The organism is Lentzea alba, from assembly GCF_047445655.1.
GTDB lineage: Bacteria > Actinomycetota > Actinomycetes > Mycobacteriales > Pseudonocardiaceae > Lentzea > Lentzea alba_A.
Genome location: NZ_JAJAEG010000015.1, coordinates 1 through 55,929 on the forward strand (window position 1 = coordinate 1; position 55,929 = coordinate 55,929).

The window sequence follows — 55,929 nt, forward strand, 5'->3', positions numbered from 1 at the left end:
CGTCGGTCACCGGCGGCTTGCCCTCACCGTCGTAGCGGACCCAGGTCCCCTCCTGGGCGAGTGCCTGGCCGTCGACGAACTCACCGGTCGCGGTGAGCTTGTCCGCGAAGTCGCTCATGAACTGGATGTGCGCGGAGATCTCCTCCTGCGACCACTGGTCCATCGGCACGTTGTTCACCGGAGCAGGGGCGCCGCGGTAGTGCTTGAGCAGCAGGTACTTGGCCATCTCGGGTGTCTCCCTCGGTGCGCTTGCGGCCCGTCTCGACCGCCTTCACCACGGGGACGGAGCCGCTGACGGGTTCTCGACACGACCGCCCGAGATTTTTCAGAACACGGCCGCCATGCACTGCAACCGGCGCTTGAACAGCTTGATCTTGGCGATCTTGTCCCCGTCCTTGCGCGGGACGAGGGTGTCGCTGGTCTCGAAGAGAAGCCGCGCGTCGCCGGGGATGTCGACGGCGTAGCCGAGCGCTTCCTCCTTCACGCTCGGGTAGAGCCGCTTGAGCTCGGTCAGCGTCATGCCCACTGCGGCACCCGCCGACGTCTTGGCGTCCGGCGGCAGCGTGATCCGCTCCACGCCGCCTTCGTCCGTGATCGTCGCGTGGTCGTTGTACCTGCAGTTGCGGTAGACGTGGAAGTCCGTGCCCACCAGTCCGGTGGCCTGTGCCTCCGCCAGCGTCATGCCGAGCTTGAGCGCGCCATAGCCGGGACGGCTGTCGTTCGGCGGCTTCGGCGGGTTCGTCACGGTCTGCGTCACGACCTCGGTGACCACATGGGCCGGCTGCGTGCTGGTGGTCGAGGAAGGCGTGGAGTCGGCCTGCGGCGTCGTGGTGCAGGCTGCGAGACCCAGCGTGGCGGTCAGCGCGACGATGATGAGCGAGCGGTTCATTGCTTGTTCCCCCACGTGAGTTCCACTTCTACAAAGGCACGCGGAAAGCCGCGTGCCGGTTGCCTCGCCTCTTAGAGCAGGAACATCGCGCAGTCGACGACGGACGCCCCGATCGTGATCGCCTCGACCTTGCTCGCGTCGGTGCCGCCGTAGCCGGGTTCGTCGCCCTTGAACGAGTAGTGGCTCGCGTTGTCGATCTTCGCGCTGTAACCACCCCGGTATGACGTTGCGTCCGCGTAGGCCTTCTTCACCTCGGCGTAGGTGGAGCCGATGCCGATGCCCTTGCTCGTCTTGGCGTCCGCGGGCAGCGCGATCATGACGACGCCGTACTTCTTCGAGAACGTGACCTTGCCGTCGGACACGCAGGTGCTGTCGCCGTTCTCGTGTTCCCAGGTCAGCTTGGTCAGACCGGCGGCGCGGGCCTCGTCGAGCGTCATGCCCAGTTTGAGGGCGCCGTAGCCGACGCGGTTGTCGGTCTTGGCGGTCACGGCCTGCGGCGCCGGCGGGTTCGTCACGGTCGAGGTCACGACCTCGGTGACCACGGGAGGCGCCGGCGTGGACGTACCGGGCGTCGACGACTGCGTCTGCGGCGCGGGCGCGGCGTTCTGCTCCGACGCGGGAGCGTTCGTGCACGCGGCCAGGCCGAGAGCGGCGGCAATGGTGACGAGGACGAGCGAGCGGTTCATTCTGGTTCCCCCAAGGACTTGGTGTGTTGTCGATGAATCTGGCCGGTCGGTCTCCAAACGACCTGCAAGTCGTCTGCAGGCCGTCTGAACAGCGGTTTCGTACCCGCCCCACCCCCCAGCGGGGCGGGTACGAGACGGATCACATGTAGGCGAGCGGGCAGCTGCCGAGGCGTGAGGTGAGCTTGATCTGCTCGACCTTGTCGGTGTCGCTGCTGCTGTAGGCGGAGAACGAGTACGAGGCGATGCTGCTGATGACGGCGAACCAACCGGCGCGGTACTCGGTGGCGTTCGGGTAGGCGCGCTTCACCTCGGCGAAGGTCGAACCGACGCCGATGCCCTTGGACGTCTTGGCGTCGGCGGGCAGCGTGATGCGTTCGATGCCGTGGCTCTTCGAGACCGCGATCTTGTCATCGGCCACGCAGAGGTTGTCGCCCTCGCCATCCCAGCTCAGGTTGGTCAGACCGGCCGCACGGGCCTCTTCGAGCGTCATGCCCAGCTTGAAGGCGCCGTAGCCGAGCCGGTCGTCGGTCTTGTCGATCTTGCCGGTCACCGCCTGCGGCTTCGGCGGGTTCGTGACCGTGGAGGTCACGACCTCGGTGACCACGGAAGGTGGCGGTGCGGACGTACCGGGCGTCGACGTCTGCGTCTGCGGCAGGCGCGCGGCGCTCTGCTCCGACTCGGGAGCACTCGTGCACGCGGCCAGGCCGACGGCGGCAATGGCGGCGACAATTGCGATCTTGATCGTGTTCTTCATTTCGGAATCCCCCCAGGATTCGTTCTTTGTTTCTAGACACCCGATAAGACGTCGACAACGGAAGTGGGTTGCAGGGTTCTTCGTAACAGGAAAGTCACGACGAAATGACGTTGTTTCAGGCCCCGTCGCAATCAATCTGAGGCGGGGTCCGAATGGCTGAATCAATTCACTCCGCGCAGTTCTGCCCGTTCAGCACGAGGGCCGCGTAGGCGACCTTGCCGTCACGGAGCTGGTACTTGAAATGCGCGTTCGGGTTGTTGCTCGCCTCGGCGCGGTGCTGGTCGGGCAGACCGGCGCCCTTCAGGTTCGGGTGGGCGCCCTGGACGTCCTTCAGGGTCGCGCCGATCCCCGCACCGGTCGACGACATGGCCGTGGTGAACGGAATGGCGGCCACACCGGCCGTCGTGGAGACGATGACCTTGAGATCGGTGCCGGCAAGGTTGTGCACAGAGCACTGCGGCAGGTTCTCGGCGTACGGCTGACCTGCGTCGATGAGCTTGGCGTCGACCGCGTCCTGCTTCGACATGCCGAGCTTGAGAGCGCCGTAGCCGAACGAGTCGATCTGCCGAGGTGCGGCGGGTTTCGTCACGGTGTGGGTGACGACCTCGGTGACGACGGACGGCGGCGACGATCCCGGCTCCTGGGACGCGGAGGTCGGCGCGGCGTTCTCCTGCGCGGGCGTGCTCGTGCACGCGGCAATTGCGGCGACGGAGAAAGCGGCGACAAATGCGAGCTTGATCGAGTTCTTCATTTCAACCCCCAGGTGGTTCTTCGGACAACCCTAAGACGCCGACACCGCAATGCGGTTGCGAATCTCGTTGTCACGAAAAAGTCACACTGAATGGCCTGATTTCAGACACGACGAAGCCCCGCCACACCCCCAGGAGCGGCGGGGCTTGCGTCAGCTCAGTGGCTCAGAGGCACTGATCGTCAGCGGCCACGCGCATGTACACGGCAGTCACATTCGTGCCGTTGGTCTCGAAGACGTATTTCCACTGCGGCGTCCCGATCACCGGCACGACGAGCTGCGAACCGTTCTGGGTCGCGGTCGGATAGGCAGCCTTGGCGTCGGCCACCGTCGAGCCGGCTCCGATGCCCTTCGACGTCTTGCCGGAGTCCGGCAGGTTGATCCGGACGATGCCCGTGATCAGGGAGATGTACACGTCGACGTAGCCGTTCCCCGGCTTCAGGCCGTGGTACCGGCAGTTCTCGTTGGTGCCCGCACCGGCGTTGCCCAGTTCACCGGTCGCCATCGCGTCGTCGTAGGACATCCCGAGCGAGAGCTTGCTCCACACGGGAGGCGCGGCTTCCGGGGTCGGCGGTGGTGGCTTGGCCGTCGACGATTTGCTCGAGCTCTTCGGGGTGGTGTTGCCGCCGGGTGGATTGGGCGTGCCGGTCCCCGCCGTCGGCGGGTCGACGGTCACCGTCACCGTCGAGGTGTACGTGCTGGCCGACGGCGGCGGAGTCGCCGAAGCGGTGGAGGAAGAGGTCGGCAGCAACGGCCCGGCGGTGTCGTCGGACGGTGGCCGGAGCTGGCTCAGCCCGACCCCGGCGCCGACCAGTGCCACCAGGGCGAAGGTCGCCGTCACCGCGTTACGCCGGCGTCGTCGGCGATCCGCGCCGCGCACCACAGCGTCGGTCGCGTCCGACGTCACCTGGACGTCGAGGCGGTCGTCGCTGAAGAGCCTGCGCAGCTCATCGTCGAAGTCGTCGTTCACTGCTCAGTCCCTTCCCAGGCGTGTTCGGAGACTCGCCATCGCCTTGCTGCTCTGGCTCTTCACGGTGCCGCACGAGATCCCGAGCGCGTTCGCGATCTCGGCCTCGGAGAGGTTCTCGTAGTAACGCAGCACGATGACCGCGCGCTGCCGTGGCGGTAGGTCGCGCAGTGCTTGCCAGAGCGGTTCGTTTTCGAGCCTCGTCAGCTCGGGAGCATCCGCGCCGGAGTCGGGGAAGTCCGCCACGAGGTTCTCGCGGCGACGCCGGCGCCAGATGCTGATGTGCGTGTTCGCCATCGCCCTGCGGACGTAGGCGAGCGGGTCGTCACCCTTGCGCTGCACGGCCACCCAACGGGAGCCGACCTTCTCCAGGACCGACTGCACCAGGTCGGCCGCGTCGTGCGGGTTGCCGGTCAGGGCATGGCCGTACCGCAGAAGTCCCGGCATCGACATGCGCACGAACTCAGCGAAGTCCCCCACGGCTTCCGCTCTTCCCCCGCCGCGCTGGGCGGCCACATCCAGTTGCAGCACCGCCGTCACGGCACGCCCCCTCCCCGAAGCAGCAACCTGGCTTCGGGGAGTTCACGCCTGAGTGCGCGTAACGGTTGCCAGCACTAAATCACAGAACGGCAACGGCTTCCGGCAGAACGAACGAACCGTCCGGAAGACCGGGAAAGTCGTGGACCTCGACGACGGCCTCGACCGGGATCGGGCCGTAGACGTGCGGAAACCACAGCGGCGAGTCCGGCACGGCCTCCCAGCGCACTGGCACGTCGAGCAGCTTCGGGTCGATGACGACCAGCAGCAGCCCGCTCTGCCCGTGGAAGAACTTGCCGGCCGTCACGTGCACGACGCCGCGGTCCGAACAGTGCACGAACTCCTCGCCGACGGGCGAGATGGCACCGACCGACTGGGCAGCGGCCCAGTCGGCCTTCGAGATGATGTGCAGCAGCACTTATCCACAGCTCCTTGTGGACAACCCTGTGGACAGGTTGTGGATCAGCGGAGGGTGATCTGCCGGCCACGCAGGCCGTCGCGGGCCCGGCGTTCGGCGTCGGTCAGCGGCTCGTCCGAGGCCAGCGCCTCCAGCAAACGCTTGCCCAGCGCCTCGGCCGGCTCGGCCCACTCGCGGGCGTGCATCTCGCGGTCGAGGTCCCAGACCGGCACCAGCAGGCCGTGCGCGCGGAACGAACCGGCGTACCGGGAGCCCTCGCCCAGGTCCAGCTCACCGCGGGCGGCCAGCCGCGCCATCGCGGGCAACAACTTCTCCTCGGGCTCCGGACGGACCCAGCGCAGGTGCGCCTTGTCGCCGGCGTCCACCCAGTACGCGGCCTTCACGCCAGGGGCGTCGACACGAGCGGTCGGCAGGATGGCGGCGTTCGCCCGTTCCAACGACAGCGCCACGTCACCGGCGGGCTCGGTGCCCTCCGGCATCCACCACACGAAGTCGGCGTGCAGCTCCGGGACGATCTCGGCCTCGGGGTCCAGCAGGTCCTGCAGACGGCCGGGGTTCTCACCGTTGTCCGGACCGACGACCGGCAGGACGTCACCGGCCTTCGCCTGCTGCGCCCACTGCAGCGCCCGCGCCAGGTCGCGGCTCAGGTCGCCGGACCGCGTCTGGACCTGCAGACCGACGAACGGCACGTCGTCCCCGCGGATCAGCCCGGCGGCGGCCATCGGCAGCACCGTCGCGAGCGTGACCTCGCGCCCGTCCTTGACCGGCAGCTTCGCGACCGCCGACGGCACGAACTCGCGCAGCGCGATCAGCTCGCACTCGGCGGCGAGGCCCTCGAACGGCCGGGACACGATCACGTCCGTGGCACCGCCGGGCGCGCCGTGGCAGGCCTTGTAGCGCTTGCCGGACCCGCACGGGCAGGGCTGCTTGGGGTTGATCCCGTCCTTCGGTGCGTCCTTGACCGCGGTCCGCTTGGCCACCTTGGCCCTCCTCGTGCTCAGGCTTGTCTAGGTCGCCAAGTTAGCCGTCAGCAGGCGACGCGTGTTCGCCGGGGCGTTCGTCGCGAGGTAGCGGACCCCCAGGTCACGGCACAGCGCGACGTCCTCGGCGCTGTCCACCGTCCACACGTACGTCTCGTGGCCAGCTCGCCTCGCCCGATCGACGTAGTCGGGGTCGCTGCGCAGCACGTGCACGCCCGGCCCGGTGTAGTCGGCGAACGACGGCAGCGCGCCGCTGCGGTACCGGCCGAGGCGGTCGAGCAGCAGCACCGTGCGGATGTCCGGCGCCATCTCCCGGAACACCTTCACGGCCGTCGGCGAGAAGGACATCATGACGATCTGTTCTTCGAGCTTGTGCTTCTTGAGCGCCTCGGCGAGCTTGCGTTCGACCTCGTTGCGGTACCGGACCGGGTGCTTGGTCTCGACGAAGAGCTGCACGTTCGTGCCTTTGACCAGGTCCAGCAGCTCGTCGAGCACGAGCAGTCCGGCCGGCTGACCGTGGCGGTGCCAGCTGCCGTAGTCGTACGTCTTCAGCTCGCTGAGGGTCATCGCGCTGACCGTGCCACGGCCGTTCGACGTCCGGGCGAGCGTGCGGTCGTGCACACACACGACCTCGCCGTCGCGCGAAAGGCGGATGTCGCACTCAAGCCCGTCAGCACCCTCTTTGAGCGCGAGCTCGTAGGCGCCGATGGTGTGCTCGGGACGATCGGTGGACGCGCCACGATGCGCGACGACGGAAGGTAGCTGCACAAGTACGAACGATAGTTCCCGCGCAACAATTTGAGTCATCAATCAAATGGACGTGGACGAAACGCTCATCGCGACTTACCGTCCCGCCTTGTGACGTTCGACCAGCGTGATCCCGCGTTCATCGCCGACCCGTACCCGGCCTTCGCAGCCCTGCGCGAGGCCGGTGAGGTGCACCACCACGAACAGATGGGTGTCGCTGTCGCCGTGTCGCACGCCGCCTGCTCGGCGGTCCTGCGGCACCGCTCGCTCGGCCGGATCTGGTCGGACGTGAAGCCGGTGGAGCAGTTCATGTCCTTCAACCTGCTGCACCGAAACTCGCTGCTGGAGAACGAGCCGCCCACGCACACCCGGCTGCGCCGCCTGGTCGCCGCCGCGTTCGGCCGCGGCCACGTCGAACGCCTCCGCCCGTGGGTCGCCGATCTCGCCGACCGGCTGGTCGACGAACTGGTCGCCAAGATCCACGACCAGGGCCAGGCCGACCTGCTCGCCCACGTCGCCGCGCCGCTGCCGGTCGAGGTGATCGCCGAACTCCTCGGCGTCCCCGGCCAGGACCGCTACCTGCTGCAGCCGTGGTCCAACGCCATCGTGAAGATGTACGAGTACGGCCTGCCTGCCGACCAGCAGGCCTTGGCTGAACGCGCCGCGACCGAGTTCGTCGCCTACCTGCGCGAGCTGGTCGCGTTGCGGCGCAAGTCCCCCGGCAACGACCTGGTGTCGGACCTGGTCGCCGTCACCGACACCGACGGCGCCCGGCTCACCGAGGACGAACTGGTCGCCACCGCAGTGCTGCTGCTGATGGCCGGCCACGAGGCCACCGTCAACGTCATCGGCAACGGCGTCTTCGCCCTGATGCGCCACCGCTCGCAGTGGGAGCGCCTCTCGCCGGAGCTGATGCCCACGGCCGTCGAGGAGCTCATCCGGTACGACTCGCCGTTGCAGCTCTTCGAACGCACGGCGACCGAACGCGTGGAGATCGCCGGCCACGTCGTCGAGCCCGGCGAGAAGATCGCCGCGCTGCTCGGTGCGGCCGCCCGCGACCCGTTGGTCTTCGAGAACCCGGACGAGCTGAACATCGGCCGCGAGAAGAACCAGCACCTCGGGTTCGGCATGGGCATCCACTACTGCCTGGGTGCGCCGCTGGCCCGCATCGAGGTGGAGGCGGCGCTGTCGTCGCTGCACCGCAAGCTCCCCGGCGCCGTGCTGGCCGCGGAGCCCAACCGGCGCGCGGAGTTCGTGATCCGCGGGCTGCACTCGCTGCAGCTCAGCGGAGAGTGACCGGCCGACCCAGGCACTTCGGCCAGTACATCGGCCTTGAATGAGTCAGCACACGGGCGGTTCGCCGACCCGCGTGCCTACCCTGATGGTTCGGCCCCGCTCGACCGTTGATCCTGCACCAACCCTCCCGCCCGGCCGGTCCACCCGTCCACTGGACGTCGGCGCGGTGCGGGGACCGAACCGGACGTCCCGGCGCATTGGAGAACACCATGCGCAGACGTTTGATGATCGCGGGCGCCGCGGTGTCCGCCTTCGTGCTCGGCCTGCTCGGTCCCGCAGGCATCGCCGTAGCCGGCCCCGTCGGCACCGCCGCCGGGTTCGAGGACGACGACGCGAACCTCGCCCCGCAGGCACCGATCAACTTCGACTGGAACAGCTTCTCGCCCGCCACCTGGACGGGCACCGCACCGCTGAGAACCGCGAGCAAGGTCGTCTCCGGCTGGGCCTTCACCGGTCTGGAGGACCGGCAGGCGAGCACGTCGGACTCGGGCTTCGCCGGTGGCACCAAGCAGGACGCCGTCTGTCCGACCGTCGGCACGCAGAAAGCGTCCAACAAGGACGATCTCAAGCGCGTCTACGTGGCGAGCAAGACCGTTGGCACTGATGTGTTCCTGACGTTGGCGTGGGTCCGCATCCCGCAGAACACCACCTCGCCGAGCGCGCACGTGGCCTTCGAGTTCAACAAGGGCACGACCTCCTGTGGCCCGTCCGGGCTCGTGCAACGGACCGTCGGCGACATGCTGATCGTCTACGACTTCGAGGGCGGCGGCACCCCGGTGCTGAAGCTGTCCCGCTGGATCACCGCCGGCGCGTGCGAGGTCGGCAGCAACTCCCCGCCGTGCTGGAGCGTCGCGACCACGTTGTCGGCCGGCGTCGCCGAGGCAGCCGTCAACACCGGCAACACCCCGCTCGACACCGTCGCGCCGTCGAACGAGACGCTCGGCCTGCACGAGTTCGGTGAGGCCGGCATCAACCTGACCGCAGCCGGCGTCTTCGCGCCCGGCGTGTGCGAGGGCTTCGGCAAGGCCTACGCGGTCAGCCGCAGCTCCGGCCAGTCGTCGACCGCCCAGATGAAGGATCTGGTCGGGCCCGGCAACGTCAACATCCGCAACTGCGGCTCCGTCGCCGTGACGAAGCTCGGCAGTGACGGCGGCAGCCAGGCCGGCGCCGTCTTCACGCTGTACAACGGCACCGGCACGGGCGGCACGGTCGTGGGCACCTGCACCGTCAACGCGAGCGGCGCGTGCCTCCCGCAGTTCACCGATCTCCCCGTCGGCACCTACACGTTGGACGAGACAACTGTCCCGGCCGGCTACGACAAGGATCCGACGCTGCCGTTCACGTTCAGCGTCGCCGCCGGTGAGAACAAGGCGCTGACGTTCACCGACCCGGCCCGTCCGGCGACCGTGAACGTGCTGAAGAAGGACGACACCGGAGCAGCCGTGCCGGGCGCGGTCTTCACGCTGTACTCGGGCGCCAACACCAGCGGCACCGTGGTCGCCACCTGCACCACCGATGCCACCGGTGTCTGCCAGCCGCCGTTCGCGAACCTGCCCCCTGGCACGTACACGATCGACGAGACGACGACACCCACCGGCTACGCGAAGGACGCCGACCTGCCGGAGACCTTCACCGTCGCTCGCGGCGAGACGAAGAACCTCGAGTACACGAACCCGAGGACCTTCAAGGTGATCGTGCTGGTCTGCCGTGAGGCCGACAACACGCTGTACCCGAGCCCGGTCACCATCGACGGTCAGGCAGCGGGCAACACGCTGTCGTCCGCTCAGGCGACGGGCATGGGGCTGACCGACGCTCAGCTGTGCGGCATCGCGACCGGACAACGCGGCGGTCTGCAGACCGGGAACCACTCCGCCGACCCCATCGGCATCAGTTAGCGATACCGCTTGGGCAGCTTGAAACCCCGCTCCTTCATCACGGTGCGCAGGCGGTCCGGGTAGTCGGTGATGATGCCGTCCACCCCGTCGTCGATCAGCTTGTGCATGGTGGCCGGATCGTTCACCGTCCACGGGATCACCTTCAGCCCGTGGCGGTGAGCGTCCGCCACGAGTTCCTTGGTGGTGAAGGGAACGTAGTTCGGGTCGCCGATCTTGCCGTTCTGCGGGTTGCCGTGCACGGGCGACAAAGCCCTGGCACCGAAGGACTTCACCGCTTTCGCCACACTGCCGCCGAAGTCGTCGAGGTTCAGGCCGCCGGTCCACGGCGAGCCGGGCCGCAGGAACTCCGGCTGCGTCAACGCGACCAGCGGGATGCGCGGCTCGACCTCGCGCAGGCGCATCAACGTGCCCCAGTCGAACGACTGAATGGTCACGTTGGCCAGGAAGCCGGAGCGCCGGATCTCGCGGACCGCGCGCTGCACGAACTGCTCGCGCGGCGCGGTCTCGTGCGGGGCGGCGGCCTCGACCTTGGTCTCGATGTTGAAGCGGATGCCCCACGCGCGGTGCTTGCGCGCGAGGTCGAACAGCTCGGCCAGCGTCGGCATGCGGGCGCCCGGCGAGAGTTCCTGGTCCGGGTACTGCGACCACCTGGTGCTGCCGCAGTCCAACGTCCGCACCTGGGCGAACGTCAGGTCCTTCACGTACTTGCCGGCGTAGGGGAACTCCGGGTCACCGGGGAACGCCGGCTTCGTGTCGAGGCACTTCGCCGGGTTCGTCTTGCGGTCGTGGGTGATGACCTCGCGGCCGTCCCGAGTGATCTGGATGTCGAGCTCCAGCGTCGTCACGCCGAGTTCGAGCGCCTTGGCGAACGCCTTGAGCGTGCTCTCCACCGTGAGGCCGATGCCGCCGCGGTGGGCCTGCAGGTCGAATTCCCGGTGGTGCGCCTGGGCGACCCCTGGTGTGGCCATTGCGATCACCAGAGCCCCGATGAGTGTCCGCATCCACCCAACCTGGCACTCCCGCCCAACGCCGGGAAGAGCCTGCGGTTCAAATCAGGATGAACAGATCAGCGCGGTGAGCCGGACGCGCGGAACGACCGCAGCGGCGGTTCGGGAGCGTCCTTGACTTCGAGCACGCGCATCAGCCGCACGGACGCGGCGTCGACCGGCAGCAGCAGCGTGGTGATCCGCCGGACGAGCAACGCCGACGTGACCGCGACACCGACCAGGACCAGGTCACCGAACGCGTGCAGCAGGACCCCGTCCGCCAGCGCCTGGGTGCTGTCCCGGAACGACCACAGGATCTGGATCACGAACATCAGCCCGCAGCCGACCCAGAAGCCCCACCACCAGCGCAGCAGCTTCGACGGCGTCGGACGGACCTCAGCGGGCCGGCGGGCCACCGCGTGTTCGAGCTCGGCCAGCACCGAGCCGGGCACGACGAGGTTCATGCCGGGCACGATCAGCCCGACAGCGGCGGCACGATCCGAGCGGGACGGGCCGTAGCCCACGAGCGTCGAGGCCACGTTCCGCGTGCGCCGCACCCACAGCAGCGTGAGCACCAACGCCAGCAGGCAGCCGGTGATCGTGATCGCCGAAGAGGAGACCACCATCGCGTCCGACGCGCTGACGACGTTCGCGGACAGAGCGCCGTAACGGCTCATCGCGACCAGGACATAACGCCAGATCTCGGAGAACGCCGCCCATAACGCGACACCGCCGAGCAGCCACAGCGCGTTCTGCGCGGTCTTGCCCAGCCGCCGCACGCCGTCGACCGAGTCGGCCTGCTCGACGGTGCCGGGCACGGCCGTCGGCCACCGCCACGCGAGCAGCGGGAAGCCCCAGCGCGGCGGGACCGGGTAGTTCGGCGGACCGCCGTAGGACAACCGTTGCGACCGGCGCTGGACCTGCGGGTACGCACCGGGTGGCGGAGTCGCCACCCAGTCCACGCGCATCGGCTGCAACGGCTGCACGGTCAGATGACCTCGGGATCCATGCCGTCGACGCCGCCCTCGAGCGGACGGCCGTGGGCGTCCCAGTGCTGCATGCCGCCCTCGACGTTCACGGCCTCCCAGCCGTTCTCGTTGAGGTACTGGGTCACGCGGGCGGAACGGCCACCGGCGCGGCACACGACGTAGAGCTGCACGTCGTTCGGCACCTCGTCGAGCCGGGCACCGATCTCGCTCATGGGGATGTGCAGCGCGCCGGGCGCATGGCCGGCCTCCCACTCGTCCTGCTCGCGCACGTCCAGCAGGACGGCGCCTTCCGGCAGCACGGCGGGGACGTCGGCGATCTCCACGCTTGGAACAGTCACGCCCTAGATGTTGCCATGCCGGAGGTTGCACCTTCGTGAGCCTCCGGCACGGCACACCCTCAGACTGCCACCGCGACGGCGAGCCCAAGCATCACGAGCTGCTCCTGTGACAACGGCAGGGAGTCCCTGCCCGGCGCGACCGGCTCCCAGAAGTCGCTGAGTTCCGGCACCCGACGCATGTCGGCACTGCCAGTGGTGCGCACTTCGATCTTCAGGATCAGCCCGTCCTTCCGGTACGCGTACAGCGCCTGCGCATACGCCTTGAACGGCTTGTCCGGGCGGAACCGGTGAACACCGTGCATCTGCAGGATCGTGCCGTCGGCGAGCACCTTGCGCAGCGGTGGCGCGCAGTCACCGGTGATCCGGAGCGCGTCGTCGGCGTAGAACTGCGGCGAGCCGGTCGTGAACCGGCCGGCGAGGAGCTGCACGCTTCCCGTGCCGCCGCGGTCGGTCAGATCGAACTGTCGCTCCGACCGGTAGTTGCCGTCCCTCACCCCGGTCCTGTCGACCTCGAGGCCGGGGAACAGCCGGCGCAGATCCGCCTCGAATCCGCCGACCAGCTCAGACGAGAGTTCCGCCATGCCGACCGGGAACTCCGGCTGCGTGGTCCGCCCCTTGTACTGGCACTCCCCCTTGTCGTTCGGCTGCTGCGGTGGCACGCCGACGCGGGTCCAGTCGAGGTCGTGCTGCGAGATCACCCTCGGCAGCTGGGCTGCGGGTGGCTGCGACGACGGCGGTGGGGTCAGGGTGACGGCACCCATCCCTATGCCGACGACCACAGCCGCCGCACCGAACACCGCTCCCGCTCGCCGGGCGAACACCCGGCGCTTTCCTCGGCGGAGCACGGTGTCCAGGCTGGTGGTAGCAGGTGGCGCGGTGACGTCGAGAGCTCCGCGCAGCTCGTCTTCGATGTTCAACAGGCACTCTCCGACTTGACCGGCTCGCCGTACGCCTCGCGGAGCGTCGCCAAGCCTCTGGCTGTCTGACTCTTCACGTTGCCCTCCGAACAGCCCAGCTCAGCTGCCGTCTGCTCGATGGACAGGTCGTGCACGTACCGCAGCACGAGCGCCGCACGCTGCTTGGGCGGCACCTGCTGCAACGCGGCGTGCAACCGGCTGTCGGGATCGGAGAACCCACCGCCGACCCCGCGTTCTGGCAGGTCGGCGACCGGACGTTCGCGGTCACGGCCGCGCCGCCTGCTGTTGATGAACAGGCGGGTCACGATCGTGCGGAGGTAAGCATCCGCCGTCTCGCGCCTGACGCTCGACCATTTCGCGTACGCACGCACGAATGCGTGCTGTGCGAGTTCTTCAGCTTCCGACCAGTCGCCGCACAACGCGTATGCCGTGCGCCGCACCCAGTCGAACCTGCTCGTGAAGAACTCCGAGAACTCGTCGTCTCGTCGCACTCCGATCCCCCAACTTCGTGCCGCGTTCGCGTTCAATACGCGGTCGGCACCAGCAGGGTTGCACGAAAAACGGGCCACCCCCGCAGGGACGGCCCGTTCTCGGTACAGCGACTAGTGCGCGATGGCCTTCTCGGCGCCCGCACCGGTGAGGGAGCGGACCTCCATCTCGGCCTGCTTGATCGGGTCGGCCTTCTCCTTGGAGAGGATCGTGCCGATGTAGCCGAGCAGGAACGCCACCGGGATCGAGACGATGCCGGGGTTCGAGAGCGGGAACAGCGCGAAGTCGGAGTTCTTGAACATCGACGTCGGCTGGCCGGACACGGCGGGCGACAGGACGATCAGCGTGATCGTCACGATCAGACCGCCGTAGATGCTCCACAGCGCGCCCGAGGTGTTGAACCTCTTCCAGAACAGCGAGTAGAGGATCGTCGGCAGGTTGGCCGACGCCGCGACCGCGAACGCCAGCGCCACGAGGAACGCGATGTTCTGGCCGTTGGCGACGATGCCGCCACCGATGGACACCAGGCCGATCACGATCGCGGTGAGGCGGGCGACCTTGACCTCGGAGTCCTTGTCCTCCGCCTGGCCCTTCTTGATGATGTTGGCGTAGATGTCGTGGGCGAACGACGCCGACGCCGTGATCGTCAGGCCTGCGACGACCGCGAGGATTGTCGCGAACGCGACCGCCGCGATCAGGCCGAGCAGGATCGGGCCACCCAGTTCCAGCGCGAGCAGCGGGGCGGCCGAGTTGGCCTTGCCGGGTGCACCGTTGATCTTGTCCGGGCCGACGAGCGCGCCGGCGCCGTAGCCCAGGACCAGGGTGAACAGGTAGAAGATGCCGATCAGCCAGATGGCCCACACGACCGAGCGACGGGCTTCCTTCGCGGTCGGCACCGTGTAGAAGCGCATCAGGATGTGCGGCAGACCCGCGGTGCCGAGCACCAGGGCCAGCGCCAGCGACAGGAAGTCAAGCTGCGTGGTGCCGTTCTTGCCGTAGGCCAGACCGGGGCCGAGCAGCTTCTCGCCCGCCTTGGGGGCGTTGTCGACGGCCGCACCGAGCACCGCGGACAGGTTGAAGCCGTACTTGCCGAGCACCCAGAGGGTCATGATGCCCGCACCGGCGATCAGCAGGACCGCCTTGATGATCTGCACCCAGGTGGTGCCCTTCATGCCGCCGATGAGGACGTAGGCGATCATCAGGGCGCCGACCACGGCGATGACGAGGGCCTGGCCACCGGAGCCCGTGATGCCGAGCAGCAGGGCGACGAGACCACCGGCACCGGCCATCTGGGCCAGCAGGTAGAAGAACGAGACGGCCATCGTCGATGTGGCGGCGGCGGCGCGGACCGGACGCTGGCGCATCCGGAAGCTCAGCACGTCACCCATCGTGTACTTGCCGGTGTTGCGCAGCAGCTCGGCGACCAGCAGCAGCGCGATGAGCCACGCCACCAGGAAGCCGATCGAGTACAGGAAGCCGTCGTAGCCGTTGAGGGCGATGGCTCCCGCGATGCCGAGGAACGACGCCGCGGAGAGGTAGTCACCCGCGATCGCGATGCCGTTCTGCGGACCCGTGAAGGCGCGGCCGGCGGCGAGGTAGTCGGCAGCGGTCTTGGTGTTGCGGCTCGCCCGGATGACCACGAAGAGCGTGATCAGGACGAAGACACCGAAGATGCTGATGTTGAGGATCGGGCTGGACTCGTTCACTTGCCGTCTCCCTCGATCTCGTTGCGGAGCTTCTCCGCGAGCGGGTCGAGGTTCTTGTTGGCGTGCCGCACGTACAGCGTCGTGATCACGAAGGTGGACACGAACTGCAGCAGGCCGAAGATGAGCCCGACGTTGATGTTGCCGATCACCTTGGTCGACATGAACCCGTGTGCGTAGTCCGCGAGGAGCACGTACAGCAGGTACCACGCGAGGAACAGCCCGGAGACGGGGAACACGAACTTGCGCAGGCGGTGCTTGAGCTCTGCGAAGTCATCACTTGCTTGTACATCGACCCATTTCTGCGCATCCGGGGTCGACTCGCTCGGGGTGTGCTCGACGGTGCTCACAGTCCCCTCCTCGCCGTACTCGTCGTAGGTGTCAGCAACGTGACGTGCACGTAATGCCTCCAGGTGCGGTCCGTTCTTGGTCAGGAACCGTATGGAGACTTGAGTCACTCCGGTAAGACCCCGTTCGTGCCGTTGCGCCAAGCAGTCGGGTGATGCGACGAACGGTCAGTATGCGTAGACGAACAGCACTCTGCGTGACCGCAATCACCGTTCACCGATTCGAGTGACCAATTTTCACCCATTTGAAACGCTGACTACTCAACGTGTTCGACCAGCTCCCCTGCGCTGGTCATCCGCCATCCTGGCCTTCTCCTCGGCCGTGCCGAAGCGGGCGATGTCGCGGTCGCGGATGAAGCCCAGCGGGTCAGGCGCGTGCAGTCTCAGCAGGATCTGGTTCACGTCCGCCGGCGCCCGTCTGCGGGTCGCCTTGCTGACCACGATCATGGTCATGAACGCGACCGGCACCGTGATCAGCGCTGGTTGGGTGAAGACCGCGGGCGCCCAGCGGCCGGTGTAGGAGCTGACGACACTGATCACCTGAGCCGTGATCACGCTTCCACCGCCGACGACGAGACCGCACACCGCACCCACCCAGGTGAGTCCTCTCCACCAGATGCCGAGGACCAGGAGCGGGCAGAAGGTCGAAGCGGCGAGCGCGAACGACATGGCCACGGTCAGTGACGCATCGGAGCGCGGAAGCAGCAGAGCAAGACCGATTGCGACAAGTCCGGTGAACACAGTTGCCCACCGGAAGTCACGAACCTTGCCCGGCATGATGTCCGTCGAGACCACCCCGGCGACGGACACGACCAGACCGGAAGAGGTCGAGAGAAACGCCGCGAAAGCACCGGCCGCGACGATCGCGCCGAGGATCTGGCCACCCAGGTTCGGCACCATCGTGCCGGGCAGCATCAGCACCGCGGCGTCGGTCTTCCCGCTCACCAGCAGCTGCGGCAGGTACAGCCGGGACAGCACGCCGAGCACCGTCGGGAAGATGTAGAAGAGACCCAGCAGGTAGAGCACGTGCAGCGCGGTCCTGCGCGCCGCCTTGCCGTCCGGGTTGGTGTAGAAGCGGACCAGCACGTGCGGCAGGCCCATCGTGCCGAGGAACGTCGCGAAGATCAGCGAGTACGTCTTGAGAAGGTCGGAGATGCCGCCGGTCTGCGGGCGCATCCAGTCGTGGTTGTTCGTCGGCGAGCCCTCGACCACCGGCACCGGGCTGCCCGCGGTGAACTCCATGGTCGTGCCGGGGCTCAGCTCGTAGACGCCGCGGCCCCAGAACACCGGCCCGTCCGCGTCCCTGCCGTCGATCTGGCCGTACACCTTCAACGTCAGCGGCTCGTCGACGCGGACCTTGATCTCCTGCTCGGCCACGGTGATCGTCTCGGCCTGCGGGAAGCGCACCACGCCTTCGTCGCTGATCGGCTGCGTGCCCTTGTTCGGCGAGGCGAGGAAGACCACGAACAGCACGAACGTCGGCGCCGCGATCGCGAAGAGCTTGCCCCAGTACTGGAACGCCTGCACGAGCGTGATCGCCCGCATGCCGCCGCCCAGCACGTTGACCACCACGATGACCGTGACGATCAACCCGCCGAACCACGCCGGCAGCCCGGTGATCGTGGTCAGCGTCAGACCCGCCGACTGCAGCTGCGGCACCAGGTACAGCACGCCGATGCACACCACGAAGAACGTGCTGAAGTGCCGCACGTTCGCCGAACCCAGCCGGGCCTCGGCGAAGTCAGGCAACGTGTACGCGCCCGACCGTCGCAGCGGCGCGGCCACGAAGAGGAGCAGCGCGAGATAGCCCGCGGTGAAACCGATCGGGTACCAGAGCGCGTCGATGCCGTCCTTGAGCACGAGCCCGGCCACGCCGAGGAACGACGCCGCGGACAGGTACTCGCCGGAGATCGCGGCGGCGTTGCGGGTCGCCGGGATCGCGCGCCGCGCCACCAGGAAGTCCGGGGTGGTGTTCGCCTTGCGCGACCCGACGTAGCCGAGCAGGAACGTCACCAGTGCGACGGCGAGGATTGCGGTGAGGCTCCAGATGGTGGCGTTCACGTCAGCGGTCGACCATGTTCACGAAGTCGCGCTCGTGCCGTTCGGCCTGCCTGCGGAAGACCCACCCCACGCCGTAGAGCAGCGGGAAGGGCGCCAGGCCGAGCACGAGCCAGGGGATGCCGATGCCGAGGATCTTGAGGTTCCCGATCTGCGGGAACAGGTAGAAGGTGATCGGGAGCAGGCACATCCCGATCAGCACGATGAAGGCCAGCCCGAACGCCGACCGCAGCTGCTGCTTGATGAGGTCGCGGACCAGCTTCTCGCCGACGCTGGTCTGCTCCTCCAGCTCGATGATCGTGCGCAGCGCCTTGCCGCGCGCCTTCGTCGAGTCCGCGAGCACGACCCGGCGCCTGCGGGGCTTGCGGGCCTGCTCACCGAGCCAGGCCTCGCGGGCGGCCTGCTCGGGCTTTCCCGCGTCGTGCCTGCTCACCAGCCGCTCTTCGGCGGTCGCACGATGCGTTCCTTGAGCTCTTTGGTGTGCCGGCGGCTGACCGGCAGCTCCTTGGCGCCCTCACCGGTGCCGATCACGACCGCGTACCCGTTCGCCGTCATCCGCAGCTCGCTCACCAGCGGCAGCGCCACCAGGTACGACCGGTGGATGCGCACGAACCCGGCGTTGGCCCACCGCTCTTCCAGCTGTGCCAACGGGATGCGCACCAGGTGGCTGCCGTCCTGGGTGTGCAGGCGGGCGTAGTCGCCCTGCGCCTCCACGTACCGCACCGACGCCCGCGGCACGAGCTTGATGGTGCCGCCGAGCTCGACCGGGATGACCTCGTCGTCGGTCGGTTCGGAGGCCTGGGTCATCGCGGTGGGTGCCGGTGCCTGCGGCGCGGCCGTGCGGCCCACGCGATCGGCGACCCGGGAGATGGCCTTGAGGACGCGTTCCTCGTTGATCGGCTTGTTGATGAAGTCGAGCGCACCGACGTCGAACGCCGTCACGAGCGCGTCGCGTTCTTCAACGCCCGTCACGAAAACGAGCGCGGGCGGATACCGGAAAGCCGAGAGCACCCGTGCGAGATCCATGCCGCTGAGCCCGGGCATGTTGATGTCCGCGAACACCGCGTCGACCGGCGGCAGGCCGGCCTTGGTCCTCGCCATGACCTCCTGCTCGTAGTCACCCCTCAGGATGCGCAGAGCCTCCGCGGCGTCGAAGGCCGTGAGGACGCGCCGGATGTGAGGACTGCTCTCGAGCAGGAACTTGATCTCGCTCAGGCCAGGAGCCTCGTCATCGACTGCGAGGACGAGGAGACCGGCGTTGTCTTGGGTACTCACTGTGTCGGGCATCTTGCCCATCAATGTGCGGTCATGTCTACGTCGGGGATTGACTCGACACGCCCTGTGAAACCGAACTGATGCTCACAGCCCGAATCGGGACCAGCGAGCACGTTCCTCCAGGCTCGCCAGGACCTGCGTGATGAGATCGCCCGATCGGGTGGATGCACCGGTCAGCCCGAGCTTGGCCAGCAACGGCTTCCGCGGCTCGGCGACCGTCAGCTCGGCGTCCGGGAAGCGCTTGGCGATGACGCTGCGAATGGTCCCGATGCCATCGACCAGGCCGAGCTGCTGGGCCTTGGTGCCGGTCCAGATCTCACCGGTGAAGAGGTCCTCTTCGGTCTTGAGCTTGCTGCCACGGCGTTCGGTGACCCACGCCTTGAACTGCTCGTGCAGGTCCGCGTGCAGCCCCTTGAGCCACTCGACGTCCTCGGGCTTCTCCGCCTGGAACGGGTCGAGCCGCACCTTGTTCTCACCGGCGGTGTAGACGCGGCGCTCGACGCCGGCCTTGTCCAGCAGGCCGTTGAGCCCGAAGCCCGCGCTGACGACACCGATGGAGCCGACAAGGCTCGTGCCGTGCGCGTAGATCTCGTCCGCGGCGCACGCCAGCCAGTAACCGCCGGATGCGGCGACGTCCTCGCAGAAGGCGAGCACCGGCACGTGCTTCTTGGTCGCGAGTTCACGGATGCGCTCGGCGATCAGTGCTGACTGCGTCGGCGCACCGCCGGGCGAGTTGATGAGCAGCGCCACGGCGATCAGACGCTCGTTGTCGAACGCCCGGTTGATGGCCGACTCCACGTTCTGGAGGCTGATCGTGTTGCGGGCGACCGGCGAGGACTGCGGGGTGATCACCCCGTGCAACCGCACCGCCGCGACGACCGGAGGCCGTTCACCCCGGTCCATGACCCTCGGGAGACGGGCAGCGATCTTGTCCGTGACGCTCATGTACTCGACAGTACGTGCGTTTCGCGTGCACGCGGGAGCCCAACTGCGCTGTCGGTTGCTCCCGCGTGACCTGGAACACGTGGTGCTAGCGTCGGGGCTGTGACGTTCAACCCGATCCGCTGGCTCGAACGCTATGTCGAGTGGTGGGACGACCGGGGCAGGCAAAATGCCGCCGGACCGACGCCCATGCACATCTACTGGATGTGGGTGAGCTGGAGCGTGTGCGCCGTCGTGCTGATCACGACTTTGGCTGTTGCAGCACGCTGACCTGCAGGCTTCTCAGCACTTGCAGCTGTTGAATCCCTTTGCGGTGCACTTGATGCAGACGCGGACGCGCTCGGGTGCTTGTTGTTCCTGCACTGGATGTGGCCCTTAACTCGCGGCCGGCCTCTGTTCGCTCAAACGGCCGGCTGTTCATTGGTCAACACCACAATCGGCACGATCCACGCGCGGGTTGAGCATGATTGAGCGTGCAACTTTCGTCGCCGGATCAGGCGCGGACGACCGGCTGCTCGGGTTCCGGGCGAGACGGCGGCCTTCTAACGTGGGCGCCCCAACCGTGACGAGCGTTGGTCACGTCATCGCCGCTTCGCGACGATTGCGATCGGGGCTTGACTTCGGGCCCTTGCGAGACGCTGGTCGCCCTTGAAGCCGGGCGCGTCGACACCGTCGGTTCGCGCCATTACCGCTGCTCAGAGAACGTGCCGGACGGCATCCGTCAGGCGCGGACGACCGGCTGCTCGTTCGTCATCGGTTCGTCGGTGAGCTGGTTGCCCAGGTTCAGGTTCGGCAGCACGTTCCGCGCGAACTTCGGCACGTTCAGGATCACCTTGGTGCCCGCGTTGGGCGCCGTCTCCACGACCAGCGCGTACTCGGCGCCGAAGACGGTCCGCATGCGGTCGTTGATGTTGCCGATGCCGACGTGCGCGCCCGTCTGGTGGGCGTCCTTGATGTCGTCCAGCCGTTCGGGGTCCATGCCGACGCCGTCGTCCTCGACGCTGATCAGGGCCTCGTTGCCGTTGTCCTCGGCGGTGATGGTGAGCATGCCGCCGCCGGGCTTCTTGGCCAGGCCGTGCCGCACGGCGTTCTCGACCAGCGGCTGAAGAACGAGGAACGGCAGGACGACCTGCAGGACCTCGGGTGCGATCCGCAGCCGGACGTTGAGCCGGGATCCGTACCGGGCCTGCTCGATGGTCAGGTAGCGGTGGATGTTCGTGAGCTCGTCGGCCAGCGTCGTGAAGAGGCCGTCGGTGCGGAACGAGTAGCGCGTGAACTCGGCGAACTCCTGCAGCAGCTCACGGGCGTGGGCGGGGTCCGTGCGGATCAGCGAGGAGATCGTGTTCAGCGCGTTGTAGACGAAGTGGGGCGAGATCTGGGCTCGCAGGGCCTTCACCTCGGCCTGAGCGAGCGCTTGGCGCTGCTTCTGGACGACTTCCAGCTCCAGCTGCGTGGAGACGAAACGGGCAGTTTCCTCGGCCATCCGGATCTGGCGCTTCGACGCCACGCCAGACACCACGATCAGAGTGCCGGCCACGTCGCCCTCGACAACCAAAGGCACCACGACAACGCTGTGCAGTGAGCACGGACCCTGCAGCTCGCAGCCGAGCTTGCGGTGGTCGACGTGCTCCTTGTGGCAGTTGTTGATGGCGCGGGCGACCGTGTCGCGGAGGTACTCGTAGTGGTCGTTCGCGCCGCCGTCCCACGAGAGGACGGTGCCTTCTTCGTCGGTGATGGCGACCGCGACGCACCTGAGCATCTCGCGCAGGTGGGGGGTGGCCTTGTTCGCGGCTTCCTCGGTCAGGCCCGCGCGGAGGTCGCTCGACGCCCTGGACATGCGGTCGAGCATGTCCATCACAGCATCCTCGACGGAGGTGCTGACTCGTCGAGCGCGGCACAGCATCACGAAGAGGCCCAGAACGGCCAGGGTCGCGATGACGCCGAGCACAGCGCGCTCGGTCAACAGGTCGCCCACGCTGCACATGCTGTGCTGTGGGGCACCCCTATAGCAAGAGGCGCGCCCGGCGTACCCCCGTACGGTCCACCGATCCGGGTAGACATCCGATGAATTTGGGGAGAGGGTGTGCGCGTGAGAGTGGCACTGTTCGCGACCTGCCTGACCGACATGTTCTTCCCGTCGACGGCACGCGCTGTGGTTCGTCTGCTGGAGCGCCTCGGCTGTTCAGTGGAGTTTCCGCTCGATCAGACGTGCTGCGGGCAGATGCACTTCAACACCGGATACCGGGACCACGCGAAGACGCTGGCGCGCAAGTACACCGACGTCTTGCAGAGCTACGAGTACGTGATTGCGCCATCCGGGTCATGTGCGGGCATGGTTCGCGAGATCCATCCCACGCTGGGTGAGTCTCCGCCGCGGACGTTCGAGCTCGCGGAGTTCCTCGTGGACGTGCTGGGTGTGACGGACGTGGGCGCCTGGTTCCCCCACCGGGTCACCTACCACCCCACCTGCCACTCGCTGCGCATGCTGGGAGTCGGCGACAAGCCGTTGGCGCTGCTCAGGGCGGTCAAGGGACTCGATCTGGTGGAACTTCCCGACTCGACGCAGTGCTGCGGCTTCGGCGGCACGTTCGCGATCAAGAACGCCGAGACGTCGACGGCGATGCTCGCGGACAAGATGCGGTGCGTGCTCGACACCGGCGCGGAAGTGCTGAGCGCTGGTGACAACTCCTGCCTCATGCACATCGGCGGTGGCCTGTCGCGGTTGCGCGCGGGCGTCCGGCCGGTGCACCTGGCCGAGATCCTGGCTTCGACGGAGGAGGACCCGTGGCTCGCAACCCCGTGACGTGGCTGGGCAGCCCGACGTTCCCCAAGGCCGCCCACATAGCACTGGCCGACACCCAGCTGCGGCAGAACCTGCGCAAAGCGACCGGGACCATCCGCGGGCGCCGGGCGGCCGCGGTCGCCGAGATGACCGACTGGGAGATGCTCCGGGTCGCCGGCGAGCAGATCAAGGACGACGTCCTGGCGCGCCTCGACACGCTCCTCGTCGAGCTCGAAGAGTCCGTCACGGCCAGGGGCGGCGTCGTCCACTGGGCACGCGACGCCGAAGAGGCGAACCGGATCGTGCTCGACCTCTGCCGGGCCGAGAACGCGCGGGAGGTCGTCAAGGTCAAGTCCATGGCCACCGCCGAGATCGGGCTCAACGAGGCCCTCGAAGCCGGTGGCGTGCAGGCGATCGAGACCGACCTGGCCGAGCTGATCGTGCAGCTCGGCGACGACCGGCCGTCGCACATCCTGGTGCCCGCGATCCACCGCAACCGGTCGGAGATCCGCGAGATCTTCCAGCGCCGCATGGGCGTCGAGGTGTCGGACGAGCCGGCGGACCTGGCCGAGGCGGCACGGGTCTACCTGCGCCAGAAGTTCCTCACCACGAAGGTCGCCATCTCGGGAGCGAACTTCGCCGTCGCCGACTCCGGGTCGATCGTGGTGCTGGAGTCCGAGGGCAACGGCCGGATGTGCCTGACCCTGCCGGAAACCCTGATCACCGTGATGGGCATCGAGAAGCTCGTGCCCACGTGGCAGGACCTCGAAGTCTTCCTGCAGCTGCTGCCGCGCTCGTCCACCGCGGAACGGATGAACCCGTACACGAGCGTGTGGACCGGCGTGACGCCCGGCGACGGCCCGCAGAAGTTCCACCTCGTGCTGATCGACAACGGCCGCACCGCGACGCTGAAGGATTCCGTTGGGCGCCAAGCACTCCGGTGCATCAGGTGCAGCGCGTGCCTCAACGTCTGCCCGGTCTACGAACGCACCGGCGGCCAGTCGTACGGCTCGGTCTACCCCGGCCCGATCGGCGCGATCCTGACGCCGCAGCTGGTCGGCGACATGCACGACAAGCAGGCAGCCTCACTGCCTTACGCCTCTTCGCTCTGCGGCGCCTGCTTCGAAGTCTGCCCGGTGCGGATCGACATCCCGTCGGTCCTCACGCACCTGCGCGCCGAGGCCGTGGAAGCCAAGGGCCGCACCGCCGAGTCGATCGCGATGGCCGCCGCCGCGTGGGTCTTCCAGGACGCCGCGCGGTACGAGAAGGCGCAGAAGGCCGGTGCCCTGGCCCGTTTCCTGGCCCGCGACGGACGGATCAGTTCGCTGCCCTGGCCGGGTTCGAAGTGGACATCCTCACGCGACGTGCCCGCACCGCCTCAAGAGTCCTTCCGAGCCTGGTGGAGGAAGAACCGTGGCTAGCGCACGAGAAGAGATCCTTCAGCGCATTCGCAACGCCCAGGTGCCGCCGGCGCAACCCGTCGTCCGCGGCTACAACCGGACCGGGCCCGGCGGTGTCGAGCTGTTCGCGGAACGGGTCGCCGACTACCGGGCGATCGTGCACACCGTCTCGAACGTGCCCGAGGCGTTGAAACCGTTGATGGGCAAGCGAATCGTGGCGCCCGCCGACGTGCCGCCGGAGTGGTTGATCGACGGTGTCACGTGGCTGCACGAGCCGTTGTCGATCGAGGAGCTCGACCAGGCCGACGGCGTGCTGACCGGGTGCGCGGCCGCGATCGCCGACACCGGCACGATCGTCCTCGACGGCGGCGAAGCCCAAGGACGCCGAGCGCTCACGCTGCTGCCGGACTACCACCTGTGCGTGGTGCGCGCAGACCAGATCGCGAACTCGGTGCCGGAAGCTCTTCAGCGGTTGGAACCCACGCGGCCGCTGACGTTCATCAGCGGCCCGTCCGCAACCAGCGACATCGAGCTCAACCGGGTGGAGGGCGTCCACGGCCCCCGCACCCTGGAGGTCCTGATCGTCGCCGACTAACCGCAGTGGCCACTACCGCTGCCGATGCCGACTTCGCTGTAGTACCAAGTGCGCGCGACGACGTACATGCACTTGCCCTTGCCGTAGACCTTCACCGGGCCCGCGTAGTACTGGAACTTGCCGCCGTCCTCGTCGATGTTGTAGCCGGGACGGTGGTTGTCCTCGCGCCAGTCCTCGTTCATCAGCGTGATCGAGGCCTCGTGCTTGAACTGCGAGTAGTAGGCGGTCTTCACGTTGGCGGCGCAGTTGTAGCCGCTGCTCGAGTTGTAGTAGAGCCGGATCGTGCTCAGGTGGTTGCCCACCTCGGACTTCACCTTGTAGGTGTCGATCAGCGAACCGGTGCAGCCGTACTCAGCGGCGTTGGCGTTCATCGGCGCCACGATGAGCGCCGCAGCAGCAGCCACCGTGATGGCGATGGCCTTCCGAAGACGTGTCATGCGGCCGAGCCTGAACTCAGCCGGTTAAGCGGTGGTTATTTGAGCAACCGGGAGAGCCGGCGGTCGGCCAGCGGCTTGCCGCCCGTCTGACAAGTCGGGCAGTACTGGAACGCCTTGTCCGCGAACGACACCTCACGAACCGTGTCACCGCACACGGGACAAGGCAGCCCGGTCCGCGCGTGCACCCGCAACCCGGACCGCTTCTCACCCTTGAGCCGGGCCGCGTCCTGACCGACCGACCGCGCCACCGCGTCGGTCAACGTGCTGATCATGGCCTCGTGCAGGTGGTCGAGCTGCTCCTCGTTGAGCTTCCCGGCCGTCGCGTAGGGCGAGAGCCGGGCCATGTGCATGATCTCGTCCGAATAGGCGTTGCCGATGCCCGCGATCAGGCTCTGCTCGGTCAGCGACGTCTTCAACCGCTCGGTGCGCCCGCGGAACAGGTCTTCCAGCTGCGTGCGGGTGATCCCCAACGCGTCCGGACCCAGTCGGGCGACGCTCGCGATGGTCTTCGGGTCGCGCACGATCCACGCCGCGAGCCCCTTCTTGGTGCCCGCTTCCGTCAGGTCGAACCCCGGCCCCTGACCGGGCGGCCCGAGGTGCACGCGCAACGCCAGCGGACCGCGACCCTGCTTGGGCGGCGGCGCGGACATGTTGTCGGCCCATCTCAGCCACCCGGCCCGTGCGAGGTGCACGACCAGGTGCAGGCCGTCCGCGACCTCCAGGTCGAGGTGCTTGCCGTGCCGGTGCGCGGCCACGACCTCCTGGCCGTGCAGCGCGGTCCACGGCGGGTCGAACGTCTTCAGCACCTGCAGCGATGCCACGTCGACGCGGTGCACAGTGCGGCCGACAGCGTGTTCACGCAGGTGGTGAACCAGTGCTTCTACCTCGGGTAGCTCGGGCACCCGTCCAGTGTCGCATCAGTCGACGGGCTGCAACGGGCCTTCGACGTCCGGCAGCGAGTGCATCTCGATCGTCCTGGCGACCCGCGCGGCCTCCTGACGGACCGCCATCGGCCCGCGGATCTGCCCGATCCACCGCTCCGGCGGCAGCTCGTCGGCCGTCGCCTTGCTCTCCGCGACCAGCGTGTGCGGCCGGCGCAGCGCCCAGCGGACCGGGAAGAACGCGAACAGGAAGATCAACGCGAGGATCAGCCAGGCGGGCACGACCACCTGCTCCGGCGTCCACGCGATCAGCACCACGACCATGACGACCAGCAGGCCCGCCATCATGATGCCGGGCAGCGCACCACCGCTCACGTCGTGCTCGAAGTCGTCGGATTCCACGGGGTTGCGCCACTCGATCCGGCTGTGGACAGTCCACATCCGCCCGTCGGCACCGCGCACCAGCCGCGTCATGTACCCGTCTCCCACGCTCGGTCGGTCTTGGTCAAACCGTACCTGCCGCGACGTGAGCCTTGTGGGTGAACTAGGCCGGACGAGATCGTCACCGTCAGTTCGGCTGCTCGGGGTGCGACGGGTAGAGCGTGATCGTGGTGGGTGTGGTGCACGGTTTGGACGGCGGGGGCTCCGAGGACGACGACGGCGTGTCCAGCGATCGAATGTCCCTCGACGTGGGCGTTGTCGTGTTGACCTCGGACGACCGCGACGACTCGACGACCGGCTCGGCCCGCTCCTTGGGCGGGTCCTTCTCCTCCTGCGCGGGCGGCGGCGCGACCGGTGCCGTCTTGCGCACGGTCTCCTGCCGTTGCCCACCGGGGTTGACCACGTTCTCGCGCGGCTGCTCCTGCTGCACGGGAGGCGGCTGCGCGACCACGAGCTCGTTGCTGTGACCCGAGCTGGACGACCCGGACGGGCTCATCGCGATCACGGCCGGCTTCTGGTCCGGCTGCAGCACGGCCGTCCCGGGCCCACCGGTGAACACCGCGGCCGCGGTCCCGATCAGCCCGATCGTGGCCACGGAGGCCGCCGCGATGGCGAGTTTCGTCTTGCCGAGCAGCACCTTGCCGGCGAACGCCAGCCCGGTCGCGGCCGGCACGACGATGAACGCGGCGTTGGCCCGCAGCGTCGCGCAGACCTCGTTCAACTCGGCGTGGAGCTGTGAGCAGGACGAACAGGTGTCGAGGTGGGCACCGATCCGGCGTTCCTCGACGCCCTGGACCCCGCCCGCGGTGTAGGTGCCGAGCTTCGACCGGATCGCCGCACACGACGACCGCCCGTCGTCCACGGCCAGGTGCGCCTGCAGGTAGGCCGCGCGCAGCCCTTCACGGGCACGGCGGGCCAGCGCCGACATGGCGTTCGGCGTGAGTCCGAAGTGCGGCGCCACGGTGGCCGGCCGCTCGCCCTCCACCTCGACGCGCCACAACACGACGCGCCAGCGTTCCGGCAGGCTGGAGAAGGCTCTGGTGATCAGGTTGTGCTCAACCCGGCGGTTGGCGTTGTCCCCGACCGGTTCGACCCGGCGACCCAGCTCCTCGTCCTCGACCGGCACGTCGCGCCGCCGCCCGTTCCACTCCCACGCGACACGCCTCGCGACGGTCAACAGGTAGGTGCGGACGTGGTCCGTGGGACCGCTGCCACGACGGATCGCCTGCAGCATGCGGAAGAACGCTTCAGCCGTGAGGTCGTCAGCCTCGGCCGCCTCGCGGACGTGCCTCAGTGAGAATCGGCGGATCGCGTCCGCGTGCCGGGAGAACAGTTCGCCGTAGGCCGAGTCGTCTCCCTCGCGCACCCTGGCGAGCAGGTCCCGGTCGACCTCGTTCTCGTCGACCATCACAGGCTTGAACATGCCACAAGGGGCCAGACCTGCACCTGGATGAGAACAGGTCGATATACAAGACCATCCGTTCGTAGTGGGCTGATCAGCGCAACGCATTCGGTGACGAGACGGTCACATGTGGGCGTCGGGCCGTCGGCCGAAGAAGATCCAGCGACTATCGTCACGACCGTGGTGGACTGGCGGGAACGCGCGTCGGCACTTGTGCCGGAACTTCGTGCTGTCGCCGAGACCGAGGAGTGGTCCTGCCACGTCTTCTTCTCGGAGCTGTCCCAACTGGCCGCGGAGGCGCACCGCTCGGAGGACGACGACGTCCTGCGGCGCGCGTACGGCTTCGCGCACTGGTGCTTCCACCAGCCGGAGCAGTTCCTCGAGAACGCGGCTTTGATCAGCTTCTACGAGCACGTGTTCGACGACTGGGACCTCCGCGAGGAGGTCGCGGCCTGGTTGCCGGTCGACGTGCTGCCCAAGGTGCGGGCGTTGTGGGAGTGGCGGTGGCCCAAGGAGCAGTTGGACGAGGTAGATCAACTGCTGGCCGGTTTGCAGCCCCCCGGTCGAGACGCCGTTTAGAGCTGTTGTATAGTTCTTCCCCGTAAGGCAGTGCGGATGTAGCGCAGTTGGTAGCGCATCACCTTGCCAAGGTGAGGGTCGCGAGTTCGAGTCTCGTCATCCGCTCCACTCAAGGCGGCTCATGCTCATGGAGAGCATGAGCCGTTTTCGTTTCGCCATGATGTTGGGGGGACGACCCCCAAACCCCCGCAGTTACCGGACCGCAGGGCTCACCTTGAGGGAGCCTGCGTCGGCGTCCAGTTCGGCTACCGGTCCCAGTGGCAACGACAGCGGGGCGTCTCCGTGGCCGACGTCGATGCCACCGATCACCGGCACGCCCAACGAACCCAGGCGGTCCCGCAGCACGTCCACCACGTCCCAGTCGCGGTCGACATAGCCCTCGAAGCCCAGGAACCGGCCGAGTGCCACTCCACGCAGGCCACGCAACGACCCGGAGCGCATGAGTTGCGTCAGGTGCCGGTCGACGTGCCCCAGCCCGACCACCCGCGGCTCCTCCAGGAACAGGATCGCGCCGTCCAAGCTGGGCAGCCCTGCCCCGACGGTCCACGCGACAGTGCCCAGGTGACCGCCGACGAGGTGCCCGCGCGCCACACCGGCCACCTCGACCGCTGCCGTGAGCGCTGATGGATCTCGCCGCAAGACAGCGCGTTCGCCGTCCATCAACAACGAGCGCGTCGCGGCGGCCGAGCGTTCGCCGTCCAGGTACCCGTGAACCCCGGCGACCTGGCACTCCCGCCACAGCGCCAGGTGCAGGTTGGTGATGTCGCTGAACCCGACCAGAGGCTTCGGATCCGCACGCACGGCGTCGAAGTCGAGGTCGTCGGCGATCCGGTACGCGCCTGCGCCACCCCGCGTGGCGAACAACGCGCGCACGCCGGGATCGCGATAAGCGTCGTTGAGGTCGGCCAACCGGTCCTCGTCGAGCCCGGCCATGTACCCGTGGCGGTCCAGCGCGTGCTTGCCGACCTCGACGACCAGTCCCCAGCCCTCCAACGTCCGCACGGACGCGGCAAGCAGTTCGGAGCTCGGGTAGCTGGCGGGCGAAACGAGACGAACCCGATCTCCCGCACGCAAACGCGGTGGCAGCACGACCATGGGCAATGACTCTTCCAGTCCCGTCCCTTGGTTCTCGGGGTGATCTCTGAGGCCGCCCGTGGAAAGGTGGTCGGTGTCCGCTCGTATCAACCTGATCGAGCTCGTTCGACAAGGACCTGGAGACCATGGCCATCACTCAGACGGCAAACGCGCACTGGGAAGGCTCTCTCGTCGAGGGCAAGGGCAACGTCAGCCTCGACACGTCCAAGAGCGGCAGCTTCGAGATCGACTGGAAGGCGCGTGCCGAGGAGGCTGGCGGCAAGACCAGTCCCGAGGAGCTCATCGCGGCGGCGCACTCGTCCTGCTACTCGATGGCGCTCTCGCACGGCCTCACCGGTGCGGGCACGCCGCCCACCTCGATCGACACCAAGGCCGAGGTCAAGTTCCAGGCCGGCCAGGGCATCATCGGGATCCACCTGACGGTGCGCGCCAACGTGCCGGGGCTCACGCAGGAGGCCTTCGTCGAGGCCGCCGAGGGCGCCAAGGCGAACTGCCCGGTCTCCAAGGCGCTCGCGGCCGTCGAGAACATCACGCTGGACGCCGCCCTGGTCTGAAGCGCAGCTCCGCAGGGCCGTGACTGATCAGGTGCCTGCGGTAGCGCACGGGCTGCTCGACCACCTCGAACGAGCGGTCGAGCAGCTCCTCGGCGACGATTCGGCCCTCCAGGCGCGCCAACTGAGCGCCCAGGCAGTAGTGCGAGCCGTAGCCGAAGCCCAGGTGGTTCGGCACGGACGGCCTGCCGGGGTCGAAGTCCTCGGTGAAGACGCGCGGGTCGCGGTTGCCCGCCGCGTAGTCGAGGAACAGGTGCTCGCCCTCGGCCACCTTCACGCCGCCCATGGTCACCGGACACGTTGCCGTCCGGAAGAAGCCGATGAACGGCGCGTCGAGCCGCACCACCTCCTCCACCACGCCACCCAACCGACGTTCGCGTGCGTCGAGGCGCAGCAGGGTGCTCGACAACAGGTTCGTGGTCGAGTCGGTGCCCGCCACCACGATCGCGAGGCACAGCGACAGGCGTTCCTGTTCGGACAGTTGCCCGCCCTTGAACGTGTTCGAGCGCCCGAAGTAGGCGCAGAACTCGTTCATCGCGGCGAAGTACGACCCGAGGACCCGCTCACTGACCTCCTCGCCGCTGGTCAGCTCCAGCACCGGTGCCACGAACTCGCGGAACAGCGGGAAGTCCGCAGAGGGCACGCCGAGCAGGTCACCGACCACGCCCAACGCGAACGGCGCGGCGAACTCGCTCACGAAGTCGGCCTCCTCCGGCAGCTCGTCGAGCAGTGTCCTGGCGCGTAATCGAATTGCATCAGCCATTTGGCGCACGGCCGATGGGGTGAATTTCTGATTCGCTGCCGCACGAATTCGCGCGTGCCTGGTGCCGTCCGCCGCGTTGAGCGACGACATCAATTCCAGCAATCGCCGCTGCTCCGGCGGCAGCAGTGCCGCCACGGCCGCTACCTGCGGTCCTGCCATGTTCCGGGAGGAGAACGTCACCGGATCAGCCAGCACGGCACGCAGGTCGGCGTATGCGGTCACTCGCTGGGCGTTGATTCTCGGGTCGAATTCCATTGCGCTATCTTGGCGCGGTTCCAGCCTTTGTCGGGGGCTGACGACAGGACGAATTGAAGTGATCATCCGGCTGCTCGGACCTCTCGAACTCACCGGTCCGAACGGAGCAGTGCAGCTCAGCAGCGCGGGACAGCGGACCCTCGTGGCCCGCCTTGCCCTCACACCCGGAGAGACGGTGCCGAGGAGCGCTCTCGTCGACGCGCTCTGGTCGGACGAGGCGCCGCCGACCGCGACGAAGACCCTCCACAGCCTCCTCGCACGCCTGCGCGGCCAGATCCGCGACGCCGGACTCGGTGAGCTGATCACCACCCGCGAGCCCGGTTACGTGCTCAACGCGCCTGCGGACACCGTGGACGCCGCACGGTTCGAGGCGCTCGTTGCAGCAGCACGGCAGAGCGACGATCCGGCCCAGTCCGCACGGTGTCTGCGCGAAGCACTCGCGTTGTGGACAGGCGATCCGCTCGCGGACTGCAGGCCCGGCGAGTGGACCCGCACGGAGTCCGCGCGGCTCACGGAGCTGCGGATGGACGCGACCGAGGACCTGATGGAGGCCTCCCTGGCGCTCGGCGAGCACGCCGCGGTCGGGCCGCTGGTCGCCTCGCTCGTCGAGCAGCACCCGTTCCGCGAACGCCTGTGGGAGCTGCTGATGATCGCGCTCTACCGCGCGGGCAGGCAGGCGGACGCGCTGGCCGCTTTCCAACGGGCGCGCGGCGTGATGGTCGACGAGCTCGGCATCGAGCCCAGCGCCCGGCTGCGCGACCTGGAGCAGGCCGTGTTGAACGCCGACCCGCGGCTCGACCAGCCAGAACGCGTCGTGGCGCCGGTGCGCGGCAACCTGCCGGCTGACCGGTCGAGCTTCGTGGACCGGCCGGAGACCGAGCACGTCGCGGGCCTGATCCGGGAGCACCGGCTGGTCACGTTGATCGGCGTCGGCGGCGTGGGCAAGACGCGGCTCGCGGTGCACGTGGCGCGCGGCGAGCAGCCACCGGACGGCGTGTGGCTGGTGGAGCTGGCTGCGTTGCGCGACCGGGCGCTGGTCCCGCACACCGTGGCCGAGGCGCTGGGCGTGGTCGACCAGACCGGGCGCGGGCAGCTGACCGTGCTCACGGAGTTCCTGGCAGACCGGGACGCGTTGCTGGTGCTGGACAACTGCGAGCACGTCGTAGACCACTGCGCGGTCCTGGTCGACACGCTGCTGCGGGTCGCACCGAAGCTGCGGGTCATCGCCACATCTCGGCGCGCACTGCGGGTCTACGGCGAGCAGGTGCTGGCCGTGGCGCCGTTGTCCGTGCCTTACCCGGCGGCGACGCTGTTCGCGCAGCGCGCCGACGCCGCGATCCCCGGCTCGTTCGTCATCACGGGGGCGAACGAGCGGGCGGTCGCGGACCTGTGCCGGCGGCTGGACGGGATTCCGCTGGCGATCGAGATGGCTGCTTTGCGGGTGCGCGCGTTGACGCCGGCGCAGTTGCTGGAACGCCTCGACGACCGGTTCAAGGTGCTGACCGACGGCGGCCGGACCGCGTTGCCCCAGCACCAGACCCTGCTCGCGACCATGGATTGGAGCTTCGACCTGTGTTCGCCGCGCGAGCAGCTCCTGTGGGCACGGGCGTCGGTCTTCGCCGGCAGTTTCGACCTCGCCGCGGCCGAGGCGGTGTGCTCGGACGACCTGCTGACCGCGGACTTCATGTTCGACGCGGTCGACGGTCTGGTCGACAAGTCCGTGCTGCTGCGCGAAGAACACGCCGGGGTGGCGCGCTATCGGCTGTTGGAGACCATGCGCCAGTACGGGCAGACGCGGTTGCGTGCGAGCGATGAAGAGGCACGGCTGCGGCTAAGACATCGAGACTGGTACGCAGGCGTTGCCACCCAGGGCGAACGGGCCTGGTTCACGCCTCGGCAGGCCGCGACGGTCGGGTCGATGACGACCGAGAGCGGCAACCTGCGAGCAGCGCTGGAGTACTCGCTGACGACTCCCGGCGAGGCCGACGCGGGGCTGAAGCTGGCGGCGACGCTGTGGTTCTACTGGGTCGGCTGCGGGCGGTTCGCCGAGGGAAGGCACTGGCTGAACTGGGCGCTGTCGCTGGACACCGAGCCGTCGCGGGCGCGCTGCAAGGCGTTGTGGGTCGCCGGGTACGTGGCCACGTTGCAGGGCAACACCTCCGCGGTGCCGGCGCTGCTGGAGGCGTGCCGCGCCGAGGCGACGTTGCTGGACGACGCCGACGCGGACGTCTACGCGACCTACGTGCAGGGCGCCGCTGCGGTGTTCAACGACGACCTGCCGCTGGGGGCGTCGTTGCTGGCTGAGGCGGACCGGCTGCACACCGAGCTGGGGCACCTGGACAGCAACGTGATCATGGCGCGGGTCGCGTTGGCGATCACCGTGGCGTTCAGCGGCGAGCTCGACCGTGCGGCGTCGTTGTGCTCTGAGGCGCGGGCCGTGTGTGAGGAGCACGGTGAGCTTTGGGCGCGCGCGTATGCGTTGTACGTGCTGGCGTTCGTCGCGATGGGACGCGGTGACGTCGTGGAGGCTCGTGAGCTGGCTACTTCTTCATTGCTCATCAAGGAGAAGTTCGACGACCTGCTGGGAATCGCGGTGTCGGTCGAGCTGCTGGCGTTGATCTCGGTGGTCACGGGGTCACCGACGCACGCCGCGTTGCTGCTGGGAGGTGCGGACCGGGTGTGGCAGTCGGTCGGGTTGCCGCTGTTCGGTTCGGCCAACTTCGCCGCATCACACGACCAGTGCGTTGCGTTGTGCCTGCAAGCGTTGGGCGACGAGGCCTACGCAGCCGAGTTCGCGCGTGGTTCGGCGATGACCGTGGCCCAGGTGATCGCGGCGGCGCAGTCGTGACGCAGCCTCCGCGCAACCAGCCGCGAACAGCGTGTCCGCATGAGGACCAGCGTGCGAACGCCCGACGCGGAAACCGTCGAGGAAGTGCTGAAGCTCGCGGCGCGGGCACCGTCGTTCGGTGTTGTCCCGCCGTGGCGATGGCGAATGGGCAACGAGTGCCTTGAGCTCCTGACGACGCGCAACGACCAGACGGCGATGCTCGCGTGTGGTGCGGTGCTCCACCACGTACGCGTCGCCTTCTCGGCAATGGGCTGGGACTGTCACGTGCTGCGCAATGGTCCCGAGGACCACGTCGCGTCCGTGCACCCGCGATGGGAACTGGACCCGTTCTCCTGTGAGGTGGCCTCCGCCGCCGCGATCTCGTTGCGCCGGGAAGACCCGCGGGCGTACCTGCCGGACGAGGTACCCGACTCGGCTCTGACCTGGATGCTGCATGCGGCCCGCGCCGAGAAGTGCGAACTGGAGCTGGTCGAGCGGCGCAGCGGGGCGATGGTCCGGTTGCTCGGCCAGGACTGGCTGCGGATGGGTGAGGCCGCGAGCGCCGTGCTGCTGGCGTCGACCGTGTGGGGCCTCGCGTCGCAGGCGTTGCTGCACAACGGCGAGGTGCTCGTTCGGGTCGGATGGCAGTCACCCAATGCCGAACCGTTGCCTCAGTCAGCCCACTAGGGCTTCCGTTGGCGTGCACGATGGGTAGGTGGACCGCGACAGAACGCTCGCGCACCTGAGCGACGACGACTGGCTGAGACCTGACTCGTCGTCCACCCAGCTGTACCGGGACCTGTGCGCGTTGCGCGACCTACCGGTGGGTCAGCTGACGCCGACGTCGCTGCACCTGCTCGTCACGCATCAGGTGGGCCTGGACGTGACGGCGCTGCTGGCGCTGGAACACGTCGAGTCCGACCCGCTGCGATCGGCCGCGCTTTACCGGGGGGATCTGCTCGCCGCTCTACTCAGAGTAGATCAGTCCTTCTGGGCCGATCACCCTGAGTTACTGACGCGGATGACCGCCGTCCTGGACCGGCTGCGGACGTTGCCCGACGGCGACTGGCACCTGCTGGTGTCCGCCGCTGAACAATTTCCCGGTTAGGCGAGCATTAGGCGACTCTTTGCCGGGTGCTGAGTTCCTTGCAGCATGGCAAAGACTCTCGCGGCCGCCGGCATCACGCTGGCCTCGCTCGCCGCTTCCGCTGTGTTCTTCTCGCCCGTGGCCTCGGCCGAGACCTGCAAGGCCTCCTACTACACCGGTGGCGGCACCACGGCCAGCGGCGAGCGCTTCGACCCCAACAAGCTGACCGGCGCGCACAAGACGCTTCCGTTCGGCACCAAGGTGAAGGTGAAGAACCGCTCCAACGGCAAGACCGTCACCATCCGGATCAACGACCGCGGCCCGTTCATCGCCGGCCGCTGCGTCGACCTCACCCCGCGCGCGTTCAAGGCGATCGCCCCGTTGTCACAGGGCGTAGTCGGCGTCACGGTCACCCGTGTTTGATCGATACCTAAACTCTCGTTTCGCTTGACCCAATCGAGTGAACGGGATAGGCAATCGGGGTGTTGGCGGCAATGAGCGGGTCGGGGCGACTCGCAACCGGGGCGCTCATTGGTGCCGTTGTCGCCGCGTTTTACGTGCTCGCGCCGCATGTCGGATCGCTCGCGTCGGGCGATCCGACAGCGCCGGGAGGCGACAAACCGGCCCGCGTCTCGCTCATCAACACGCCTTCGTTGATACCCACGCAGACCGAAACGCCGTCACTGACAGTGTCGTCTTCGAGTTCGTCATCCGCGCCGTCTTCTTCTTCCAAGACAACAACTACGACGACGACCACGACGACTCAACCCGCGCAGACGACGACCACCACTCAGCAGCCCGCTCCCACCACAACGACTACGCGGCCGCGGCCTACGACGACCACGACCACGAAGCCGTGTGGGCTGATCTTCTGTTAGGCGACCTGCACGGTCCACCCGTCGTTGCACCGCGGTGAGCAGACGTTGGCGATGACGTGCCAGTCGCTCAACACCCGGAACCTCTCGGCCACGACCAGGTAGCGACCGGCGGGGATGTCCCGGAAGTACGCCCTGCCCGACGAGTCACTCGTGGCGGTGGCGACGATCGCGCCCGTCTTCGGGTCGCTCAGGCTGAAGGTGGCACCTTCCAGCGCCTCGCCGTCGTCCATCCACCCGTTGCCGTTGCGGTCCACGTAGATCGACCCGTTGGTGCTGGCGACCTTGTCGCCGACCTTGACGTAGTCGAATCCGCGCGGGAATCCCTCGGACAACGTCTCGTCGTCGCCGAAGTCGCACCACACGTAGACGTGTCCGCTGTTCGAGGCATCCACCGGAACGGTGCCGCTCAGCGTGAACACACGGGTCTGGCCGGCCGGAATCGTCGCGCCCCTGCGGTAGTCGAGCTCGCCGAGGTCCTCGATGTCCAGGTGCGGGCCGCTGCCCGACCGGTTGCACCCGGCCTTGACACCGGTGAGGTCGGTGCCGGTCCTGTTCGCCAGCGCGACCTCGATCTTCGCCGTACCGCCGTCGACGTACTCACCGCCGACGAAGCGCGCCTCCGCGGCCAGCTTGTCGGTCAGCGGCCGCACGGCCTGCCGGGCCACACCGGACGTGGTGCCGTCGACCAGGAACTCCTCCGAGCTGTGGCGAATCACCCAGCCGCCGGGCAGGTGGCTGAAGTTGATGCTCCACGCGGCCACCTCGATCCCGTTGATCTCGAAGCGCCCGTCGGCGTCGGTGGTCGTGGTGCGGCTGGGACCACCACCGGTCACGTACGTCTTGGCGCCGGCCAGCCCCTCGCTCGGGTCTTGCGTGCCGTTGCGGTTCGCGTCACCCCACAGCACGCCGCTGAGCCTGCCCGTCGGGGTGGGCTCGCGGAATGCGATGTCGACGGGCGCGATCCCGTTGTAGGGGTTGAGATCGTCCTCGGCGGTGACCAGGAGCTCGATCTTCGAGTTGCCGTTGTAGCTGTAAGCCTTGCCGCGGACGGTGAAGGTCTTGGACGCGCCCGGATCGACCGTCTCGTCCTGGAGCCCGCCCCAGTCGTCGGGGTTGATGCCGAGGTACGACCCGGACTTGTGCTCGTGGAGGCCCTGCAGTCCGGTCGCGGTGACGTCGCCGATGTTGGTGACGGTGAGCGCGATCGGCACGGTCTGTCCGATGAGGAACGGTCCGGCGGCGACGGTCGCTGTCGCCGTCACGTCCGGTCGGAGCTGCTCTGCTTGGGCGATGGGTGTGGCGATCAGGGTTGTGGATGCGGCGGTTACGGCAAGCAAGATGGATCTGCGCGCCAGCGAGGCTGACAAGTGAATCTCCCCAGTGTCGAAGCGAGCCCCCCAGGCCTCGTTCCAGTTGGGAAGTTAGAGCGCCGCGCTGAGCCGATCAAGGCGCCGTACGCAGGTTTCGTCGAACCTGCTCGTGTCCGTGAGGCTCAGGCCGCTGTCCTTGGCGCAAGCCGCACGACCAGCTCCAGATCCAGGGCGTGCGCGAGCCGTTCCAGCACCGGAATCGTGGGGACCGTGCCGCCCGCCTCGAACCGGGCCACGGCGGGCTGGGTCATGCCGTCGGCTTCGGTGACCGGGCCGTCACTTTCGGGGGACAACGTCGGTCAGGTTTGACCGATGTTCAAGCCCGCCGGGCACGAAACCCCGGTCCCACCCAGCCCGCAGTACCCGTAGGGATTCTTGGCGTCGCTCAAATACTGCTGGTGATAGTCCTCTGCGTAGTAGAACTCCCCGACCGGCGCCAGCTCAGTGGTGATCGCGTTGAACCCGGCAGCATCCAGAACCTGCTGGTAAACGGCCTGCGAAGCGGCAGCCGTGACCCGCTGCCCCTCGTCCGCGTACAAGATCACCGACCTGTACTGGGTCCCGATGTCCGCCCCCTGCCGCATCCCCTGAGTGGGATCGTGCCCCTCCCAGAACACCCGCAACAGCTCCTGAAAAGGCACAACAGACGGGTCGAACACGACCAGAACGACCTCGGCGTGCCCGGTCAGCCCGGAACACACCTCTTCATAGGTGGGGTGAGGCGTGTGGCCGCCCGCGTAGCCGACAGCGGTGGTCCAGACGCCGGGAACGGACCAGAAAACGCGTTCGGCGCCCCAGAAACAGCCCATGCCGAACACAGCGGTCCGATGACCGGACGGGAATGGTGGCTGGAGACCACGATCTGGGAACACTGCGTGCGACGACGGCACAACCACCGCGGTCGTGCGGCCGGGCAGTGCGTCGGCAGCGGGTATGACCTGCGGTTTGTTGCGTCCGAACCACGCCATGTGACGAATATATCGGTGTGAAGCGCCACAACCAGGTCACGACTTGAGAGGCCCGCACGAAGGCCTTACAGGGCACGGGCACAATGTCCGAGTCTCATGTACGCGCGGAAGGGGGTGCCAGGGGTGACCTGGCAAGACGAGCTGCAGAAGCTCGACAACGAACTCGCCTCTGGTCGGATCTCGGCTGACGACTACCGTCGCCGCCGGGACGAGGTCCTCTCTGGGTCGGCCGGCGGTGGGCCCGCCCAGAATCCTCAGAGCGGGCCGTTCGCCCCTCCCTTCAAGTGGGAGGCGCAGCCGCCCAGCACGTCGGACCGGACGCAGGTCGTCAACGTCCAGGGTCAGCCGCCGCAGGCCCAGACGCAGAACATCAACCCGGACGCCACGCAGGTCGTCACCGGTGGCGCGCAGCAGCGGCCGGCTGACGCGGACCGCACGCAGTTCGTTGCGCCGGTTCAGCCTCCTGGTCCCGGTGGGTGGGGGCAGCCGCAGCAGCAACAGCAGCAGGCTCCGCCGCCGTGGGTCGGCGGTGACTTCGACGCGATCAACCAGCCCTCGCCGGGCTGGAGCCACGGGCCCGAGGTGTTCGACGAGTCCGGTGGTGGTGGCAAGGGCAAGGTCTTCGCGATCATCGGCGTCGTGCTGGTGCTGGCGCTGATCGGTGGCGGCATCTGGTGGTTCACGTCGGGCAGCAAGACCGACAACACGAACACCGCGAACAGCAGCACTCAGCCGACGCCGACGACGCCGTCGAGCACCGGGCCGAAGCTGCCCGGCGGCAACCTGCCGGGGCAGGTCGACAAGAACTACACCGGTGAGGTCACCGTCGAGAAGGCCTCGAAGGAGCGCAGCCAGTTCAGCCCGGACGAGGGTGCGCTGATGACCACGTGCGGCGCTGAGAACGGCGTGTCGCAGGTGCTCTACTCGGACGACTGGGTCACCCAGATCTTCGCGTTCAAGTGCAGCGACGGTGCGGCCGCGAAGACCGCCGCCGACGCTCTCCTGGAGCAGCAGACGAAGTACGGCTTCCAGGCGACGACCGGGCCCAAGGGCCTGGCGATGATGACGCACGAGAAGGCGACCGACGTCCCCGAGGCGCCGTTCGACCAGCGCATCTTCTACGCGTCGGGCGACACGCTCGTGCGCCTCGAGGTGCGTGGCAAGACCAAGGCGGCGATGGACACCGGTATGGAGAAGGTCGTCACCGCCGTCGACAAGAACTACCCGGCCAAGTGAGAGCTGGCGTGCCACTGCCACGCGGTGGCGAGGATCTCGGGCAGACCGAGCCTGGCACGCCAGCCCAGCACGTCGAAGGCACGGGCCGGATCCGCCCACACCACGGGCGGATCCCCCGGCCTCCGGTCGCCGAACGTCACCGGCAACGGCCGTCCCGCGACCTGCTCCAGCCCCTTCACCACCTGCAGCACCGAGTACCCGGTTCCGGTGCCCAGGTTCAAAGCCGCGGACGCGCCGTCGCGCTCCAAGTGCCCCAGCGCCAGCACGTGCGCCTCCGCCAGGTCCACCACGTGCGTGTAGTCGCGAACCGCAGTGCCGTCCTCGGTCGGGTAGTCGCTGCCGAACAACGTCACCGGTGGACGCGCTCCCAGGGCGGCCTTCGCCAGCAACGGCACCAGGTTGTGCGTCGGGCCCCAGTCCTCGCCGATGCTGCCGTCCAGCGCCGCGCCCGCCGCGTTGAAGTAGCGCAACGACATCCAGCGCAGCCCGTGCGCGTTCCCGTAGGCCTCGATCATCCGCTCGCCGACGAGCTTGCTGTGCCCGTACGGGCTGATCGGCTGCAACGGGCTGTCCTCGGTGATCGGCAGCGTCTCCGCGGCGCCGTAGACCGAGCAGGACGACGAAAAGACCAGATCGCGAACACCAGAACCGACCAGGGCGTTCAGCACGGACAACGTGCCGGTCGCGTTGTTGTGGAAGTACAGGCCGGGGTCCTTCACGGACTCGCCGGGGTTCTTCAGGCCGGCCAGGTGGATGCAGGCCGTCACACCGTGGTCCCGAATGACCTGTTCCAGCTTCGCGGTGTCGGTGACGTCGATAGTGTGTACAGGGGTGCCGGAAGGTACGGCCTCAGGCGAACCCGTGCGCATGTTGTCCACCACGACCACGCCGCGTCCGGCGGCGGCCAGCGCGTGCACGACGTGCGAGCCGACGTAGCCCGCACCGCCGGTAACCAGGATCGTCACCGCTTGTCCTCCGTTCGACGGCGACAGGCTATGCCAGACCCACGAGGGGATTGATGTCGACCATGACTCGCCAGGTCGTGTACGTAGTCCCGGACGTCACGGAGCCGTCCGGCGGCGTGCACGCCATCTACCGGCACGCTGAGCTCGCCGAGCGCACCGGCGTCGACGCCAAGGTGTGGCACCTCGCCGAGGACTACAAGTGTTGGTGGTTCTCGTCGAACGCGAAGGTCGTCAGCGGCGAGACCCTCGAACTGGGCCCGGACGACGTGCTGGTCGTCCCGGAAGTGCTGGTGCTGAACGGGTTCGACCCGGCGCCCGGCGTCCGCAAGGTCGTCTACAACCAGAACCACTACTACACGTTCGACAACTTCACCGGCCCCGACTACCCGGCGTGGAAGCCCGCGCCGCAGGTGTGGGGCGGCTCCGTGATGACCACGAACGTGCTGAAGGCGTTGCACCCCAAGCTCAAGGTGCACCTGGTGCCGAACGTGATCGACACCGCGCTGTTCCGGTTCGACGAGGAGCGCAAGCGCAAGATCGTGCTCCTGCCGCGCAAGCGCCCGCGCGAGGCAGCCGTCCTCGCCGCGCTCTTCAAGAACGACAAGCGTTTCGCGGGCGTCGAGGTCGTGGCGCTCGACGACGTGACCGAGCAGCAGATCGCCGACGAGCTGGCTGACGCGTCGATCTTCATCGCGCTCCACCGCGACGAGGGCTTCGGCCTGCCCATCGCCCAGGCGCTCGCCGCCGGCTGCGTCGTCATCGGTTACCCCGGTGGCGGTGGCGCCGAGCAGTTCGCGGCGCCCGGCACGCACGCGATCGAGGACGCCGACGTGCTGGCCGTGGTGGAGAAGGCCGCCGCAGTGCTCGCGAACGAGCCCGACCTGGCCGAACGCCGCTCGTACCGCGCGTGGGTCGAGGAGCACTACTCCGAGGACGCGCTGGTCACGAAGCTGCAGGAGGCCATCGAGGCCGCCGCGAAGACCAGGGCCAAGGGCGGCACCGCACGGCACCCGCTGACCCAGGTCACCACGAGCGGCAGCGACGGCGTGCGCGCCCAGCTGGAGCGCAGCCTCAAGTTCGCGCAGGAGCAGAAGGACGCCCGCGAACGCGCCGAGTCGGTTGCGACCGGCCTGGAAGACGCGCTGGGCAAGGCACTCGCGGAGCTCGACGAGGCCCGCCGCCGTGAATACGTGGTGGCGCAGGAACTTCACGACCTCAAGAACGAGTACGCCGAGCTGGGCAAGGCGGCCGAACGCCTGACCGCGCTGGACGAGGCGACGACGTTGCTCGCCGAGTACGCGCGCGACAACGACCGCCTCAACCGCAGGCTGGACGAGGAGATCCGCCAGCACCTGCACTGGCGCACGACGCTGCAGGACAAGATCGACGACCTGGAGCGCTCCACGTCGTGGCGCGTCACGGCCCCGCTGCGCAAGGCGACCGGCGCTCTCAAGGGCGGCAAGAATGCCTGACCTGCGTCTGCGCGTCATCCAGTCGCGGTTCCAGAACGCGTTCTTCCACGAGCTGGCCGACGCGATCGTCGACGAGGCGACCCGACTCGGCGTCACGGCCGATGTCGTGACGTCTGTCGTGGACACCGAACCGGACGACGTCTTCGTGCTGCTGCCCACGCACGAGTACGCGGTGCTGGAGGGCGGGCAGTTCCTCGACGACCCGCGACTGGCCAGGCGCTGCATCGGCATCACCGCCGAGCAGCCGTCGTCGTCGCACTTCGACACGAACGTCCACTACGGACACAAGCTCGGCGCGGTCTTCGACTTCAGCACGCTGTCGGTGAAGCGCTACCAGGCGCAGGGCATCCAGGCAGAGCACCTGCAGTTCGGCTGGACGCCCACGTGGGACAAGTTCGTCCCCGACGCGGACGACCACGAGCTCGACGTGCTGTTCATGGGCTGCGCCACCCCACGCCGTGAGCACGCGCTGGCGAAGATCGGCCGGCAGCTGTGGTCACGCCGCAGCCGCCTGATTCTTTCGGACAACGCGGCGCCGAACACCGGCGACCACGCGGCGTTCGTGACGGGTGACCGCAAGCGGGAGCTGTTGGCGGGCACCAAGGTCCTCGTCAACGTGCACCAGGCGGACGAGCCGTACTTCGAGTGGCTGCGCGCCGCAGAGGCCGCGCACTGCGGTGCGGTGATGCTGTCCGAGACCTCGCTGCACACCGAGCCGTTCCAGCACAACGAGCACCTGGTGTTCTCCGCGCTGTCGACGATGCCGCACGCGCTGGGCTCGTTGCTGGAGGACCCGGACCGGCTGAACACGTTGCGCCGCAACGCCTACGCCCTGATCAAGGAGAACCCGTTCTCCGTCGGCGTCGAGAAGCTGGTGTCGGTGGCGCAGGACCTGCGCAAGACGCACGACGGTCACCGCCTGCGCCTCGGCCCGAGCCGCACGCAGCCGTTCCGCCAGCGGATCACGCCGTCCTGGGAACGCCAGACCGACGGCGTCGACGCGGTGCGCCAGGCGATCCGCGAGATCCGGCTCGACATCATCGACCTGCGCCGGCGCGTCTCGACCGACCCGACGATCGATCCGACGCCGGTGGTCGACCTGCGCACGCCCGCGTGGGACCGCCGCACACCGCGCGTCTCGGTGATCATGGCGCTGTACAACCACGAGCCGTACGTCGTGGAGGCGCTGGAGTCCGCCGCGTCCGGCACGTACGGCGACCTGGAGATCATCGTCGTCGACGACTGCTCGAACGACGGCTCCAACGAGACCGTGCGCAAGTGGATGGCCCGCAGCCCGCACATCCCGATGACGCTGGTGCGTCACCCGGTGAACCGCGGTCTGCCGCGCTCGCGCAACGAGGCGTTCCGGCACGCGCGCGGCGAGCTCGTGTTCGTGCTCGACTCGGACAACGCGATCGTCCCGACCGGCCTGGAGCGGCTGGTGAACGCGATCGACGCGGACCCGGAGGCGTCGTTCGCGTACGGCGTGCTGCAGCGGTTCGACTCGACCGGCCCGGTGGGACTCATGGGCGTGTGGCCGTGGGAGCCGTGGCGGCTGCGCTACGGCAACTACATCGACGCGATGGCGTTGATCAAGGCCGAGGCGCTCCGCAAGCTGGAGGGCTACACGCTCGACCGCCGCCTGCACGGGTGGGAGGACTACGAGCTGTGGTGCCGGGTCGCCGAAAGCGGCGGGCACGCGGCGCACGTGCAGACGATCGTCGGTCGCTACCGGCAGTCGGCGACCTCGATGCTGAGCCTCACGAACATCTCCCAGGACGCGGGTTTCGACGCCGTCCGGGAGAGCTGCCCACGTCTGATGTCCGGTGCGCTCGAGCTGCAGGACGACACCCTCGGTGATTGGCTGGCGAGCGTCCGCAGCGAACGCGAGGCACGTGACGTGTGGCTCAGCAACTGGGAGGCGCAAAACGCCTAGGCCAGGCCGTTTCGTAGCCTAGGTTTCACTCGTTCGTGTCTTGTCCTGGGGGAGGGGTTGGTTCACGCCATGCGTGCAGTGGTCACCGGTGGTGCGGGATTCATCGGGTCGCACCTGGTAGACGCGGTGCTCGACCGCGGTTGGTCGGTCGTGGTGGTGGACGACTTCTCCTCCGGGCTGACCGAGAACGTCACCCGGTACTCGGACGAGCCGCGCTTCGAGTTCATCGAGGCGGACATCTGCGGTGACTGGTCCGTCGAGGGCCCGGTCGACCTGGTGCTGAACTTCGCCTCCCCCGCTTCGCCGCCGAAGTTCCTGGAGCGTCCACTGGAGACGCTGGAGGTCGGCTCGACGGGCATGAAGAAGGTCGCCGAGATGGCCATCGCGAAGGGCGCGCGCCTGATCCAGGCGTCGACCAGCGAGGTCTACGGCGAACCGCAGGTGCACCCGCAGCCCGAGGAGTACTGGGGCAACGTCAACCCGATCGGCCCGCGCAGCGTCTACGACGAGTCCAAGCGCTACGCCGAGGCGCTGCTCGGCGCGTACCACCGCATGGGCCTGCTCGACGTCGGCATCGTGCGCATCTTCAACACCTACGGCCCGCGCCTGCACGCGACGGACGGCCGCGTGGTCTCGAACTTCGTGCACCAGGCGTTGAGCGGCAAGCCGTTGTCGGTCTACGGCACCGGCAAGCAGACCCGCAGCTTCTGCTACGTCGGAGACCTGGTCCGCGGCATCTTCGCGCTGGCCGACCGGCGCGGCGAGTTCGGCCCGGTGAACCTCGGCAACCCGCAGGAGATCACGGTCCTGGAGCTCGCCCAGGTCGTCGGCGAGCTGACCGGCGTGTCCGTGAGCCTGGAGTACTCGGACCTGCCGACCGACGACCCCACGCAGCGCAAGCCGGACATCACCCGCGCGCAGGAGCTGCTCGGCTGGCAGCCGGAGGTCAACCTGCGCGAGGGCCTGCTGCGGACGATCGAGTGGTTCCAGGCGAGTGTTCTACCTGCCGACGCCGTGTGACGTGAGGCCGGCGCGGGTCAGGATGTCGACGTCCAGCAGGTTGCGGGTGTCGACCACGACCTGCCCGGTCATCGTCCCGGCGAGCGCCGCCCAGTCCAGCGAACGGAACTGAGGCCACTCGGTCAGCACGACGAGCGCGTTCGCGTCCTTCGCCGCCTGCTGCACGTCGTCGACCACCGTGACGTCGTCCGTGACGCCTTCGACCGCGTTCGGGATCGCCGGGTCGTACGCGACCAGCTCCGCGCCTTCCTTCTTGAGGAGCCCGGCGATCTTCAACGCCGGCGAGTCGCGCAGGTCGTTCGTGCCGGCCTTGAACGCGAGGCCGAGCAGCCCGAGCTTCTTGCCCGCGAGGTCTCCCCCGACCGCGTCGGCGATCTTGTTGATGATCAGCCGGCTCTGCTTCTCGTTGGTGTTGATCGTGGCGCTGAGCAGCTCGAACTCGTGGCCTGCCGCTTCGGCGATCTGCAGCAGCGCGTGGGTGTCCTTCGGCAGGCACGACCCGCCCCAGCCCGGACCCGGCTGCAGGAACGACTGCCCGATGCGCTGGTCGAAGCCCATGCCCTCGGTGACGTTGGCGATGTCCGCGCCGAGCCGCTCGCACAGCTCCGCCATGGCGTTGACGTAGCTGAGCTTCATCGCGAGGAAGCAGTTCGCTGAGTACTTGACGAGCTCCGCGCTGGCCGCGTCCATGAGGACGGTCGGCGCACCGAGGCGGGCGTAGAGGGCGCTGACGCGTTCGGCGGCGTTCTGGGCGTCGGAGCCGACGACGATGCGGTCGGGGTGCATGAAGTCCTTGACCGCACTGCCCTCGCGGAGGAACTCGGGGTTGCTCGCCACGAACACGTCATCGCGGTCGAGGAGCTCGAGGACGCGCTTGGCGGTGCCGACCGGAACTGTCGACTTGTTGACAACAACCGTGCCGGGCGCGAGGAGGTCCTTCATCTCGGCGACGGCGGCCTCGACGGCCTTGAGGTCGGCCGCGCCGCCTTCACCCATCGGTGTCGGCACGCAGAGGAAGACGACCTCGGCGTTCTCGACCGCGTTGCGCACGCCGACGACGAACTCCAGGCGTCCGGCGGCGATGCCCTCCTGGACGAGCTCCGGCAGGTCGGGCTCGAAGATGGCGACCTGCGCCCTCCTGAGCTGCTCGACCTTCTGCTCGTCGATGTCCGCGCAGACGACGTGGTGCCCCAGCGACGCGAGGCAGGCGGCCGACGTGAGACCGACGTACCCGGCCCCGACCACCGCAACCCGGCGAACGAACATCCTCAAACCGCCCTTGATCAGCACGAACAGATGCGCCCGATCGTTGCACAGGGATCACACGCTTAGCGGTGGTTTCGAGGGGGCCGTGACGGGACTCGCACAAGGTTCTGTTAAGAAGGCGAGTCGGAGTCACCTGCAACCGCCGCGGAGTGCTACACGTCTACTACGGGTGTAGGTCACCACTCGGAGGCGACAGATGTGGATCAGCGTGACATTAGTCACATTGGGCGGTTTGGCGTTTCTGACGCGAACCGTAGCGGCCGTCCTGGCCGTTTCCCCCAACAAGAAGGCTACTGATTACCCTAAGCCACATACGTCCACCAATTGAGATAACACATTCGGACTACGGCTTACGGACGAACGTTGACTTACCGTACGATCCTTTCGGGTCGTATGACTGAACGGTCACCCGAAGGGGACCTCACAGGGGTAGGTGCGCCATGGACCACGCACTGAGCAAGGTCATCGAGCTGCGCGAGAGTGGCTTTCAGTTCCTCCACCTGAGGGACGACGCCGGGCAGCTCGACCGCATCATGGCGTTCAAGCAGCGCAGAGGGTTCATCGACTCGATCCTGTTCTGGTCGGAGACCGAGGCCCGCGCTGGGCGTCTGCCCGCGGTGCGCGACTCAGCCAGGCCGGCCCAGGCCGTGTGGATCTACGAAGGCCCGTTGTGCGAGGCCGTCGACAGGCTGCTGGACCTGCCTGAGCCCGGTGCGCGGAATGCGCCCACGCTCATGAAGGCGACAGCTTCCGACTTGGCCGTCGTCACGACGCTGCCATTTAAGTTGAAGCTTCCACCGGGTGCGATCGCCTAGCTCGTTAGTTCTTTTCGAAGTCGCCGCGCTTGATGGCGCCGATGAACGCTGCCCATTCGGGCACGGCGATGACAGATTTTGTCCGATTCTTGGAGTCGCGCACGCGCGCGACTGAGCCGTTCAGAGCAATCTCGACACAGTTGCCGTTTCCGCCGTTGTTGCTGCGGCTGCTCTTACGCCACACAGTGGGTCCCTACCTCTCGGCAGCCAACCTCTCGATCCACACGGCGGACTCTTCGGGGGTCAACGCCAGCTTCGAGAGATGCTTGAAGGTAAGGGTAGTGGCCTTCACCCTGCTGGGGTCTTCGATGTGCATCGATCCGCCAGCGTGCTCCACGTAGAGAACCTGTGGATCTCCGGTGAACGGGAAGTCCAGCAGCGTGAATGGGCCGTTGTGCCCGTCGTGCAGGCCTGCTGTGTCCAATACGACCTGAATGGTGACGTTCGGTAGCCGACCGACCGTGATGATGTGCAGCAACTGATCACGATCCGCATGGCGAAGCGCGGACTCGGCGATGATCGCGTGATACCGAACCGGGTTGTCATCCGTCAGCCGCTGCTGCCGACGCACTCGCACAGCGATCTGGCTGTCGATCCACTTCTTTGATCTCTGGGTACGAGCGCCTGCGAAGACGGCGCGCATGTACCCCCTGCTCTGCACCATCCCTGGGATGTAGCTCGACTGGAACTCCCGGATCGCCGACGCGTCGTGCTCCAAGCTGATGTAGCCCTGATCCTCCAGTCGATACTGCTTCCACCAACCCTTCTCCTTGGCCAACTCCCACATCTCGATGTATGGCTGCTCCTCGTGGCCGATCACGCTGTAGAGGTCGAGCATCGCCCGCAACGCGTGGATGTCCGGCACCTGGCCGTTCTCGATGCGGCTGATCTTGGGGACGTTGTAGTGGAGCCGCTCGGCAACCTGCTGCTGGCTCATGCCCGCACGCTCACGCAGCAACTGCAGCGCCTCCCCAAGGCGCTGCTGCCGGAACGTGGGTTCAGCCACGGCCCAAACGTTACGGGCGAGATCCGGAGTTTGAGATTCTCACTCGCCGGGTCCGCTGAGGACCGTGCTGGTCATGGACCACTTCCACCGCATCGAGTACCGCCGCCGGAAGGCCGACGGCGCGCTGGACCTCGAACAGGTCGAGGAGGTCCAGGATCATGGTTGGTACATAAAGAAAGGCGACGACTGGCGCCGCCGCTACACCCTGGAGTGCGCGTACGACTTCCTTGCGCGCACTGAAACGGAAGCGGGCACGTTCGCGATCACCGTGTGGCGGGGCGAGGCGCGGGTCTGCACGGTCGGAATGGACTGGCGTCCCACCAACGGATGAAGAAGTTCCCTCGCCTGAGTTACGGAGCTTGATGTAGAGGGGCCTGGTGCGCAACTTTCGCGCCTATGAACCTCAGGAAGACCGTCGCGGGGGCCGCTGTTGCCCTCGGCAGCACCGCCGTCATGCTCGGCCTGGGTGGTACCGCACACGCTGCCGACCACGCTGACGCCACCGCCCACACTCAGCCGGACTTCGGCGGAGAGCTCGGCGAGGTCCTGTCCGCGGGCAACCTCGCGAAGGTCGACACCTCCGACGCGGCCGGCAAGATCCAGGCCATCAACTTCGAGGACGCTGACGTCACCGCCATCGTCGAGAACGTCGACGCCGGTGCCATGGGCGTTCCGGCCTCCACGCTGCTCGGCCTCAACGAGCCGCAGGGTCCGGCCAACGGCTTCGCGCACGTCGACATCTGATCCAACCAGTACTTCCTGGCCGGGGCGGCGCCCGATTCCCTCCCCCTCGAATCGGGCGCCGTTCCACTTTTTTCACACCCAACACGGAGCGAAACGCCTTGAGCATCAAGAAGATCGTCGCGTCCGCCGGTATCGCCGCCGGTGCCATCGCCGCCATGGCGGGCACCGCTGCTGCGGCACCGATCTCCGCGCCGCAGCTGCCGGACGTCGACCCGATCGGCAAGGTCAGCGAGCTCGGTGAGAGCGCGGGCATCAGCACGCTGCACAACTTCGGTGGCGCCAACGTGGAGATGATCCACGACGGCACCCAGGTCATCGGCGGCTAGCGACCGACCGCATAGCCCTGCGCGCCGCGTGGATTCGCGCCGGCGCGCAGGAGTCCGTCGGGGTCCTTCGCCACGGCGGACATGCGGCCGAGCGTCCACTCGCCGGCGTCCACGACCTGGTGGCCCTTGCGCCGCAACGCTTCCAGGACGTCCGCGCCGGCGCGTGACTCGATGACGAGTTCGCCTGGCGTCCAGGCGCGCGGGTAGAACGAGCTCGGGAACGCGTTCGAGTGCCACATGGGCGAGTCGATCGCCTCCTGCAGGTTCAGGCCCGCCCTGTGCGCCAGCCAGAAGCCGAGCTGCCACTGGTCCTGCTGGTCGCCGCCGGGCGTGCCGAACGCCAGTGCCGGCTGACCGTCGCGCAACGCCATCGAGGGCGACAGCGTGATCCGCGGGCGCTTGCCGGGAGCCAGCGAGTTCGGCAAACCCTTGTCCAGCCAGAACATCTGGGCGCGGCTGCCCAGGCAGAAACCGAGCGACGGGATCGTCGGCGACGACTGCAGCCAGCCGCCGGACGGGGTCGCGGAGACCATGTTGCCCCAGCGGTCCACGACGTCCACGTGCACGGTGTCGCCGCGCGTCACGCCGGAGCGCGCCACCGTGGGTTCGCCGATCGCACCCGTCGGGTCGGACACCAGCACCGACGGACCGCTCACGATGTGCTTGGGCAGCAACGGTTCCCGGCCGTCAGGTGAGCCGGGGCGGAGTTCGTAGGAAGCCTCAGAGCCGATCAACGCACGGCGTTCGTCGGCGTATGCACGCGACACCAGCGTTTCGAGCGGAACGTCGTCGACATCGCCGTACCAGGCCTCCCGGTCCGCGAACGCGAGCTTCGCCGCCTCGACGGCCAGGTGCACGGTCTCCGCGGTGGGCTTGCCGTCCACATAGGACAGGTCGTAGCCCTCCAGCAGCCGGAGCTGTTGCGCCAGAACGGGTCCCTGCGTCCACGCACCGGCCTTGACCAGCGACCACTCGTCGAAGTCGACGACCAGCGCGTCCTCGTACGACGCCTCCCACGACGCCATGTCGGCGCCGGTCAGCACACCGGCGTGGTCGCGGCCGGAGTCGTCCCGGTAGGCGGTCCGGCAGAACTCGTCGATCTGCGCGGCGACGAACCCCTGCGACCAGGCCCGGCGCGCGGCCTCGATCTGCGCCTCACGGTTGGAGCCCGCGGCCTCACCCGCCGCCAGCAACCACTCCCAGGTGTCGGCGAGCTTCGGGTTGCGGAACCGGCCACCGCGCGTTGGCAAAGAACCACCAGGCATCCACTGAGCCGCGGACGTCGGCCAGTGGTCGCGGAAGAGATCGGAAACGAGCTCGATGGTGTCGACGACGCGGGCGATCAGCGGGAAGCCGTCGCGGGCGTAGCCGATCGCCTTGTCCAACACGTCGCGCAACGACTTGGTGCCGTAGTCACGCAGAAGAGTGAGCCAGCCGTCCCACGCGCCGGGCACGGTCGCGGCGAGCAGCCCACTGCCGGGAACCAGCTCCAGCCCCAACGACGCGTAGTGCTCGATGGACGCGCCGGCCGGAGCCACACCCTGGCCGGACAGCACGCGCGGACCCGAACCGGCCGCGGCGAAGATGATCGGAACCTCACCACCGGGGCCGTTGAGGTGCGGCTCCACGACCTGCAGCACGAATCCGGCGGTCACGGCGGCGTCGAAGGCGTTGCCGCCGTCCTCCAACACAGCCATCGCGGCCGACGAGGCGAGCCAGTGGGTCGAGCCGACCATGCCGAAGGTGCCGACGAGTTCAGGGCGCGTGGTGAACACCCCGTAAATGTATGCGAAGCTAACTAAATTGCGTGACTCCGAGTGACGCACGCCCCACACCCGAATGGAGTAGTCCGGCGCGCAACAACGCGACGGGGTCCAGGTGGTCGCGGGAGTCGACGATCGTGGGGCGTCAGGTCGGCACCTTCAAGCGCCAGCTGCTCGGCCACGGCCAGCGCCGGCGAGCGAACATGCGGGTGACCCTGACATGCCCGGTTGTCACCCCGGAGACCTCCGTACGACTTTGGTCGTAGCTGACCGTGACAGATCTCCTACCAGAGGTCTACCGGCGCGGCCGATGTTTCGAACACCGTCGAACGGCACAGTTCAAGGCATGGGAATTCTGGGTCTGGCGACGATCTTCATCGGCCTCGCGCTCGTGGCGGCCGTGCCTCTGGTGGCACTGCTCCACTGGTCCGACCGTTGATGTTCAGGTAACGAGCGTTAACCTCCTCGCGAGCAGTTCGCTTCGAGGAGGATGAAGGCATGGAGATCTCGGGTACCGCGGCCATCGTCACCGGTGGCGCGTCCGGTCTCGGCGGCGCGACCGCACGTGCGCTGGCGGCGCGTGGAGCGCAGGTGTTCGCGCTCGACCTGCCCAGCGCCATCGAGAAGGCCGAGGCCGTCGACGGCGTGACGTACCTGTCCGCCGACGTGACGTCCGGCGAAGAGGTCCAGGCGGCCGTCGACACCGCAGCCGGCTCCGGCGCCCCGCTGCGCATCACGGTGAACTGCGCGGGCATCGGCCCGTCGACCCGCACCGTCGGCAAGACCGGCCCGCACGACCTCGACCTCTACCGCAAGGTCATCGAGGTCAACCTGATCGGCACGTTCAACGTCCTGCGCCTGGCCGCAGCCGCGATGGGCAAGACCGAGGAGCTGGAGCACGGCGCCCGCGGCGTCATCATCAACACCGCCTCGATCGCCGCGTTCGACGGCCAGATCGGCCAGGTCGCCTACGCGTCCTCCAAGGGCGGCGTCGTCGGCATGACCCTCCCGGCCGCGCGCGACCTGTCGAACGTCGGCATCCGCGTGCTGACCATCGCCCCCGGCATCGTCGACACCCCGATGCTCGCCACGGTCTCCGACGAGTTCCGCGCGGGCCTGGCCGCCGGCATTCCGTTCCCGAAGCGCCTGGCCCAGCCGTCGGAGTACGCGCAGCTCGCGGTCTCGATCGTCGAGCACGACTACCTGAACGGCGAGGTCATCCGCATGGACGGCGCCCTGCGGATGGCACCCCGCTAACCCTGGGGCTTCGGGTGGACGTGGACGTCTCCGACGATCCGTTCGGCCTGGATCACAACTCCCTGGTTGCCCTCGACCTGGTTCAACGTCTGGACAGCCGCACCCGTCGGTTCGGCAACGGTGTCGCTCAGGGTCCGGTGCAGCGCCTCCCGCTGCGCCGGATCCAATCCCTCGATCCCCCGTGCGCCGATCCACAGCACCTTGACCAGTTGGCTGCGGACCGCGTACTTCGCGGAGCGGGCCAACAGGAAACGCGGCAGGTCCACCCACAGCACCGGAAATTCGCTGCCCTCCAGCAACTGCCCGTCGGCTTCGAGGGTGCCGCTGGCGAGGACGTAGATCCCCTTCGGCTTCGGTGCCTCGGCCGCCACGGCGTCCAGCGTCAGGTGAACGGGCAGCCGGTGCAACGTGATCAGCCTGGTGTGTCTGCGCAACGACGCGAGTGTCTCCTCCCATCGCCGCGAGCCTGCGTTCAACGGGCCGTTCCGGTCGGGCCCGAGCAGGTAGGCGGCGTTGTCGCTCACGTGCTGCAATGCCCGGTAGTTGATGAACAACGCCACGCTGCGCGCGGCTGCCGACCCGACCGGGGCATTCGACAGCAGCTGCACGTCCTTGTACCGGAAGGACAGCAACGCCACGTCGGTCAGTGCCACGAGGTCCGCGGTGCGGTCGCGGGCCAGGGCATACGCGAGCTCTCCCACGATCTCGCCTTGGCGGAGCGTGTGCAGTGCCTCTGCGCATCCCGGTCGCTCTTCGCCCTCGGAGTGGAAAACACCAACCTCTCCACGCAGGATCACGAACAGCGAGTCCCCGGAGTCGCCGTAATGGCAGATGAACTCGCCCCGCGCGCGTTCCACGAGCTTGCCCAGGCGCAACATCTCGACCAGCTCGTCGACGTGCGGTTGCCCGAGGAACGGGTTGAGCTCCTCCTTCCCGGTGCGGGTGTCAGTGAACTTGAGCTTCGACGGCTCGACCGCCTCGACGCACCGCTCGACGGTGCGGTCATCCGAGCTCGCCTGCCAGATCCGCTTGGCGTGGTAAAGGATGTCCCAGCTACGACCGTCTGCGACAGCTCGTTCCAGAGCCGTATAGGCGTTTTCTTGCAGATGGCCCCAGTACGACCTGGTTGGGCCGGATGACATCAGGTAGATCGAATGCAGCCTGCCGTCGTTGCCCAGCAACCAGAGGGGATCGTGGAAATTGACCTGAGCGTCGGCACTCACCGACCGGCGGAACGCGTCCGAGGTCACGATCCCCTCGTCAACCTTGGCGAGCAGCGTTCCTGCGTCGTTGATCCCAGAGCCGACCGGCTGGAGTCGTCCGTCCGCGCCACTGATGTGGGAGACCCTGCCTCTGTGGCAGGTGATGCGGAGCGGCACGCGCTCGGTGAGCGACCACGTCCGCAAACCGAACGCCAGGTCGATGGCAGGACGCTCCCACGCCTCCTGACGGAAGACGACGTGGCCGCCGTCCCCGCCGGATGCCCAGACGACGTCACCTTCGGCGCAGCTCGCGATGGTCTCGGCGACGATGTCGTTGATCGCTGCGACTCTGGTGACCTGCTCGCGCTCGTCGGCCAGTGTGTGTCCGACGATGTCGCACGAAACGATGGTGACTAAGTCCGACTCCATCGCGCTCCCTCCGGCTAGAGGTCTCCTGCGAACGGCAGCTTGGACATGGCGTCCGAGGTCATCCACTCGCGCAGGCGATGGGTGGCTCGGACGTCGTCCTCGTTGTACTCCAGCAGCCGCCGGCGCTGATCAACGTCCAGCACGTCGCCGTTCATCCCGACCGCGGACCGGTACCAGCGCATCGAGTTCTCGCCGCCCGCCTCGGGATCCCGCCACGAGAACCCGGCAACCGGCGCGATGATCTTCAGGCCCTTGCCGTGCGCGCACAGGAACTGCTCGCGGACGATCCCGAACAGGTCCACCCAGGAGTCCGACCCGATGAACTCCTTGATCTGCGCCACCGTCGGAATGCCCGGCTTGCCCGCGAACCGCTCGGCCGACGCCAGCAGCCACCGGTTCTCCGCGAGCTCGTTGTAGCAGTAGGCGCGGAACGACAAGCCGCGCGCTTTGGCCCGCAGCCTGATGCCCGTGAGCCAGGTCCAGAACTCCGCGAACGAGCGCGCCTCGTCGTCACACGGCAACGCGTCCCACGTGACGAACGCGCGGTACCCGTGCTCCTCGTCGATGTCCTTTCCGGACAGCAGACAACCCCACATGTACGCGCCGAGATCGCCGAAGCTCTCCATGTCGACGTCGACCTCGACGTCCGCGCGCGGCACGTTCATCTCGGGCACACGCCGAACCAGCGTCAGATCCCGAAGCCACGCGCGGGCCAAGACCACAGCGTCCCCGAACGGCATCCCGACGAGCTGGATCGGCCCCTCGGCAAGGGGGTCCAGCTCGGCCAGCGCGTCCACAGTGGACAGCCCGATCTTCCGCAGCGCCGCCGCGTCCTCGCCGCGCACGACCAGCGACACGTCCCGACCCTGCTTGAGGTCGTTGTCGCACGTCGGCCACCACGGGCAGGTCTTGCAGTCGACGATCCGCGACGGCCGGGCCAGCGGGTCCTTCTGGTTCGCGGCCGCGAGAGCCACCGAGAGCCGGTCGGAGAACCTGGCGTCGTACTCGGCCAGCGCGTTGCGGCCGCCGGGCCACGTCGGCGCCTCCAGGTCGTGCCACAGCACGACGTCCGCGTCCATGCCGATCACGCCACCGGTCGCGCGGCCGTTCGTCGCGTACCCGGCGGCCTGCAGCTGCCGTTGCGCGTGAGCGAGCCTGAGCTGATCCCGAGGCTGGGGGCGGACCTTGCGGTGCGGGTCCGTGCGGCTGCTGCCGGGCAACGGCATGTTCAACGGGCTGGTGCGCGCGCCCTGACCAGGATCGGTGATCTTGTGCCGCACGACGAGCACGGGCACGTACCCCGTCGAGTCCTTCACCAACAGGTCGATGCCACCACGACGGCCACCGCGCGTATCACGAGGCAGCGCGGCACCCCAGATGTACGGCGCGCCCATGTCCATCGCGGCGAGCGTGACCCGTTCCCGGTCCGCACTGCGCACGTCGGGCCCGCTGGGGACCTCGAAGAGGTTCGACCCGACGATTCTGCCGAGCGCGTCCGCCACCGCGCGACGATGGTTCGTCGCGTCCGCTTTCCGTTGTTCCGAAGCCGGATCCGGCGCCGCTTTGGGAGCGTCGCGCATCTCCGGATCGTTTTCGAGGTGCACCCGCCGCCGACAACGAGTGACCACGCCGGCGTCGAGCTGCACCTGGGAAGTCACTGATGCAGGGTATGTCGCGCGTCGGGGGGATGTGTCAGCAACCTGGGCAGTAAGTTTCTCGTGACGGAGGAGGTGTACCCGAATGGCGCGCAAAACCGGCCATCTGATCACGCCCAAGAGGGCCAAGAACCTGGTCGGAGTGGCAAAGGTGATCGCCCCGGCACTGATTCCGGTCCTTGCCCCGGTGATCGCCAGAGGCGCCGGTGTGCTGAGCGAGCAGTACGACCGCTACCGCGCCCGCCGTCTGGGCATCGACGTCGCCGACATCGGCAAGTACTCCGGCCATGGCGCCCGTCTGCACGCACGAATTGTGGGTTTTTCGGACTCTTTGGAGGCTTTGCGCGCCTCGGACTCCGACTGGGTTTCCAAGACGGAAGCCCGCCTGGCTCAGTTGCTGGCCGCCGTGCGCGCTTCCGAACGCATGCCGACGGCCCGGCGCAAGGCTGCGCACCGGGCCGTCGGGACGGATCTGGACGTGCTGGAGCAGGAGTTGCTCAAGCGCCTCAACGTGCGCTGACGTCAGGCTTCCTGCCGGTCACCTCAGCCACGGCCTTGACCGCGG

Annotated in this window: 61 protein-coding genes, 1 tRNA gene and 1 pseudogene (1 of these 63 only partly in view); 23 read left to right on the plus strand and 40 right to left on the minus strand. The window is 67.9% G+C overall.

All coding sequences use genetic code 11. From position 1 onward, the window contains the following. The 10 genes and pseudogenes from LFM09_RS24560 to LFM09_RS24605 form a co-directional block, all read right to left on the minus strand. Positions 1-226: pseudogene (locus tag LFM09_RS24560) on the minus strand (hypothetical protein); the annotation flags it as partial. Positions 227-325: 99 nt separating this feature from the next. Then, entirely contained in the window at positions 326-889 is a 564-nt protein-coding gene (locus LFM09_RS24565) for a hypothetical protein (protein WP_414098887.1), read from the minus strand. Positions 890-960: 71 nt separating this feature from the next. After that, complete coding sequence (locus LFM09_RS24570; protein ID WP_414098888.1) at positions 961-1,575, minus strand: hypothetical protein; 615 nt, start codon at positions 1,573-1,575, stop codon at positions 961-963. 139 nt (positions 1,576-1,714) lie between these two features. After that, positions 1,715-2,329, minus strand: coding sequence for a hypothetical protein (locus LFM09_RS24575; protein ID WP_414098889.1), 615 nt, complete (start codon positions 2,327-2,329; stop codon positions 1,715-1,717). A 166-nt stretch (positions 2,330-2,495) separates the two neighbouring features. Continuing rightward, positions 2,496-3,080, minus strand: coding sequence for a hypothetical protein (locus LFM09_RS24580; RefSeq protein WP_414098890.1), 585 nt, complete (start codon positions 3,078-3,080; stop codon positions 2,496-2,498). A 163-nt stretch (positions 3,081-3,243) separates the two neighbouring features. Then, positions 3,244-4,047, minus strand: coding sequence for a hypothetical protein (locus tag LFM09_RS24585; protein ID WP_414098891.1), 804 nt, complete (start codon positions 4,045-4,047; stop codon positions 3,244-3,246). Positions 4,048-4,050: 3 nt separating this feature from the next. Continuing rightward, positions 4,051-4,575 (minus strand): SigE family RNA polymerase sigma factor, encoded by a 525-nt coding sequence (locus tag LFM09_RS24590; protein WP_414099111.1) that lies wholly within the window; start codon positions 4,573-4,575, stop codon positions 4,051-4,053. A gap of 88 nt (positions 4,576-4,663) precedes the next feature. Next, on the minus strand, positions 4,664-4,999 hold the full coding sequence (locus tag LFM09_RS24595; protein ID WP_414098892.1) for a DUF952 domain-containing protein: 336 nt from the start codon (positions 4,997-4,999) through the stop codon (positions 4,664-4,666). Positions 5,000-5,043: 44 nt separating this feature from the next. Continuing rightward, a complete protein-coding gene (locus tag LFM09_RS24600; protein ID WP_414098893.1) occupies positions 5,044-5,979 on the minus strand; it encodes a DUF5926 family protein in 936 nt (311 codons plus the stop codon). A 27-nt stretch (positions 5,980-6,006) separates the two neighbouring features. Beyond that, positions 6,007-6,747: a glycerophosphodiester phosphodiesterase family protein gene (locus LFM09_RS24605; RefSeq protein WP_414098894.1), complete on the minus strand. Its 741-nt coding sequence runs from the start codon at positions 6,745-6,747 to the stop codon at positions 6,007-6,009. A gap of 90 nt (positions 6,748-6,837) precedes the next feature. Between LFM09_RS24605 and LFM09_RS24610 the strand changes: the two genes are divergently transcribed. Both LFM09_RS24610 and LFM09_RS24615 read left to right on the plus strand, forming a co-directional pair. Next, positions 6,838-8,022 (plus strand): cytochrome P450, encoded by a 1,185-nt coding sequence (locus LFM09_RS24610; protein WP_414098895.1) that lies wholly within the window; start codon positions 6,838-6,840, stop codon positions 8,020-8,022. A gap of 209 nt (positions 8,023-8,231) precedes the next feature. Next, on the plus strand, positions 8,232-9,917 hold the full coding sequence (locus tag LFM09_RS24615) for an MSCRAMM family protein (RefSeq protein ID WP_414098896.1): 1,686 nt from the start codon (positions 8,232-8,234) through the stop codon (positions 9,915-9,917). On the opposite strand, the gene LFM09_RS24620 is transcribed toward LFM09_RS24615, so the two are convergent. The 11 genes from LFM09_RS24620 to LFM09_RS24670 all read right to left on the minus strand — a co-directional run bounded on the left by LFM09_RS24620 (position 9,914) and on the right by LFM09_RS24670 (position 19,964). Beyond that, positions 9,914-10,918 (minus strand): glycerophosphodiester phosphodiesterase, encoded by a 1,005-nt coding sequence (locus tag LFM09_RS24620; RefSeq protein WP_414098897.1) that lies wholly within the window; start codon positions 10,916-10,918, stop codon positions 9,914-9,916. The genes LFM09_RS24615 and LFM09_RS24620 overlap by 4 nt on opposite strands. Before the next feature lie 65 nt (positions 10,919-10,983). Continuing rightward, positions 10,984-11,889: a DUF4328 domain-containing protein gene (locus tag LFM09_RS24625; protein WP_414098898.1), complete on the minus strand. Its 906-nt coding sequence runs from the start codon at positions 11,887-11,889 to the stop codon at positions 10,984-10,986. Positions 11,890-11,891: 2 nt separating this feature from the next. After that, positions 11,892-12,230 (minus strand): rhodanese-like domain-containing protein, encoded by a 339-nt coding sequence (locus tag LFM09_RS24630; protein ID WP_414098899.1) that lies wholly within the window; start codon positions 12,228-12,230, stop codon positions 11,892-11,894. A gap of 59 nt (positions 12,231-12,289) precedes the next feature. After that, on the minus strand, positions 12,290-13,147 hold the full coding sequence (locus tag LFM09_RS24635; RefSeq protein ID WP_414098900.1) for a hypothetical protein: 858 nt from the start codon (positions 13,145-13,147) through the stop codon (positions 12,290-12,292). Next, a complete protein-coding gene (locus LFM09_RS24640; RefSeq protein ID WP_414098901.1) occupies positions 13,144-13,638 on the minus strand; it encodes a SigE family RNA polymerase sigma factor in 495 nt (164 codons plus the stop codon). The genes LFM09_RS24635 and LFM09_RS24640 overlap by 4 nt, the downstream gene beginning before the upstream one ends. A 111-nt stretch (positions 13,639-13,749) precedes the next feature. Further along, a complete protein-coding gene (locus LFM09_RS24645) occupies positions 13,750-15,342 on the minus strand; it encodes a cation acetate symporter (protein ID WP_414098902.1) in 1,593 nt (530 codons plus the stop codon). After that, complete coding sequence (locus LFM09_RS24650) at positions 15,339-15,689, minus strand: DUF485 domain-containing protein (RefSeq protein WP_414098903.1); 351 nt, start codon at positions 15,687-15,689, stop codon at positions 15,339-15,341. Before LFM09_RS24650 ends, LFM09_RS24645 begins: the two co-directional genes overlap by 4 nt. 258 nt (positions 15,690-15,947) lie before the next feature. Next, on the minus strand, positions 15,948-17,747 hold the full coding sequence (locus LFM09_RS24655; RefSeq protein ID WP_414098904.1) for a cation acetate symporter: 1,800 nt from the start codon (positions 17,745-17,747) through the stop codon (positions 15,948-15,950). Position 17,748: 1 nt separating this feature from the next. Next, positions 17,749-18,177, minus strand: a complete 429-nt coding sequence (locus LFM09_RS24660; protein ID WP_414098905.1) for a hypothetical protein — start codon at positions 18,175-18,177, stop codon at positions 17,749-17,751. Further along, a complete protein-coding gene (locus LFM09_RS24665; protein WP_414098906.1) occupies positions 18,174-19,040 on the minus strand; it encodes a LytR/AlgR family response regulator transcription factor in 867 nt (288 codons plus the stop codon). Before LFM09_RS24665 ends, LFM09_RS24660 begins: the two co-directional genes overlap by 4 nt. Before the next feature lie 63 nt (positions 19,041-19,103). Continuing rightward, positions 19,104-19,964, minus strand: coding sequence for a S49 family peptidase (locus tag LFM09_RS24670; protein ID WP_414098907.1), 861 nt, complete (start codon positions 19,962-19,964; stop codon positions 19,104-19,106). A 99-nt stretch (positions 19,965-20,063) separates the two neighbouring features. Here LFM09_RS24670 and LFM09_RS24675 point away from each other — a divergent pair, with 99 nt between their 5' ends. Next, positions 20,064-20,231, plus strand: a complete 168-nt coding sequence (locus LFM09_RS24675) for a hypothetical protein (RefSeq protein ID WP_166048541.1) — start codon at positions 20,064-20,066, stop codon at positions 20,229-20,231. Between the two features lie 451 nt (positions 20,232-20,682). On the opposite strand, the gene LFM09_RS24680 is transcribed toward LFM09_RS24675, so the two are convergent. Beyond that, positions 20,683-21,945, minus strand: coding sequence for a sensor histidine kinase (locus LFM09_RS24680; RefSeq protein ID WP_363777280.1), 1,263 nt, complete (start codon positions 21,943-21,945; stop codon positions 20,683-20,685). A gap of 111 nt (positions 21,946-22,056) precedes the next feature. Here LFM09_RS24680 and LFM09_RS24685 point away from each other — a divergent pair, with 111 nt between their 5' ends. The 3 genes from LFM09_RS24685 to LFM09_RS24695 are packed head-to-tail and all read left to right on the plus strand — an operon-like array spanning position 22,057 to position 24,738. Beyond that, a complete protein-coding gene (locus tag LFM09_RS24685) occupies positions 22,057-22,764 on the plus strand; it encodes a (Fe-S)-binding protein (protein WP_414099112.1) in 708 nt (235 codons plus the stop codon). Continuing rightward, positions 22,746-24,164 carry a LutB/LldF family L-lactate oxidation iron-sulfur protein gene (locus LFM09_RS24690; RefSeq protein ID WP_414098908.1) on the plus strand — a complete coding sequence of 473 codons (1,419 nt, stop codon included), beginning with the start codon at positions 22,746-22,748 and terminating at the stop codon, positions 24,162-24,164. The genes LFM09_RS24685 and LFM09_RS24690 overlap by 19 nt, the downstream gene beginning before the upstream one ends. Continuing rightward, the gene (locus LFM09_RS24695) at positions 24,157-24,738 is read left to right on the plus strand and encodes a LutC/YkgG family protein (RefSeq protein ID WP_414098909.1); all 582 of its coding nucleotides are present in this window, start codon (positions 24,157-24,159) and stop codon (positions 24,736-24,738) included. The genes LFM09_RS24690 and LFM09_RS24695 overlap by 8 nt, the downstream gene beginning before the upstream one ends. On the opposite strand, the gene LFM09_RS24700 is transcribed toward LFM09_RS24695, so the two are convergent. The 4 genes from LFM09_RS24700 to LFM09_RS24715 form a co-directional block, all read right to left on the minus strand. Further along, the gene (locus tag LFM09_RS24700; RefSeq protein ID WP_414098910.1) at positions 24,735-25,175 is read right to left on the minus strand and encodes a hypothetical protein; all 441 of its coding nucleotides are present in this window, start codon (positions 25,173-25,175) and stop codon (positions 24,735-24,737) included. The two genes, LFM09_RS24695 and LFM09_RS24700, sit on opposite strands and share 4 nt — an antisense overlap. Positions 25,176-25,210: 35 nt before the next feature. Next, complete coding sequence (locus LFM09_RS24705; protein WP_414098911.1) at positions 25,211-26,077, minus strand: Fpg/Nei family DNA glycosylase; 867 nt, start codon at positions 26,075-26,077, stop codon at positions 25,211-25,213. 15 nt (positions 26,078-26,092) lie between these two features. Continuing rightward, positions 26,093-26,530 (minus strand): DUF983 domain-containing protein, encoded by a 438-nt coding sequence (locus LFM09_RS24710; RefSeq protein ID WP_414098912.1) that lies wholly within the window; start codon positions 26,528-26,530, stop codon positions 26,093-26,095. A 94-nt stretch (positions 26,531-26,624) separates the two neighbouring features. After that, a complete protein-coding gene (locus LFM09_RS24715) occupies positions 26,625-27,920 on the minus strand; it encodes a sigma-70 family RNA polymerase sigma factor (protein ID WP_414098913.1) in 1,296 nt (431 codons plus the stop codon). Positions 27,921-28,079: 159 nt separating this feature from the next. On the opposite strand from LFM09_RS24715, the gene LFM09_RS24720 reads away from it, so the two are divergent. Next, positions 28,080-28,478 carry a hypothetical protein gene (locus tag LFM09_RS24720; RefSeq protein WP_414098914.1) on the plus strand — a complete coding sequence of 133 codons (399 nt, stop codon included), beginning with the start codon at positions 28,080-28,082 and terminating at the stop codon, positions 28,476-28,478. Positions 28,479-28,510: 32 nt separating this feature from the next. Further along, positions 28,511-28,586: transfer RNA gene (locus LFM09_RS24725), tRNA-Gly, on the plus strand. Positions 28,587-28,670: 84 nt separating this feature from the next. Here the strand turns inward: LFM09_RS24725 and LFM09_RS24730 are convergent. Then, positions 28,671-29,573, minus strand: coding sequence for a S66 peptidase family protein (locus LFM09_RS24730; protein ID WP_414098915.1), 903 nt, complete (start codon positions 29,571-29,573; stop codon positions 28,671-28,673). A 125-nt stretch (positions 29,574-29,698) separates the two neighbouring features. Between LFM09_RS24730 and LFM09_RS24735 the strand changes: the two genes are divergently transcribed. Continuing rightward, a complete protein-coding gene (locus LFM09_RS24735) occupies positions 29,699-30,127 on the plus strand; it encodes an OsmC family peroxiredoxin (RefSeq protein ID WP_319967219.1) in 429 nt (142 codons plus the stop codon). On the opposite strand, the gene LFM09_RS24740 is transcribed toward LFM09_RS24735, so the two are convergent. Next, positions 30,102-31,142, minus strand: a complete 1,041-nt coding sequence (locus LFM09_RS24740; RefSeq protein ID WP_414098916.1) for a cytochrome P450 — start codon at positions 31,140-31,142, stop codon at positions 30,102-30,104. The two genes, LFM09_RS24735 and LFM09_RS24740, sit on opposite strands and share 26 nt — an antisense overlap. A 58-nt stretch (positions 31,143-31,200) precedes the next feature. Here LFM09_RS24740 and LFM09_RS24745 point away from each other — a divergent pair, with 58 nt between their 5' ends. The 4 genes from LFM09_RS24745 to LFM09_RS24760 are packed head-to-tail and all read left to right on the plus strand — an operon-like array spanning position 31,201 to position 35,479. Continuing rightward, entirely contained in the window at positions 31,201-33,990 is a 2,790-nt protein-coding gene (locus LFM09_RS24745) for a BTAD domain-containing putative transcriptional regulator (RefSeq protein WP_414098917.1), read from the plus strand. Positions 33,991-34,029: 39 nt separating this feature from the next. Then, positions 34,030-34,656, plus strand: a complete 627-nt coding sequence (locus LFM09_RS24750) for a hypothetical protein (protein WP_414098918.1) — start codon at positions 34,030-34,032, stop codon at positions 34,654-34,656. A gap of 28 nt (positions 34,657-34,684) precedes the next feature. Continuing rightward, the gene (locus LFM09_RS24755; RefSeq protein ID WP_414098919.1) at positions 34,685-35,077 is read left to right on the plus strand and encodes a contact-dependent growth inhibition system immunity protein; all 393 of its coding nucleotides are present in this window, start codon (positions 34,685-34,687) and stop codon (positions 35,075-35,077) included. Between the two features lie 45 nt (positions 35,078-35,122). Continuing rightward, positions 35,123-35,479 carry a septal ring lytic transglycosylase RlpA family protein gene (locus LFM09_RS24760; RefSeq protein ID WP_414098920.1) on the plus strand — a complete coding sequence of 119 codons (357 nt, stop codon included), beginning with the start codon at positions 35,123-35,125 and terminating at the stop codon, positions 35,477-35,479. 130 nt (positions 35,480-35,609) lie between these two features. On the opposite strand, the gene LFM09_RS24765 is transcribed toward LFM09_RS24760, so the two are convergent. The 4 genes from LFM09_RS24765 to msrA all read right to left on the minus strand — a co-directional run bounded on the left by LFM09_RS24765 (position 35,610) and on the right by msrA (position 38,272). After that, the gene (locus LFM09_RS24765) at positions 35,610-35,813 is read right to left on the minus strand and encodes a hypothetical protein (RefSeq protein ID WP_414098921.1); all 204 of its coding nucleotides are present in this window, start codon (positions 35,811-35,813) and stop codon (positions 35,610-35,612) included. A gap of 117 nt (positions 35,814-35,930) precedes the next feature. Next, the gene (locus LFM09_RS24770) at positions 35,931-37,196 is read right to left on the minus strand and encodes a SpaA isopeptide-forming pilin-related protein (protein WP_414098922.1); all 1,266 of its coding nucleotides are present in this window, start codon (positions 37,194-37,196) and stop codon (positions 35,931-35,933) included. Positions 37,197-37,426: 230 nt separating this feature from the next. Continuing rightward, on the minus strand, positions 37,427-37,597 hold the full coding sequence (locus LFM09_RS24775; RefSeq protein WP_414098923.1) for a helix-turn-helix domain-containing protein: 171 nt from the start codon (positions 37,595-37,597) through the stop codon (positions 37,427-37,429). Between the two features lie 6 nt (positions 37,598-37,603). Then, on the minus strand, positions 37,604-38,272 hold the full coding sequence (gene msrA, locus LFM09_RS24780) for a peptide-methionine (S)-S-oxide reductase MsrA (protein ID WP_414098924.1): 669 nt from the start codon (positions 38,270-38,272) through the stop codon (positions 37,604-37,606). A gap of 123 nt (positions 38,273-38,395) precedes the next feature. Here msrA and LFM09_RS24785 point away from each other — a divergent pair, with 123 nt between their 5' ends. After that, positions 38,396-39,508 (plus strand): hypothetical protein, encoded by a 1,113-nt coding sequence (locus LFM09_RS24785; RefSeq protein WP_414098925.1) that lies wholly within the window; start codon positions 38,396-38,398, stop codon positions 39,506-39,508. Here LFM09_RS24785 and galE read toward each other — a convergent pair. After that, a complete protein-coding gene (gene galE, locus LFM09_RS24790; RefSeq protein WP_414098926.1) occupies positions 39,493-40,473 on the minus strand; it encodes a UDP-glucose 4-epimerase GalE in 981 nt (326 codons plus the stop codon). The genes LFM09_RS24785 and galE overlap by 16 nt on opposite strands. Before the next feature lie 53 nt (positions 40,474-40,526). Here galE and LFM09_RS24795 point away from each other — a divergent pair, with 53 nt between their 5' ends. The 3 genes from LFM09_RS24795 (at position 40,527) to LFM09_RS24805 (ending at position 44,901) form a co-directional block, all read left to right on the plus strand. Further along, complete coding sequence (locus LFM09_RS24795; protein ID WP_414098927.1) at positions 40,527-41,945, plus strand: glycosyltransferase; 1,419 nt, start codon at positions 40,527-40,529, stop codon at positions 41,943-41,945. Beyond that, positions 41,938-43,881: a glycosyltransferase gene (locus LFM09_RS24800; protein ID WP_414098928.1), complete on the plus strand. Its 1,944-nt coding sequence runs from the start codon at positions 41,938-41,940 to the stop codon at positions 43,879-43,881. The genes LFM09_RS24795 and LFM09_RS24800 overlap by 8 nt, the downstream gene beginning before the upstream one ends. Positions 43,882-43,950: 69 nt before the next feature. After that, positions 43,951-44,901 (plus strand): UDP-glucuronic acid decarboxylase family protein, encoded by a 951-nt coding sequence (locus tag LFM09_RS24805; protein ID WP_414098929.1) that lies wholly within the window; start codon positions 43,951-43,953, stop codon positions 44,899-44,901. On the opposite strand, the gene LFM09_RS24810 is transcribed toward LFM09_RS24805, so the two are convergent. Further along, entirely contained in the window at positions 44,881-46,167 is a 1,287-nt protein-coding gene (locus LFM09_RS24810; RefSeq protein WP_414098930.1) for a UDP-glucose dehydrogenase family protein, read from the minus strand. The two genes, LFM09_RS24805 and LFM09_RS24810, sit on opposite strands and share 21 nt — an antisense overlap. A gap of 440 nt (positions 46,168-46,607) precedes the next feature. On the opposite strand from LFM09_RS24810, the gene LFM09_RS24815 reads away from it, so the two are divergent. Then, positions 46,608-46,982, plus strand: a complete 375-nt coding sequence (locus LFM09_RS24815; protein ID WP_045313056.1) for a hypothetical protein — start codon at positions 46,608-46,610, stop codon at positions 46,980-46,982. Between the two features lie 4 nt (positions 46,983-46,986). On the opposite strand, the gene LFM09_RS24820 is transcribed toward LFM09_RS24815, so the two are convergent. Both LFM09_RS24820 and LFM09_RS24825 read right to left on the minus strand, forming a co-directional pair. After that, positions 46,987-47,166, minus strand: coding sequence for a DUF397 domain-containing protein (locus tag LFM09_RS24820; RefSeq protein WP_414098931.1), 180 nt, complete (start codon positions 47,164-47,166; stop codon positions 46,987-46,989). 9 nt (positions 47,167-47,175) lie between these two features. After that, positions 47,176-47,988 carry a helix-turn-helix domain-containing protein gene (locus LFM09_RS24825; RefSeq protein WP_414098932.1) on the minus strand — a complete coding sequence of 271 codons (813 nt, stop codon included), beginning with the start codon at positions 47,986-47,988 and terminating at the stop codon, positions 47,176-47,178. Positions 47,989-48,061: 73 nt separating this feature from the next. Between LFM09_RS24825 and LFM09_RS24830 the strand changes: the two genes are divergently transcribed. The 3 genes from LFM09_RS24830 (at position 48,062) to LFM09_RS24840 (ending at position 49,058) form a co-directional block, all read left to right on the plus strand. Beyond that, a complete protein-coding gene (locus tag LFM09_RS24830; RefSeq protein WP_414098933.1) occupies positions 48,062-48,319 on the plus strand; it encodes a hypothetical protein in 258 nt (85 codons plus the stop codon). 65 nt (positions 48,320-48,384) lie between these two features. Beyond that, positions 48,385-48,732, plus strand: coding sequence for a hypothetical protein (locus LFM09_RS24835; RefSeq protein WP_414098934.1), 348 nt, complete (start codon positions 48,385-48,387; stop codon positions 48,730-48,732). 98 nt (positions 48,733-48,830) lie between these two features. After that, positions 48,831-49,058, plus strand: coding sequence for a hypothetical protein (locus LFM09_RS24840; RefSeq protein ID WP_414098935.1), 228 nt, complete (start codon positions 48,831-48,833; stop codon positions 49,056-49,058). On the opposite strand, the gene LFM09_RS24845 is transcribed toward LFM09_RS24840, so the two are convergent. Continuing rightward, positions 49,055-50,833 (minus strand): gamma-glutamyltransferase family protein, encoded by a 1,779-nt coding sequence (locus tag LFM09_RS24845; protein ID WP_414098936.1) that lies wholly within the window; start codon positions 50,831-50,833, stop codon positions 49,055-49,057. The two genes, LFM09_RS24840 and LFM09_RS24845, sit on opposite strands and share 4 nt — an antisense overlap. A 486-nt stretch (positions 50,834-51,319) precedes the next feature. Here LFM09_RS24845 and LFM09_RS24850 point away from each other — a divergent pair, with 486 nt between their 5' ends. After that, entirely contained in the window at positions 51,320-52,078 is a 759-nt protein-coding gene (locus tag LFM09_RS24850; RefSeq protein WP_414098937.1) for an SDR family NAD(P)-dependent oxidoreductase, read from the plus strand. Here the strand turns inward: LFM09_RS24850 and LFM09_RS24855 are convergent. Together LFM09_RS24855 and LFM09_RS24860 are read right to left on the minus strand one after the other, a co-directional pair. Beyond that, positions 52,075-53,709, minus strand: coding sequence for a cyclic nucleotide-binding domain-containing protein (locus tag LFM09_RS24855; RefSeq protein WP_414098938.1), 1,635 nt, complete (start codon positions 53,707-53,709; stop codon positions 52,075-52,077). The two genes, LFM09_RS24850 and LFM09_RS24855, sit on opposite strands and share 4 nt — an antisense overlap. 14 nt (positions 53,710-53,723) lie before the next feature. Next, positions 53,724-55,367 carry a TM0106 family RecB-like putative nuclease gene (locus tag LFM09_RS24860; RefSeq protein ID WP_414098939.1) on the minus strand — a complete coding sequence of 548 codons (1,644 nt, stop codon included), beginning with the start codon at positions 55,365-55,367 and terminating at the stop codon, positions 53,724-53,726. A gap of 82 nt (positions 55,368-55,449) precedes the next feature. Here LFM09_RS24860 and LFM09_RS24865 point away from each other — a divergent pair, with 82 nt between their 5' ends. Further along, on the plus strand, positions 55,450-55,884 hold the full coding sequence (locus tag LFM09_RS24865; protein WP_414098940.1) for a DUF6474 family protein: 435 nt from the start codon (positions 55,450-55,452) through the stop codon (positions 55,882-55,884). Here the strand turns inward: LFM09_RS24865 and LFM09_RS24870 are convergent. Further along, positions 55,871-55,929: the end of a BCCT family transporter gene (locus tag LFM09_RS24870; protein ID WP_414098941.1), read on the minus strand. 1,582 nt of this gene lie beyond the right edge of the window; 59 of the gene's 1,641 nt are visible here — the last part of the coding sequence; its start codon lies off the right edge, out of view — the gene reads right to left on this strand; it ends in the stop codon at positions 55,871-55,873. The genes LFM09_RS24865 and LFM09_RS24870 overlap by 14 nt on opposite strands.

Bases quoted from the DNA above. Each gene is read 5' to 3' on its own strand.
- LFM09_RS24565 (WP_414098887.1), bottom strand. From the start codon at position 889: ATGAACCGCTCGCTCATCATCGTCGCGCTGACCGCCACGCTGGGTCTC.
- LFM09_RS24570 (WP_414098888.1), bottom strand. From the start codon at position 1,575: ATGAACCGCTCGCTCGTCCTCGTCACCATTGCCGCCGCTCTCGGCCTG.
- LFM09_RS24575 (WP_414098889.1), bottom strand. From the start codon at position 2,329: ATGAAGAACACGATCAAGATCGCAATTGTCGCCGCCATTGCCGCCGTC.
- LFM09_RS24580 (WP_414098890.1), bottom strand. From the start codon at position 3,080: ATGAAGAACTCGATCAAGCTCGCATTTGTCGCCGCTTTCTCCGTCGCC.
- LFM09_RS24615 (WP_414098896.1), top strand. From the start codon at position 8,232: ATGCGCAGACGTTTGATGATCGCGGGCGCCGCGGTGTCCGCCTTCGTG.
- LFM09_RS24620 (WP_414098897.1), bottom strand. From the start codon at position 10,918: ATGCGGACACTCATCGGGGCTCTGGTGATCGCAATGGCCACACCAGGG.
- LFM09_RS24665 (WP_414098906.1), bottom strand. From the start codon at position 19,040: ATGGGCAAGATGCCCGACACAGTGAGTACCCAAGACAACGCCGGTCTC.
- LFM09_RS24670 (WP_414098907.1), bottom strand. From the start codon at position 19,964: ATGAGCGTCACGGACAAGATCGCTGCCCGTCTCCCGAGGGTCATGGAC.
- LFM09_RS24680 (WP_363777280.1), bottom strand. From the start codon at position 21,945: ATGTGCAGCGTGGGCGACCTGTTGACCGAGCGCGCTGTGCTCGGCGTC.
- LFM09_RS24700 (WP_414098910.1), bottom strand. From the start codon at position 25,175: ATGACACGTCTTCGGAAGGCCATCGCCATCACGGTGGCTGCTGCTGCG.
- LFM09_RS24710 (WP_414098912.1), bottom strand. From the start codon at position 26,530: ATGACGCGGCTGGTGCGCGGTGCCGACGGGCGGATGTGGACTGTCCAC.
- LFM09_RS24715 (WP_414098913.1), bottom strand. From the start codon at position 27,920: ATGTTCAAGCCTGTGATGGTCGACGAGAACGAGGTCGACCGGGACCTG.
- LFM09_RS24730 (WP_414098915.1), bottom strand. From the start codon at position 29,573: ATGGTCGTGCTGCCACCGCGTTTGCGTGCGGGAGATCGGGTTCGTCTC.
- LFM09_RS24735 (WP_319967219.1), top strand. From the start codon at position 29,699: ATGGCCATCACTCAGACGGCAAACGCGCACTGGGAAGGCTCTCTCGTC.
- LFM09_RS24740 (WP_414098916.1), bottom strand. From the start codon at position 31,142: ATGGAATTCGACCCGAGAATCAACGCCCAGCGAGTGACCGCATACGCC.
- LFM09_RS24750 (WP_414098918.1), top strand. From the start codon at position 34,030: ATGAGGACCAGCGTGCGAACGCCCGACGCGGAAACCGTCGAGGAAGTG.
- LFM09_RS24760 (WP_414098920.1), top strand. From the start codon at position 35,123: ATGGCAAAGACTCTCGCGGCCGCCGGCATCACGCTGGCCTCGCTCGCC.
- msrA (WP_414098924.1), bottom strand. From the start codon at position 38,272: ATGGCGTGGTTCGGACGCAACAAACCGCAGGTCATACCCGCTGCCGAC.
- LFM09_RS24795 (WP_414098927.1), top strand. From the start codon at position 40,527: ATGTCGACCATGACTCGCCAGGTCGTGTACGTAGTCCCGGACGTCACG.
- LFM09_RS24800 (WP_414098928.1), top strand. From the start codon at position 41,938: ATGCCTGACCTGCGTCTGCGCGTCATCCAGTCGCGGTTCCAGAACGCG.
- LFM09_RS24805 (WP_414098929.1), top strand. From the start codon at position 43,951: ATGCGTGCAGTGGTCACCGGTGGTGCGGGATTCATCGGGTCGCACCTG.
- LFM09_RS24810 (WP_414098930.1), bottom strand. From the start codon at position 46,167: ATGTTCGTTCGCCGGGTTGCGGTGGTCGGGGCCGGGTACGTCGGTCTC.
- LFM09_RS24815 (WP_045313056.1), top strand. From the start codon at position 46,608: ATGGACCACGCACTGAGCAAGGTCATCGAGCTGCGCGAGAGTGGCTTT.
- LFM09_RS24830 (WP_414098933.1), top strand. From the start codon at position 48,062: ATGGACCACTTCCACCGCATCGAGTACCGCCGCCGGAAGGCCGACGGC.
- LFM09_RS24835 (WP_414098934.1), top strand. From the start codon at position 48,385: ATGAACCTCAGGAAGACCGTCGCGGGGGCCGCTGTTGCCCTCGGCAGC.
- LFM09_RS24850 (WP_414098937.1), top strand. From the start codon at position 51,320: ATGGAGATCTCGGGTACCGCGGCCATCGTCACCGGTGGCGCGTCCGGT.
- LFM09_RS24855 (WP_414098938.1), bottom strand. From the start codon at position 53,709: ATGGAGTCGGACTTAGTCACCATCGTTTCGTGCGACATCGTCGGACAC.
- LFM09_RS24865 (WP_414098940.1), top strand. From the start codon at position 55,450: ATGGCGCGCAAAACCGGCCATCTGATCACGCCCAAGAGGGCCAAGAAC.